Origin of the sequence: Vibrio breoganii, from assembly GCF_024346795.1 — a bacterium.
GTDB classification, from domain to species: Bacteria; Pseudomonadota; Gammaproteobacteria; order Enterobacterales; family Vibrionaceae; genus Vibrio; species Vibrio breoganii.
This window is the reverse complement of record NZ_AP024864.1, coordinates 692,055-749,725: the sequence shown is the minus strand read 5'-3', so window position 1 is coordinate 749,725 and position 57,671 is coordinate 692,055. Positions and strand designations below refer to the sequence as shown.

The 57,671-nt window shown below is 45.9% G+C and carries 56 protein-coding genes (1 of these 56 only partly in view); 16 read left to right on the top strand and 40 right to left on the bottom strand.

Going from position 1 to position 57,671, the window contains the following annotated elements; all coding sequences use genetic code 11:
- The 16 genes from dnaE to rpsB form a co-directional block, all read right to left on the bottom strand.
- Nucleotides 1-276, bottom strand: the 5' portion of a protein-coding gene (dnaE, locus tag OCU35_RS03560; RefSeq protein ID WP_261825659.1) for a DNA polymerase III subunit alpha. Its footprint begins 3,204 nt before the window's first position; the window shows 276 of its 3,480 coding nt (coding positions 1-276); its start codon is at nt 274-276; its stop codon lies off the left edge, out of view.
- A gap of 85 nt (nt 277-361) precedes the next feature.
- Entirely contained in the window at nt 362-979 is a 618-nt protein-coding gene (rnhB, locus tag OCU35_RS03555; protein ID WP_261825658.1) for a ribonuclease HII, read from the bottom strand.
- 1 nt (nt 980) lies between these two features.
- Nucleotides 981-2,123: a lipid-A-disaccharide synthase gene (lpxB, locus tag OCU35_RS03550; protein ID WP_261825657.1), complete on the bottom strand. Its 1,143-nt coding sequence runs from the start codon at nt 2,121-2,123 to the stop codon at nt 981-983.
- A gap of 90 nt (nt 2,124-2,213) precedes the next feature.
- On the bottom strand, nt 2,214-3,005 hold the full coding sequence (gene lpxA, locus OCU35_RS03545; protein ID WP_119011097.1) for an acyl-ACP--UDP-N-acetylglucosamine O-acyltransferase: 792 nt from the start codon (nt 3,003-3,005) through the stop codon (nt 2,214-2,216).
- Between the two features lies 1 nt (nt 3,006).
- Nucleotides 3,007-3,438 carry a 3-hydroxyacyl-ACP dehydratase FabZ gene (gene fabZ / locus OCU35_RS03540; RefSeq protein WP_026012765.1) on the bottom strand — a complete coding sequence of 144 codons (432 nt, stop codon included), beginning with the start codon at nt 3,436-3,438 and terminating at the stop codon, nt 3,007-3,009.
- Nucleotides 3,439-3,545: 107 nt separating this feature from the next.
- Nucleotides 3,546-4,565 (bottom strand): UDP-3-O-(3-hydroxymyristoyl)glucosamine N-acyltransferase, encoded by a 1,020-nt coding sequence (lpxD, locus tag OCU35_RS03535; protein WP_017029211.1) that lies wholly within the window; start codon nt 4,563-4,565, stop codon nt 3,546-3,548.
- Between the two features lie 6 nt (nt 4,566-4,571).
- Nucleotides 4,572-5,081 carry an OmpH family outer membrane protein gene (locus OCU35_RS03530; RefSeq protein ID WP_017029210.1) on the bottom strand — a complete coding sequence of 170 codons (510 nt, stop codon included), beginning with the start codon at nt 5,079-5,081 and terminating at the stop codon, nt 4,572-4,574.
- Nucleotides 5,082-5,098: 17 nt separating this feature from the next.
- Nucleotides 5,099-7,537, bottom strand: a complete 2,439-nt coding sequence (gene bamA, locus OCU35_RS03525) for an outer membrane protein assembly factor BamA (RefSeq protein ID WP_017032652.1) — start codon at nt 7,535-7,537, stop codon at nt 5,099-5,101.
- 46 nt (nt 7,538-7,583) lie between these two features.
- Complete coding sequence (gene rseP / locus OCU35_RS03520; protein WP_261825656.1) at nt 7,584-8,939, bottom strand: sigma E protease regulator RseP; 1,356 nt, start codon at nt 8,937-8,939, stop codon at nt 7,584-7,586.
- Nucleotides 8,940-8,950: 11 nt separating this feature from the next.
- Entirely contained in the window at nt 8,951-10,147 is a 1,197-nt protein-coding gene (ispC, locus tag OCU35_RS03515) for a 1-deoxy-D-xylulose-5-phosphate reductoisomerase (protein WP_102543370.1), read from the bottom strand.
- A 24-nt stretch (nt 10,148-10,171) separates the two neighbouring features.
- Nucleotides 10,172-11,017 (bottom strand): phosphatidate cytidylyltransferase, encoded by an 846-nt coding sequence (locus OCU35_RS03510; RefSeq protein ID WP_065599041.1) that lies wholly within the window; start codon nt 11,015-11,017, stop codon nt 10,172-10,174.
- Between the two features lie 10 nt (nt 11,018-11,027).
- Nucleotides 11,028-11,783, bottom strand: a complete 756-nt coding sequence (locus OCU35_RS03505; RefSeq protein WP_017029205.1) for an isoprenyl transferase — start codon at nt 11,781-11,783, stop codon at nt 11,028-11,030.
- 99 nt (nt 11,784-11,882) lie between these two features.
- Nucleotides 11,883-12,440, bottom strand: a complete 558-nt coding sequence (gene frr, locus OCU35_RS03500) for a ribosome recycling factor (RefSeq protein ID WP_017032657.1) — start codon at nt 12,438-12,440, stop codon at nt 11,883-11,885.
- 57 nt (nt 12,441-12,497) lie between these two features.
- Entirely contained in the window at nt 12,498-13,229 is a 732-nt protein-coding gene (gene pyrH / locus OCU35_RS03495) for a UMP kinase (protein ID WP_017029203.1), read from the bottom strand.
- A 295-nt stretch (nt 13,230-13,524) separates the two neighbouring features.
- Nucleotides 13,525-14,367 carry a translation elongation factor Ts gene (gene tsf / locus OCU35_RS03490; protein WP_017032658.1) on the bottom strand — a complete coding sequence of 281 codons (843 nt, stop codon included), beginning with the start codon at nt 14,365-14,367 and terminating at the stop codon, nt 13,525-13,527.
- A gap of 131 nt (nt 14,368-14,498) precedes the next feature.
- Nucleotides 14,499-15,230 (bottom strand): 30S ribosomal protein S2, encoded by a 732-nt coding sequence (rpsB, locus tag OCU35_RS03485; RefSeq protein WP_038133582.1) that lies wholly within the window; start codon nt 15,228-15,230, stop codon nt 14,499-14,501.
- A 348-nt stretch (nt 15,231-15,578) separates the two neighbouring features.
- On the opposite strand from rpsB, the gene map reads away from it, so the two are divergent.
- A complete protein-coding gene (gene map, locus OCU35_RS03480; RefSeq protein WP_261825655.1) occupies nt 15,579-16,457 on the top strand; it encodes a type I methionyl aminopeptidase in 879 nt (292 codons plus the stop codon).
- 312 nt (nt 16,458-16,769) lie between these two features.
- On the opposite strand, the gene OCU35_RS03475 is transcribed toward map, so the two are convergent.
- A complete protein-coding gene (locus tag OCU35_RS03475) occupies nt 16,770-19,901 on the bottom strand; it encodes an HD domain-containing phosphohydrolase (RefSeq protein WP_261825654.1) in 3,132 nt (1,043 codons plus the stop codon).
- Between the two features lie 192 nt (nt 19,902-20,093).
- Between OCU35_RS03475 and glnD the strand changes: the two genes are divergently transcribed.
- Nucleotides 20,094-22,727, top strand: a complete 2,634-nt coding sequence (gene glnD, locus OCU35_RS03470) for a bifunctional uridylyltransferase/uridylyl-removing protein GlnD (protein WP_017029977.1) — start codon at nt 20,094-20,096, stop codon at nt 22,725-22,727.
- A gap of 189 nt (nt 22,728-22,916) precedes the next feature.
- On the top strand, nt 22,917-23,300 hold the full coding sequence (locus OCU35_RS03465) for a DUF3461 family protein (RefSeq protein ID WP_026012768.1): 384 nt from the start codon (nt 22,917-22,919) through the stop codon (nt 23,298-23,300).
- Nucleotides 23,301-23,366: 66 nt separating this feature from the next.
- Here the strand turns inward: OCU35_RS03465 and truC are convergent, their stop codons facing one another.
- Nucleotides 23,367-24,107 carry a tRNA pseudouridine(65) synthase TruC gene (truC, locus tag OCU35_RS03460; protein WP_026026269.1) on the bottom strand — a complete coding sequence of 247 codons (741 nt, stop codon included), beginning with the start codon at nt 24,105-24,107 and terminating at the stop codon, nt 23,367-23,369.
- Nucleotides 24,098-24,415, bottom strand: coding sequence for a YqcC family protein (locus tag OCU35_RS03455; protein WP_017029980.1), 318 nt, complete (start codon nt 24,413-24,415; stop codon nt 24,098-24,100). The genes truC and OCU35_RS03455 overlap by 10 nt, the downstream gene beginning before the upstream one ends.
- An 81-nt stretch (nt 24,416-24,496) precedes the next feature.
- Here OCU35_RS03455 and OCU35_RS03450 point away from each other — a divergent pair, with 81 nt between their 5' ends.
- Both OCU35_RS03450 and OCU35_RS03445 read left to right on the top strand, forming a co-directional pair.
- A complete protein-coding gene (locus tag OCU35_RS03450) occupies nt 24,497-25,540 on the top strand; it encodes a DUF3549 family protein (protein ID WP_261825653.1) in 1,044 nt (347 codons plus the stop codon).
- On the top strand, nt 25,541-25,837 hold the full coding sequence (locus OCU35_RS03445) for a DUF3301 domain-containing protein (protein WP_017243178.1): 297 nt from the start codon (nt 25,541-25,543) through the stop codon (nt 25,835-25,837).
- On the opposite strand, the gene OCU35_RS03440 is transcribed toward OCU35_RS03445, so the two are convergent.
- The gene (locus tag OCU35_RS03440) at nt 25,834-26,286 is read right to left on the bottom strand and encodes a GNAT family N-acetyltransferase (RefSeq protein WP_102359773.1); all 453 of its coding nucleotides are present in this window, start codon (nt 26,284-26,286) and stop codon (nt 25,834-25,836) included. The two genes, OCU35_RS03445 and OCU35_RS03440, sit on opposite strands and share 4 nt — an antisense overlap.
- Before the next feature lie 88 nt (nt 26,287-26,374).
- Here OCU35_RS03440 and OCU35_RS03435 point away from each other — a divergent pair, with 88 nt between their 5' ends.
- Both OCU35_RS03435 and OCU35_RS03430 read left to right on the top strand, forming a co-directional pair.
- Complete coding sequence (locus OCU35_RS03435; protein WP_017029984.1) at nt 26,375-26,653, top strand: hypothetical protein; 279 nt, start codon at nt 26,375-26,377, stop codon at nt 26,651-26,653.
- Nucleotides 26,653-27,102, top strand: coding sequence for a YaiI/YqxD family protein (locus OCU35_RS03430; RefSeq protein ID WP_261825652.1), 450 nt, complete (start codon nt 26,653-26,655; stop codon nt 27,100-27,102). The genes OCU35_RS03435 and OCU35_RS03430 overlap by 1 nt, the downstream gene beginning before the upstream one ends.
- Before the next feature lie 40 nt (nt 27,103-27,142).
- Here the strand turns inward: OCU35_RS03430 and OCU35_RS03425 are convergent, their stop codons facing one another.
- A complete protein-coding gene (locus tag OCU35_RS03425) occupies nt 27,143-28,759 on the bottom strand; it encodes an NAD(P)/FAD-dependent oxidoreductase (RefSeq protein ID WP_017029986.1) in 1,617 nt (538 codons plus the stop codon).
- 465 nt (nt 28,760-29,224) lie between these two features.
- Here OCU35_RS03425 and fdxA point away from each other — a divergent pair, with 465 nt between their 5' ends.
- Entirely contained in the window at nt 29,225-29,548 is a 324-nt protein-coding gene (gene fdxA / locus OCU35_RS03420; RefSeq protein ID WP_017029987.1) for a ferredoxin FdxA, read from the top strand.
- Between the two features lie 24 nt (nt 29,549-29,572).
- Here fdxA and OCU35_RS03415 read toward each other — a convergent pair whose 3' ends face one another.
- From OCU35_RS03415 to syd, 3 genes are read right to left on the bottom strand one after another with little or no spacing between them, the layout of a single operon-like run.
- Nucleotides 29,573-30,307 carry an RNA methyltransferase gene (locus OCU35_RS03415; RefSeq protein ID WP_017029988.1) on the bottom strand — a complete coding sequence of 245 codons (735 nt, stop codon included), beginning with the start codon at nt 30,305-30,307 and terminating at the stop codon, nt 29,573-29,575.
- Nucleotides 30,308-30,352: 45 nt separating this feature from the next.
- Entirely contained in the window at nt 30,353-31,129 is a 777-nt protein-coding gene (locus OCU35_RS03410) for a Zn-ribbon-containing protein (protein ID WP_017029989.1), read from the bottom strand.
- Nucleotide 31,130: 1 nt separating this feature from the next.
- Nucleotides 31,131-31,676: a SecY-interacting protein gene (gene syd / locus OCU35_RS03405; protein WP_017029990.1), complete on the bottom strand. Its 546-nt coding sequence runs from the start codon at nt 31,674-31,676 to the stop codon at nt 31,131-31,133.
- Nucleotides 31,677-31,762: 86 nt separating this feature from the next.
- Between syd and queF the strand changes: the two genes are divergently transcribed.
- The 5 genes from queF (at nt 31,763) to OCU35_RS03380 (ending at nt 38,811) form a co-directional block, all read left to right on the top strand.
- Nucleotides 31,763-32,617, top strand: coding sequence for an NADPH-dependent 7-cyano-7-deazaguanine reductase QueF (gene queF, locus OCU35_RS03400; protein WP_261825651.1), 855 nt, complete (start codon nt 31,763-31,765; stop codon nt 32,615-32,617).
- Nucleotides 32,618-34,930: a tetratricopeptide repeat protein gene (locus tag OCU35_RS03395; RefSeq protein ID WP_017029992.1), complete on the top strand. Its 2,313-nt coding sequence runs from the start codon at nt 32,618-32,620 to the stop codon at nt 34,928-34,930.
- Between the two features lie 198 nt (nt 34,931-35,128).
- Nucleotides 35,129-36,490, top strand: a complete 1,362-nt coding sequence (gene ppnN / locus OCU35_RS03390) for a nucleotide 5'-monophosphate nucleosidase PpnN (protein WP_261825650.1) — start codon at nt 35,129-35,131, stop codon at nt 36,488-36,490.
- 62 nt (nt 36,491-36,552) lie between these two features.
- Nucleotides 36,553-37,323 (top strand): flap endonuclease Xni, encoded by a 771-nt coding sequence (xni, locus tag OCU35_RS03385; protein WP_261825649.1) that lies wholly within the window; start codon nt 36,553-36,555, stop codon nt 37,321-37,323.
- A 453-nt stretch (nt 37,324-37,776) separates the two neighbouring features.
- On the top strand, nt 37,777-38,811 hold the full coding sequence (locus tag OCU35_RS03380) for an IS110 family RNA-guided transposase (protein WP_261825648.1): 1,035 nt from the start codon (nt 37,777-37,779) through the stop codon (nt 38,809-38,811).
- Nucleotides 38,812-39,280: 469 nt separating this feature from the next.
- Here the strand turns inward: OCU35_RS03380 and rlmM are convergent, their stop codons facing one another.
- The 3 genes from rlmM to thiI form a co-directional block, all read right to left on the bottom strand.
- Entirely contained in the window at nt 39,281-40,369 is a 1,089-nt protein-coding gene (rlmM, locus tag OCU35_RS03375) for a 23S rRNA (cytidine(2498)-2'-O)-methyltransferase RlmM (protein WP_065210146.1), read from the bottom strand.
- Between the two features lie 21 nt (nt 40,370-40,390).
- Nucleotides 40,391-41,344: a transcriptional regulator GcvA gene (locus tag OCU35_RS03370; protein WP_017028255.1), complete on the bottom strand. Its 954-nt coding sequence runs from the start codon at nt 41,342-41,344 to the stop codon at nt 40,391-40,393.
- 335 nt (nt 41,345-41,679) lie between these two features.
- Entirely contained in the window at nt 41,680-43,128 is a 1,449-nt protein-coding gene (gene thiI / locus OCU35_RS03365; RefSeq protein ID WP_017028256.1) for a tRNA uracil 4-sulfurtransferase ThiI, read from the bottom strand.
- 261 nt (nt 43,129-43,389) lie between these two features.
- Between thiI and xseB the strand changes: the two genes are divergently transcribed.
- Genes xseB through dxs form a run of 3 tightly spaced genes read left to right on the top strand, consistent with a single transcriptional unit; the run spans nt 43,390 to nt 46,416 of the window.
- On the top strand, nt 43,390-43,644 hold the full coding sequence (gene xseB, locus OCU35_RS03360; protein ID WP_017028257.1) for an exodeoxyribonuclease VII small subunit: 255 nt from the start codon (nt 43,390-43,392) through the stop codon (nt 43,642-43,644).
- A complete protein-coding gene (ispA, locus tag OCU35_RS03355) occupies nt 43,631-44,524 on the top strand; it encodes a (2E,6E)-farnesyl diphosphate synthase (RefSeq protein ID WP_017028258.1) in 894 nt (297 codons plus the stop codon). Before xseB ends, ispA begins: the two co-directional genes overlap by 14 nt.
- 26 nt (nt 44,525-44,550) lie before the next feature.
- The gene (dxs, locus tag OCU35_RS03350) at nt 44,551-46,416 is read left to right on the top strand and encodes a 1-deoxy-D-xylulose-5-phosphate synthase (protein WP_261825647.1); all 1,866 of its coding nucleotides are present in this window, start codon (nt 44,551-44,553) and stop codon (nt 46,414-46,416) included.
- Between the two features lie 96 nt (nt 46,417-46,512).
- On the opposite strand, the gene pgpA is transcribed toward dxs, so the two are convergent.
- From pgpA to OCU35_RS03285, 13 genes are all read right to left on the bottom strand, one after another.
- Nucleotides 46,513-47,016, bottom strand: a complete 504-nt coding sequence (gene pgpA, locus OCU35_RS03345; protein ID WP_261825646.1) for a phosphatidylglycerophosphatase A — start codon at nt 47,014-47,016, stop codon at nt 46,513-46,515.
- Between the two features lie 32 nt (nt 47,017-47,048).
- The gene (gene thiL / locus OCU35_RS03340) at nt 47,049-48,017 is read right to left on the bottom strand and encodes a thiamine-phosphate kinase (protein ID WP_017032672.1); all 969 of its coding nucleotides are present in this window, start codon (nt 48,015-48,017) and stop codon (nt 47,049-47,051) included.
- 97 nt (nt 48,018-48,114) lie between these two features.
- Entirely contained in the window at nt 48,115-48,585 is a 471-nt protein-coding gene (nusB, locus tag OCU35_RS03335; protein WP_017028262.1) for a transcription antitermination factor NusB, read from the bottom strand.
- Nucleotides 48,585-49,055: a 6,7-dimethyl-8-ribityllumazine synthase gene (gene ribH / locus OCU35_RS03330; protein ID WP_017028263.1), complete on the bottom strand. Its 471-nt coding sequence runs from the start codon at nt 49,053-49,055 to the stop codon at nt 48,585-48,587. Before ribH ends, nusB begins: the two co-directional genes overlap by 1 nt.
- Before the next feature lie 138 nt (nt 49,056-49,193).
- Nucleotides 49,194-50,303: a bifunctional 3,4-dihydroxy-2-butanone-4-phosphate synthase/GTP cyclohydrolase II gene (ribBA, locus tag OCU35_RS03325; protein ID WP_261825645.1), complete on the bottom strand. Its 1,110-nt coding sequence runs from the start codon at nt 50,301-50,303 to the stop codon at nt 49,194-49,196.
- Between the two features lie 45 nt (nt 50,304-50,348).
- Complete coding sequence (locus OCU35_RS03320; RefSeq protein ID WP_017028265.1) at nt 50,349-51,005, bottom strand: riboflavin synthase; 657 nt, start codon at nt 51,003-51,005, stop codon at nt 50,349-50,351.
- Nucleotides 51,006-51,018: 13 nt separating this feature from the next.
- Nucleotides 51,019-52,104: a bifunctional diaminohydroxyphosphoribosylaminopyrimidine deaminase/5-amino-6-(5-phosphoribosylamino)uracil reductase RibD gene (ribD, locus tag OCU35_RS03315; protein WP_261825644.1), complete on the bottom strand. Its 1,086-nt coding sequence runs from the start codon at nt 52,102-52,104 to the stop codon at nt 51,019-51,021.
- 36 nt (nt 52,105-52,140) lie between these two features.
- The gene (nrdR, locus tag OCU35_RS03310; protein WP_017028267.1) at nt 52,141-52,590 is read right to left on the bottom strand and encodes a transcriptional regulator NrdR; all 450 of its coding nucleotides are present in this window, start codon (nt 52,588-52,590) and stop codon (nt 52,141-52,143) included.
- Nucleotides 52,591-52,826: 236 nt separating this feature from the next.
- Nucleotides 52,827-54,077, bottom strand: a complete 1,251-nt coding sequence (locus tag OCU35_RS03305; protein WP_017032674.1) for a glutamate-5-semialdehyde dehydrogenase — start codon at nt 54,075-54,077, stop codon at nt 52,827-52,829.
- Between the two features lie 31 nt (nt 54,078-54,108).
- The gene (proB, locus tag OCU35_RS03300) at nt 54,109-55,218 is read right to left on the bottom strand and encodes a glutamate 5-kinase (RefSeq protein WP_261825643.1); all 1,110 of its coding nucleotides are present in this window, start codon (nt 55,216-55,218) and stop codon (nt 54,109-54,111) included.
- 112 nt (nt 55,219-55,330) lie between these two features.
- Nucleotides 55,331-55,720 (bottom strand): sigma factor-binding protein Crl, encoded by a 390-nt coding sequence (gene crl / locus OCU35_RS03295; protein WP_017032675.1) that lies wholly within the window; start codon nt 55,718-55,720, stop codon nt 55,331-55,333.
- A gap of 110 nt (nt 55,721-55,830) precedes the next feature.
- Nucleotides 55,831-57,069, bottom strand: coding sequence for an esterase FrsA (gene frsA, locus OCU35_RS03290; protein WP_017032676.1), 1,239 nt, complete (start codon nt 57,067-57,069; stop codon nt 55,831-55,833).
- Nucleotides 57,070-57,185: 116 nt separating this feature from the next.
- A complete protein-coding gene (locus OCU35_RS03285; protein WP_017028272.1) occupies nt 57,186-57,650 on the bottom strand; it encodes a xanthine phosphoribosyltransferase in 465 nt (154 codons plus the stop codon).
- Nucleotides 57,651-57,671 lie beyond the last annotated feature (21 nt).

Sequence of the window (57,671 nt, the reverse complement as noted above, 5' to 3'; positions counted from 1 at the left end):
TTGATTGTTGGCAGCAAGAACCGTTAGACGAGTCAGTTCATCACCAAACTCGTCCGATTGCATTGTAAAATCAGCACCAATAATGGGCTTAACACCAGAGCCGTGAGCGGTGTTATAGAATTTCACCAAACCACAAAGGTTAGTGAAATCGGTAAGCGCCATTGCAGGCATGCCTATCTCAGCGACCTTTTTTACCAAAGGTGGCACTTTAGACAAGCCATCCACCATGGAATAGTCACTGTGGACGCGTAAATGTATAAACCTAGGCTCTGTCATAATTACTCTGTTGTTCCGTTAGTCCATTAATCTCTATTTTGGAGAAGGAATTCAAATTTTAGGATTAAGTTGTTTCGAGTTGGGATTACTCTAAGCCCAGCGCTCGTTTAACGGGTTTAAAACTCTTTCTATGCTCTGCAATCACGCCATGTTGTTCGATGGCTTCAAAGTGCGCCTTGGTTGGGTAGCCTTTGTGTTTTGCAAAACCAAATTCTGGGTGCTTTTTATCAAGCTCGATCATTTCTTCATCGCGCACCACCTTAGCAATGATAGAGGCGGCACTTATCTCAGCAACCCTTAAGTCACCCTTAACTACCGCTAATCCAGGCATGGCTAAGTCGGGCACTCGATTGCCATCAATTAAGGCGAAATCAGGCTGAACTGAAAGCCCTTCAATGGCTCTGGTCATTGCTAACATAGTGGCATGAAGAATATTAAGGTGGTCTATCTCTTCTGGAGAGCAGCGCCCCACAGACCAAGCTAATGCTTTTTCTTTTATCTCAGGAAATAGCGCTTGTCGTTTCTTCTCTGATAATGCCTTTGAATCAGTTACCCCTTCAATGGGGTTATCGGGGTCTAAAATCACCGCAGCAGTAACCACATCACCCACTAATGGACCACGTCCAACTTCATCCACGCCAGCAAATAAGGTATACCCTAGCGGGTATTCAAATGGGGGGAATTCTACTTTTGCTTTAACCATATTACTTGCCTATCAAATTCAATACTGCGTTGGCTGCCTGCTTGTCGGCATCACGCTTGATCCAAGAGTGCATCTCTGTGAATTTCTCTGTCATGTAAGACGTATCGCCATCGATAATGTTTTGCATCGCTTCGAAGATATTCTGCGGATTACATTCTTCCATGATCAACTCTTTCAGCAACTCTTCATCAGCAAGGAGATTAGGCAAGCTGTAGTATTTATTGAGCATCATACGCTTGGCGATAAAGCCACTGAGCTTATTGACTTTATAAGCGGTGACCATAGGGCGATTAACTAGCATGCCTTCAAGTACAGCGGTACCACAAGCGAGCAGAATATAGTCAGCGGCGGCCATAATATTGCGCGCTGAATTCTCTTCTATAATTTGAAAGTCGAGCTCAGGCGCCGTTTGTTGCCAAGCCTTTTCAAATTGCGCTCGTCTTGCTGGGTTCACAGCAGAAACAATAAATCCGATATCAGGGTACTTCTCTTGCAACAATTTACAGCCGCCAATGAAGTCTTCAGCCATCAGCTTAATCTCACCACGACGACTGCCTGGTAATACCGCTATCCAGCGCTTGTCTTGCTCTAAACCAAAACGCTCGCGAGCCTCTGATTTACTCGAATGTAAAGGAATGGCGTCGGCAAGTGTATGCCCAACAAACTCACAGGCGACGTTGTATTTATCGTAGAAGGCCTTCTCAAAGGGTAAGAATGCTAAGACTAGGTCTGTCGCTGCATCAATCTTGAAGATACGCTTTGGTCGCCATGCCCATACCGATGGGCTGACGTAATGCACGGTTTTAAGACCGGCATTTTTTAGCTCGAGTTCAAGACGCAGATTAAAATCAGGGGCGTCGATGCCGATAAAGACATCCGGTTGCCACTCTTTAAAGAACTTAGCCACTTCTTTCTTAATGTGCAGAATGCGACGTAATCGACCTAACACCTCAACCAAGCCCATGACTGAGAGCTCTTCCATGTCAAACAGAGAGCGGCAACCCAAGGCTTGCATCTTAGGGCCAGCGATACCGACAAATTCTGCATCAGGGTAGCGTTGCTGGATCCCTTTAATAAGACCCTCGCCAAGAGTGTCTCCAGACAACTCTCCGACAACAACACCGATACGTAATGGTCGACTCATACTAGGCTCTCCTGAGGTATTTCCTGAAATATACAAACAAAAAGACCGCCCATTACAGCGATCTTTTAGAGGGTCCACTAAACACTGAAATCAGCGAATGATGCCACGATTAACATCATTATTTAGATAGTCCATAAACTGCTTAACCGCTGGGTATTCCTCAGCTGATTTGGCAATCTCTTCTTTGGCTTCATCTAAGGTTAGACCTGAGCGGTACAGTGTTTTGAACGCGCGACGCACAGCTAGAATGTCTTGCTTCTCAAAGCCGCGACGCTTCATGCCCTCAGAGTTGATACCGATTGGGCTACAGTGGTTGCCCTGTGCCATTACAAATGGCGGGATATCTTGAGCAACAGTTGAGCCACCACCAACAAAGGCATGCGCACCCAGCGTACAGAACTGATGTACCGGAACCAAGGCGGTCAAGATAACATAATCTTGAACCTTCACGTGACCCGCTAGTGTGGCATTGTTACCCAAGATAACGTTGTCACCAATCACACAGTCATGCGCAATGTGTGCGTTTACACAAAATAGGTTATCACTACCTACTTGAGTAATGCCTTTATCTTGAATCGTGCCGCGATGCATTTGCACACTTTCACGAATCACATTGCGATCACCCACAATAAGTTGCGTGGCTTCGCCTTGATATTTCTTATCTTGGTTTTCTTCACCCAAAATAGCGAAAGAGAACACGCGGTTCCCATTACCAATCTTGGTCAAACCTTTAATTACGACATGAGACATAATCTCGTTGTCTTCACCAATCTCTACATCGCCACTGATGTATGTAAACGGGCCTACCGTTGTGTTGGCACCAATTTTTACATTACCTTCAATAACTGCAGTAGGGTGAATTTTTGCAGTAGGATCAATCATATTAGAATTCTCGACGAGCACATTTCAGTTCTGCAGAACAAACAACCTCACCATCGACTTTAGCAACACCGTTGAACATCGCGATACCACGACGGTTTTTCAACAGTTCTACTTCGATGATCATTTGGTCACCAGGGCTAACAGGTTTACGGAACTTCGCTTGGTCAACACTAGCAAAGTAGTACAATTCATTTTCTTTTGGTTCACCAAAGGTCTTGAACGCAAGTAGGCCAGTTGCTTGAGCCATCGCTTCTAGGATAAGAACCCCTGGGAAAACAGGTAATTGAGGAAAGTGGCCTTGGAACTGAGGTTCGTTAAAGCTCACGTTTTTCAAACCAACCAGGTACTTACCTTCTTCAAAATCGGTTACTCGATCAAGCAGTAGAAACGGGTAACGGTGTGGAAGAAGAGATTGGATCTCCATTATATCCATGGTCTTTTTTTCAGAAGTCAAAGTTCAGTTCCTTTAATGTAACGCTTTAATTTATTTGAGAATTATAGACTAAAAAGACCTGCTTATTGCAGGCCCTAATGCTAACTTTATTCGCCAAGCCTTTTTTCAATCTCGCCGAGGCGATTCAGCATGTCTTCTAGCCTATTTAGGCGAGCGACAGATTTGCGCCACTCCCTATTAGGTTGTGCCGGCATACCAGAGGAGTATACCCCTTTCTCAGTGATACTCTTAAGGATCATAGCTCGACCTGAGATCATTGTCCCATCTGCTATTTCCAAGTGTCCTGAGATGGCTGCGCCGCCACCAATAATACAGTATTTACCGATATGGGTACTACCACCAACGACAGTACCGCCAGCAATACAAGAACCGTAATCGATACGCACGTTGTGACCAATCTGAAGTTGGTTATCCAGAATCACATTACTTTCAATAATGGTGTCATCTAGAGCACCTCTATCAACGGTAGTGCTCGCACCAATCTCGACTCGATCGCCGATTTTTACCGAACCCACTTGCGGGATCTTAATCCACTCGCCACGTTCGTTTGCATAACCAAAGCCATCAGCACCGATCACAGAGCTTGAGTGGAACACACAACGCTCACCGACTTCTACATGATGGTAGAGAGTTGCGTTCGCCCACAACCAAGTGCCTGCACCGATTTTAGCATTTTTACCGACATAGGCGCCTGCGCCAATGCAGACGTTATCCCCAAGGACTGCGCCGGATTCTACAGTAGCATTTGGGCCCACTGAAACGTTGCTTCCTAAGGTTACGTCATCAGCAATAAATGCCGAGGCAGAGATCCCTACTGCAGGTACTTCAGCATTATTCAATGCTTGAGCCACCTTGGCATACGCCACATAAGGGTCAGCAACAACAAGAACATTACCAGCGCAATGCTCTCGTTCACTTTCTTTCACCATGACCACTGACGCTTTACACTCTGGCAATTGCTTCTTGTAGCGAGGATTAGACAGGAAGGTAATTTGCCCCTCTACTGCTTTATCCATCGCTGCCACAGAAGAAACCGTAGCATCTGGGTCACCATACAGTGTGCCACCCGTGATTTGTTCAAGTTGTTTTAGCGTCAGTTTTGTCATAGTCGATTACTTAAGCTCGTCGATTACTTTTTGAGAAAGATCCAGTTCAGGTTTAGCGTATTGTAGAGCTTGTGCATCTACAACCATGTCAATACCTTCACGCTCGGCAACAACACCGATTGCATCTTGGATAACTTTAAATAGTTTTTGCTTCTCTTGAGCTTCACGACGCTTGCCGTCACGCTCTAGAGCTTGACCCTTAAGCTTGTATTCTGCTTCAAGGCCTGCGATTTCGATTTGTAGCTTACGAACACCGTCGTCGCCTAACAGTTCACCGTCGCGACGAGCTTGATCCATTTTGCTCTTAATCTTTCCTTCGATTTCTTTCAGCTCAGCCGACTTGTCTTTGAACTCATCTTGAAGAGTCCTAAGAACAGCTTCACGCTGAGGAAGCTCTTGAAAGATTTGAGCGGTATTTACGTATGCAACCTTCTGCGCAGCTTCTGCCGCGTGCGCTACCAAAGATGTCGATAGGACTACAAGGCTTAGGCCAGCTGCTTTAATTAGTTTTTTCAAAATGTTTTCCTCAAAGATTAGAAGGTTCTACCAATTGTAAAGGTGAAGACCTCTTTATCGTCACCTTCATAAATTTCTATAGGCGTTGCCAACGAGAAGACCAATGGTCCCATCGGAGACATCCATTGCATTGCAGCACCAACGGAAGCGCGGAATGCAAACGGGTCTGAGTAGTCGTAGTAGTATTTAGAGCCCGGTAGGTTCTCATCAATAGCTACATCAGTAAACTCAGTATCCCACACACTTGCAATATCAAAGAAGACACTGGTACGGAGCTGGTTACGGAACTCATCGCCCGCAAACGGCGTCGGTACAATCAACTCGATACTACCTAGCATCGTTGCGTTACCACCCGCCGATTCGTCTGTTGCAGAGTAACATGGGTTGTTACCACCGCCATTGCCTGAACAACCCGTTGGGTCGTTATAAACGGCTTTTGGACCTGCTGAGTTAGAGCCAAAACCACGCAGGGTGGTGAAGCCACCTGCATAGAAGTTCTCATAGAACGGGAACAGGTTGTCGTTACCGTCAGTCTTGCCATAGCCATTACCATAACCTAAGCGGCCACGTAGCAATAGTGCAAAGGTTTGCTTCTGGTTCAGTGGGAAGTACTGTCTCGCATCGTACTGAACTTTAAAGTACTGGGCATCAGAACCAGGAACCGTCATTTTACCCGTCAGGCGTTGGTGGTTACCAGAGGTCGGGAAAATACCACGGTTTAAATTATTACGCGTCCATGTCAGAGAAACATCAAAATCGTCCGTATCAAGCGTATTATTCAACGGATCGTAGTTATCCCCTTGAGATTGAAGGAATTTTTCAATCTGTACGTATGGGTCAAGGTTGGACAAACTGTTGTGCGTATAACCAAGGCCTACTTCGAAGAAGTTCAATTCATCAAATGGGAAACCCCAAGTCAAAGAACCGCCGTAACTTTCGTTGGTATAGTCGACGATACCCGCTTCCGAAGCTTCAAATTTGTTGTAGAAGATCTTACCACCCAGACTCACACCATCGAGGTTCCAGTATGGGTCACGGTACTCTAAGCTGATGTTTTGTTGGTAGTCGTTCGTCATAGCGTTGATACCAACGCGATTACCGGTACCTAAGAAGTTGTCTTGTTGAAGACCAAGCTGGAAGCTGATACCCGACTCGGTACCGTAGCCAACACCGAAGTTAACACTGCCTGAGTTCGCTTCTTTCACCGAGTACACCACGTCCACTTGGTCTGCGGTACCTGGTACTCGAACGGTCTGAACATCAACGGTTTCAAAGAAGCCCAAACGGTTCAAACGAGTCTTACCTGTTTCTAGGTTTCTCGAGTTCAGCCAGCTGCCTTCCATTTGACGCATCTCACGGCGCAGTACTTCGTCTTTGGTGATGTTGTTACCCACAAAACGAATGTCACGAACATAAATACGGTTGCCCGCTTCTACATTCACCACTAGGGATACGGTGTTGTTCTCGTCATCAAATTCTGGGATGGTGCGCACGTTAGGATATGCGTAACCCGCTTCACCCAGCACTCGCTTAATTGACTCTTCCATTCCAGTAACAGCGCCGCCACTATAGACATCGCCTTTCTCAAATGGGTTCATCCCTTCAAATTCTTCACGCTTACCGATCAGCTCACCACGGACCTCGACGTCTTCAACCTTGTACTGCTCACCCTCATCTAAGAATAGAGTGATGTATACCCCTTTCTTATCCGGCGAGATAGCAACCTGGCTAGAGTCGACCTTAAACTTGAGGTAGCCCTGATCCAGATAGTAAGACTTCAGCGCTTCCAGATCACCGGCAAGCACTTGCTTCTGGTATTTATCATCCGCCATGAAGTTCCACCATGGCACGTTAACATTTAGGTTAAAGCGCGATAGAAGATCACTGTCTGAATAGACGGTATTACCGATGAAGTTAATCTGTTGGATCTTGGCTGAAACGCCCTCAGAGAAGACAAATTTCAAGTCAGCACGGTTACGAGGAAGAGGCGTTACAACGGCTTGTACAGACGCGTTGTATTTACCCACACTGTAGTAAAAGTCCTCAAGTCCCTTCTCTATGGTACTCAATGCAGTGCGGTCTAATGCCTCACCCACTTGAACACCTGATGAATTTAGGTTTTGTTGTAGTTGCTCTTCTTCAATGGCCTTGTTACCAGAGAATGACACGCTCGCAATAGTAGGGCGTTCTGTAACTCGAACCACCAACACATTGCCATCGCGCAACACCTTTACATCTTCATAGTTGCCAGAGCGGTATAAAGATTTAATGATGTCCGATACATCCTTCGAGCCGACATCATCGCCAACACGAACAGGCATCTCCAATAATGCAGCACCTAATGCAACGCGCTGCAAACCTTCGATTCTTATATCTTCAACTACAAAATTTTCTGCACCGTGAACAGCACTACTTCCAAGTAGTAACGCGGTAAGCAGGATACGTTTTAGCGACATATCGACTTCTAACTTCCTATAAAAATACGCTGTTAGTCCCGTTGGACTACAGTCGCATAAAATCGTTTAAAATTGCGATAGACATCAGTGCAAACACAATTGCGCCACCGACGCGGTACCCCATTTCTTGAATTTTCTCTGGTACCGGGCGACGAATCACCGCTTCGACCGCAAAAAACAACAGATGCCCGCCATCCAATATAGGCAATGGCACCAAGTTGATAATTCCTAGGTTAATACTTATTAAGGCTAAAAAGCCAAGAAAATAAGCTATACCATAATCTGCTGTCGCTCCAGCTCCCTTGGCTATAGATATTGGGCCACTCAGATTGTTCAATCCTACGTCACCCACGACTAATTTTTTCAACATGCTCAGCGTTAGAGAGATCACCTGCTTAGTTTTCTCAATCGCTTTGCCGACAGACTCTACAGGGCCAAACCTCAGGTCAAATCGATACTCATCAGGCCATTCACCCACTTCAGGCGATACGCCCGCAAAGCCCATATCACCCTCTCGAGTCTCTCGTACGCCCGGAGTAAGAGTGATGGGTACTGTCATACCATCGCGATTAACCTCTAACTGCAATGGTAGGCCGGGATTATCGCGGATATGAGAGGCAAAGTCTTGCCACTCGCTCACAGAGTTACCATTCACTGATAAAACCGTGTCCCCAACCTTAAGGCCTGCCTCATCGGCTGCTCCGCCCTCTTGCACGTGAGCAAACGTCAGGAAAATCTCAGGAGAATAAGGCCTAAAACCTAACGTGCCCATGGCGGACTCTTTCTCTGGATCGAAGTTCCAGCCGTTAAGGTCAACAACAAAGGTCTGCTCTTGGCCGACTTCCTCTGGCGAAGTCACCGTTACCGTCATTTGATCATCGCCAATACGCGAAATCAAACGCATGTTAACTGATTCCCAGTCCGCGGTTTTGACGCCATCGATGGACTTAAGTTCCATGCCTTGCTGAATTCCAGCTTGAGCAACAATAGAATTGGGAGTTACCTCACCAATTACTGGCTTAACTGCTGGAATACCAATTAGGAATACGAGCCAATAGGCCAAGACAGCAAAAAGGAAGTTAGCAAGAGGTCCAGCAGCAACAATAGCGCTTCGCTGCCACAGCTTCTTTTTATCAAAGGCTTGATTTTGTTCATGCTCGGCAACGTCTTCTACACGCCCATCAAGCATCTTGACGTAGCCACCCAGAGGAATCACAGAAATAGAGTACTCGGTTCCCGTCTTACCTATCTTTTTCCAGATAGATTTACCAAAACCGATAGAAAATTTATGAACCTTAACCCCACATTTACGGGCAACCCAAAAATGGCCATATTCATGAACTGCGACCAAAATGCCCAGCGCAACAATAAATGAAGCAAAATTCCATAATATGGAGGTCATTACGTCTATCCTTAACCCAGTTGCTCGCGAGCGAGAATGCGCGCCATTCTATCTAGCTCTATCAAGCTTTCCAAGCTATCCAATTGGTTGGCTTGCTCAGTTGCACAAACCTTGTTCATTACAGCACTATTTATTCGCGCAATATCAGTAAATGCTATCTTGTGTTGCAAAAACGCGTCCACTGCGACTTCATTTGCCGCATTCAGCGCCGTTGTCGCGTGTTGCCCACTATAACAAGCTTCAATTGCCAGTTCCAAGCACGGATATCTAGCAAAATCTGGTTTGATAAAGGTCAACTCTCCCATCTCAGTGAAGTCTAAGGGCTTAACACCCGCTTCTACGCGCTGTGGATAAGAAAGCGTCAAGGCTATTGGCGTACACATATCGGGCTCGCCCATCTGTGCAAGTGTCGAGCCGTCGGTGTACTGCACCATTGAATGAATCACAGATTGAGGATGAATAACCACTTGCAGATGATCTTTATTGGCATTAAACAACCAGCGAGCCTCTATATATTCTAGGCCTTTATTCATCATGCTGGCCGAGTCTACAGAGATCTTTGGGCCCATAGACCAGTTGGGATGGGCAATAGCTTGCTCTGGCGTTACCGAGGCTAAGCTATCTATATCACTGTAGCGAAATGGCCCACCCGATCCTGTTAATAAGATCTTATGCACACCGGCATCATCAAGAGCGCAGTGGCCGAGGTTAGTTTGAATGCTCTGAGGTAGACATTGAAAGATAGCGTTGTGTTCACTATCCACAGGCATAAGTTCAGCGCCATGTTCTTTCACCGCATCCACAAATAGCTGACCGGACATCACAAGCGCTTCTTTATTAGCCAATAGCACGCGCTTACCCGCCTTCACTGCCGCCATTGTAGACAACAGGCCTGCAGCGCCAACAATTGCCGCCATGACCATATTAACTTCAGGTAGCGAGGCAATATGGCAAAGCCCTTCTTCTCCTGCTAGAACCTCAGTTTTACAGCCCGCTGCTGCTAACTCTTTTTGTAAGATTAAAGCGGCCGCTTTATCCGCCATTGCGACATATTTAGGCTGCCATTGTTGGCACAGAGTAAACATTTGAGCATGGTTACTACCCGCACCAAGAGCAAACACACGGTATCGCAAAGGGTTCTGTGCGATAACCTTAAGGGTGCTGCTACCGATTGAACCGGTAGCACCTAGAATAGTGATATTTTTCATGCTAATTGACCAGTCAAGTGCCGTTTACTGCAACATGAAATAAAGAACGGTAAATACCGGAAATGCAGCGGTTAGGCTATCGATGCGATCTAATACGCCACCATGACCTGGAATAATATTACTGCTGTCTTTGATGCCAGCGACACGCTTAAACATACTCTCAACAAGGTCACCCAATACCGAAATAACTACAGTAACAAGGGTCAGTAGCATCATTAACCAAGGGGTAGAAAACTCTAGACCAAACCAAATGGTCAGTCCCCAGCCAATCAACATAGCCACGATAATGCCGCCAATCAGCCCCTCAATGGTCTTATTCGGGCTCACGCTTGGTGCCATTTTGTGTTTACCAAACTTGCGGCCAGCAAAGTAAGCACCGCTGTCTGCAGCCCATACCAGAGCACACACATACATAACCAGCTTAGCACCGTAGTAAAAATCGGTGTCAATATCGATAGCACGCAGTGCTGCGATACTCCAGAAGAAAGGCACTAAGGTCAGTACGCCAAACACGAAACGCAATAAGTGGGAGTCTTTCCAAGAAGCCGTATATTTAGGATGAGTAATGGCCAGAACACTAGCGATAAGCCACCAAATGGCACCACCCACTACGACCACAAGTAATGCACCGGTCAATTCGGATAGTTTGAGTACGCTCTCTGGGATAAACAGAAAAGGGATAAGAAAGGAGGCAAAAAGCAGTACCATTTTTTGAGCTCGAGTGCCCATCTCGACAAACTGGGTCCACTCCCACAATCCGAGTAGGGTGATAAAACCAAGCATGAGCATAAAGCCCGATAGCGGCAACATGAATACCCCAAGGATGACTAGAGGGGCTAGAATCAGTGCCGTAATAATGCGTTGCTTCAAGGCGACTTCCTTATTTATTGTCCATTAGTGCTTTGATCTGATCTCCAGTACAGCCAAATCGACGTTCGCGATTGACATACCAAGAGATAGCTTCGGCTAAGCCGTCTTCGTCAAAGTCTGGCCAGTGCTTTTCGCAGAAATAAAACTCTGCATAAGCCACTTGCCATAGTAAAAAGTTACTTAGGCGCGATTCACCGCTAGTACGAATCAAGAGATCGACCTCAGGTAAATCGGCTAGGCACACTTCTTGTGAAATCAGTTGCTCAGTAATATCCGCTGGCTGAATCTCACCACGCAATGCCTTCTCAGCAATACGTTTCGTGGCCTGTGTGATATCCCATTTACCACCATAGTTGGCAGCAACATTGATCACCAAACCTGTATTATCTTGTGTCAGCTCTTCAGCTTCCGCTATTTTTTTCTGTAAACGAGAGTTGAAGCCACTTTTGTCACCAATAATCCTCAGTTTAAGATCGTTTTTATGCAAACGCTTCACTTCAGTGGTTAACAAAGTAATAAACAGTTCCATTAGAAGACTGACTTCTTCTTCTGGACGGCGCCAATTCTCACTGCTAAATGCGAACAAGGTTACTGACTTAACGCCAAGCTTTGCCGCAGCAGTAATAGTCTTACGAACTGCACTCACTCCTTTCTTGTGGCCATAAACTCTTGGCTTGCCACGTAATTTTGCCCAGCGTCCGTTACCATCCATGATGATAGCGATGTGCTGAGGAAGTGCACTTGATGTTACAGGTATGTCAGACATAAAAGGATTAGGTACATTTAACAGGAGGGAGATAATAGCAGAAAAAAACGCTGCACTGTAGGGTGCAGCGTTTGAGCAGTCAATCGATAACCAGTTTAATTAAACTTCCATCAATTCTTTTTCTTTTGATGCTAGAACATCATCAACGTTCTTAACGGCAACATCAGTCAGCTTTTGAATCTCGTCTTGTGCTTTACGATCTTCATCTTCAGAGATTTCTTTATCTTTAAGAAGAGATTTAAAGTCGCTGTTTGCGTCACGACGGATGTTACGAATAGCGACGCGAGCGCCTTCAGCTTCACCACGAACGATCTTAACTAGGTCTTTACGACGCTCTTCTGTCAGCGGTGGAAGTGGTACACGAATAACCGTACCTGCAGACATTGGGTTTAGACCTAGGTCAGATTGCATGATTGCTTTCTCAACCTTAGGTGCAAGCTCTCTGTCAAATACAGTGATTGCTAGAGTACGCGCATCTTCAGCAACAACGTTTGCTACTTGGTTAAGAGGCGTTGGAGCACCGTAATACTCAACAGAAAGACCAGATAGAAGGCTTGGGTGAGCACGACCTGTACGCACCTTTGAAAGAGTGTTCTTTAGCGCTTCAACGCTTTTTTCCATGCGCTGTTGCGCGTCTTGTTTGATTTCGTTAATCACGATTTCACCTTTGAAATTGTCGGGGTCTAATGACCTAACTAAGTTGTGCTTGGGCGATTACTCAGCGTTGCTGATAAGAGTACCTTCAGCTTCACCCATCACCACGCGACGTAGTGCGCCTGGCTTGTTCATATTAAATACGCGAATTGGCATGTTGTGGTCGCGTGCCAATGTGAACGCAGCTAGATCCATAACCTTAAGCTCTTTATCTAGTACTTCATTGTACGATAACTTGCTGTAAAGTTCAGCGTCTGGGTTCGTTGCAGGGTCAGCATTGTATACGCCGTCAACTTTTGTTGCTTTTAGTACTAGATCCGCTTCGATCTCGATACCACGAAGACAAGCAGCAGAGTCCGTTGTGAAGAATGGGTTACCCGTTCCTGCAGAGAAGATCACTACGCGACCTTGGCGAAGTTCGCGGATAGCGTCAGCCCAGTTGTAATCGTCACACACGCCTTTAAGCTGTATCGCTGACATTACGCGAGCATTCACGTATGCACGGTGCAGTGCATCGCGCATAGCTAGGCCATTCATCACTGTTGCTAGCATACCCATGTGGTCGCCAACTACGCGGTTCATGCCTGCTTCTGCAAGGCCAGCACCGCGGAACAAGTTACCACCACCGATAACCACACCAACTTCTACACCTAGTTCAACTAACTCTTTCACTTCCTGAGCCATACGCTCTAGGATAGTTGGGTCGATACCAAAGCCTTCTTCGCCTTGAAGAGCCTCACCACTCAGTTTTAACAGGATACGCTGATATGCTGGTTTAGGGTTTGTCGTCATGAAGTATACCTTCTAAAAGAGTTATCGATTAACAGTTGAGGATGGAGACTCAGATAATAGCTATCAGCTATCAGCTGCAAGCTGAAGACTAGAAGCTACAAGCTACAAGCTGCAAGCTGCAAGCTGCAAGCTGCAAGCTGCAAGCTGCAAGCTGAAGACTAGAAGCTAGAAGCTAGAAGCTAGAAGCTAGAAGCTAATTATAAGTCACTATTCTCAACGGCTAAACTTAAGTATTTATTCGTAAAAAGACCGTAGCAATTGCCACGGTCTTTTTGGTATTCATTAAGGCTAATGATTAACCTTTTTGAACTGCAGCTACTTCATCAGCAAAGCTCATTTCTGCCGCTTTTTCGATGCCTTCACCAACTTCTAGACGAACAAAGTCAGTTACTTCTGCGCCACGCTCTTTAAGAACTTCACCAACAGATTTCTTTGGTTCCATTACGAACGCTTGACCAGTTAGAGAGATTTCGCCAGTGAATTTCTTCATACGGCCAACAACCATCTTCTCTGCGATCTCAGCAGGTTTGCCTTCGTTCATAGCGATTTCAACTTGAACCGCTTTTTCTTTCTCAACTACTTCAGCAGGTACGTCTGAAGGGTTAAGGAAGTCTGGACGAGAAGCAGCAACGTGCATAGCAACGTGCTTAAGTACTTCTGCGTCGCCAGAACCAGCAACAACAACACCGATTTTCTCACCGTGACGGTAAGAAGCGATTTCAGCACCTTCAACGTACTGTACGCGACGGATGTTGATGTTTTCACCGATTTTAGCAACTAGTGCAATACGAACTTCTTCGAATTGTGCTTGTAGCTCTTCAACAGAAGCTTTTGATGCTAGAGCAGCGTCAGCTACTTCGTTAGCAAATGCAGTGAAGTTTGCATCTTTAGCAACGAAGTCAGTTTGGCAGTTAACTTCAAGAAGAACAGCAACGCCGTTTGCATCTTTAACAATGATCGCGCCTTCAGCAGCTACGTTGCCTGCTTTCTTAGCAGCTTTAGCAGCGCCAGATTTACGCATGTTTTCAATTGCTAGTTCGATGTCACCGTCAGTAGCAGTAAGAGCTTTCTTACAGTCCATCATACCTGCGCCAGTGCGGTCGCGCAGTTCTTTTACTAGAGCAGCAGTTACAGCCATTCTCTAATCCTCAAGTTGATTCAAAAGGTAAAATTCAGGGGCCTAAATTGGGGCCCCTGATGCATACTAGCACTTAGTTTATCTGCTGTTCGGTTTCCCGGCAAACAACTAAGTGTGACTTGGAGCTGCTATTACTCAGCTTCTTCTACGAAACCGTCTTTGTCAGCAGCAGTAGCAACGTCTTTGTTACGACCTTCAGTCACAGATAGTGCTGCAGCGTTTAGGTAAAGTTGTACCGCGCGGATTGCATCGTCGTTACCAGGGATGATGTAATCAACACCGTCTGGGTCAGAGTTAGTATCTACAACAGCGTATACAGGGATACCTAGGTTGTTCGCTTCTTTAACTGCGATGTGCTCGTGATCAGCGTCGATTACGAATAGAGCGTCTGGTAGGCCGCCCATATCTTTGATACCACCAAGAGATTTCTCTAGCTTCTCCATTTCGCGAGTACGCATTAGAGCTTCTTTCTTAGTTAGTTTCTCAAAAGTACCGTCTTGAGCTTGAGCTTCAAGTTCTTTTAGACGCTTGATAGACTGACGAACAGTTTTGTAGTTTGTTAGCATACCGCCTAACCAGCGGTTGTTAACGTAGAATTGGTTGCTTGCGATAGCAGCTTCTTTAACAGCTTCAGATGCAGCGCGTTTAGTACCAACGAAAAGAACTTTACCTTTTTTCTCGCCAACTTTAGCAAGCTCAGTTAGAGCTTCGTTGAACATAGGAACAGTTTTTTCTAGGTTGATGATATGAACTTTGTTACGAGCACCAAAGATGAATGGCTTCATTTTTGGGTTCCAGTAACGAGTCTGGTGACCGAAGTGAACACCAGCTTTTAGCATATCGCGCATTGATACAGTTGCCATTTTAAAATCCTCTAAATTGGGGTTAGGCCTCCACATTCCCCATGGTCTCGACTCCCTCTGTTTGCAATCGCAAACCGGAGCACCCCGAAACATGTGACGAAATGTGTGTGATTTAAGTAAATTAAGTGTGTGACATAGAAAAACACCTCGCCCTATTCAAAATAGGAAGACAATGGAATCTATCTCGGCGCGGTTTATACCATATTTTTGGGCTCGATTACCAGAAATATCACGTTTATTTCACTTAAGAGACGAAAGGCGTCCCTACTTGAGTTTTATTTTCATTTGCGAGTGTGCCCAGTGTTGTTAGAATAAAGGCAATTGAAGCAAGAGTTAACTGAGTACAGCATGTCGATAAAAATCAAAACTGAAGCAGAAATCGAAAAAATGCGCGTTGCCGGCAAATTAGCAGCCGACGTTTTAGAGATGATAGCCCCACACGTAAAAGAAGGGGTATCTACTGAAGAACTGAACAAAATCTGTCACGAATTTACCCTAGAAAACGGTGCGTATTCTGCTCCGCTTGATTATCACGGGTTCCCTAAGTCTATCTGTACTTCAATCAACCATATCGTATGTCATGGTATTCCTGCACCAGAAGACGCGGTGGGCAGCAACGGCCAAAAGAAACCGGCTGTACTGAAAAGCGGTGACATCGTTAATATCGATATTACGGTGATTATTCCGAACGATGAAAACGCCGACCTTAGCACCCGCCCTGAAGGCTACCACGGTGATACCTCTAAGATGTTCTTGATTGGCGATGTAGACCCAAGTGATAAGCGTCTTTGTATGGTGGCTCAAGAAGCACTTTACCTAGGGATGAAACAGGTTAAGCCTGGTGCGACTGTAGGCGAAATCGGTACGGTTATTGAAAAGTACATCAAAGAGAACAACAAAAAGAACCCACGCAACAAGTTCTCTATAGTTAAAGATTTCTGTGGTCACGGTATTGGCAATGAATTCCACGAAGAGCCACAAGTGGTGCACTATAAAAACTTCGACCGCCGCGTACTAAAAGAAGGTATGTGTTTTACCATCGAGCCAATGATTAACGCTGGCAAGTTCGGCTGTAGTATCGATGCCAATGATGATTGGACGGTTTACACGGGCGACGGCAAAAACTCAGCTCAGTGGGAACACACTATCGTAGTAACTAAAGATGGTTGTGAAGTGCTGACCCTTCGTAACGAAGAGTCCATCCCTCGATTGATGGTGAACAGTTAAGAGAAATGAGCCAGCGTAATGCTGGCTTTTTTGTGCTTGGAAAAATTCTGACCGACCTTAGAGAATGAGATTACACCGATCAAACTGATAGCTTAAAGCTGTCAGCTATCAGCTTTCAGTTCAAGTGCCAACTAACCGTCATCCCCGAGCGCTTTTCTGGGCCAGCACTCTGGTCGGGGGATCTAAAGCGCACAAGATATAGATTGCCGATAAGAGACTTCGGCAATGACGTGTTTTACTACCCTAGAGGGTTGTAAAACGATCGTTCTAAGTCATCGAGTGCATTTAACAAGGCTCTCTCACTATAAACTTCTAAACCCAGTATTCTGTTATATCAACCTCATCTATCTGCTCAGGGGCTAGGTAACGCTTAGCGTACTCAAGATACGTTCCGCTGCTCAAGAACAGGCGATATGTCTCTTTGTCTAGGTGCTCATCTTGCACCATGAATTTCATAATTCTCAAAGACTCACTGAGGGTCTTAGCGCTCTTGTAGGGTCTATCTGCGGCGGTCAGCGCTTCAAATACATCCGCCAACGCCATAATGCGCTCTGGGATGCTCAACTCCTCTCCCTTCAACTGTCTTGGATAGCCCGTACCCTTCATGGTTTCATGGTGAGTTGACGCGTAGCGTGGCACCTTAGATAAATCATCAGGGAATGGCATGCGCTCCAGCATTTTGATAGTACTGATAATATGCTCATTGATCTTAAATCTATCTTCAGCGGTTAGCGTGCCTTTGCGAATGATTAGATTGTAGACCTCCCCTCTGTTCGCGAGGTACTCAGGCACCTCCATCTTTATTTCAAAGCTTGGGTCATACTCAATCTTCGATGGATGTTTGTAGAGATGCTCAGCTTTATCTGCCAGCAAGGACTCAACGGCAGGAGTTACTGAGCGAATACCTCGAGACTCCAGACGTCGTTGCTCTTCTGGGGATAAGCCTAGCTGGTCATCTAAGTAGCGAGTCCAGGTGCGTTTCGCAATTTGTTCAATTCGCTCTACCGCCTCATCGTCCATGAATTCGCCCCCCACATTGGCATTGGCAACCTCAGCAAACTCTTGCTTTAACAGCTCAATGTCCCCTTGAAGAGCACTATCCTGCTCAGGTTGTAATGTTGGAGCCTGCTGCTGATAAAAAGCAATGATCTGCTCTCTAATCATCACCTCAAATCGAGTACGAACCTCATGGATACGATTGTAATTCGCCTCAAGCTTTGAGCCCTTGTCAACAATGTGCTCTGGGGTCGTGATCTTGCCACAATCATGCAACCAAGCGGCAATCCTAAACTCACGCCTTTGCGCATCGCTTTCAAAACCAAACTCAGCAAAGGAACCATCACTCGATTTTTCGGCCTGATCAACCAGCATAATGGCTAGCTCTGGCACCCGATTACAGTGCCCTGCAGTGTACGGTGACTTGTCATCGATGGCTTGTGCAATGAGCTTGATAAAGGAATCAACAAACTCCTGCTGCTGCTTTTCATAGACCGAAAGCTCATTAGCTGTAGTCTCAATCGATCGTGAGAGTTGATAGATCTCTTTTATCCGAGATGGCACGCCATCCACATCTGAATAGCGACGCTCTCGCACCTTCTTTGTCTCTTCAATCAAGGCTTGAATAGGACTCACAATAGGCTTTGAGAATATTCGAGATAGTGGGATAAGCAGAGTTAGCAGTGCGGCAGAACCTAAAGTAGACGCAACTACATTACTCAATGCAGCATCCAATAAAGATTCAGAAGGAACCGTAATGCTAAAATATTCAGTACCGCGTTCAAATAGGTCAATTTGTTCTATGTAAGTGAAATAACTCTCTCCATCCACCTCAAACGTCAGTAACTGGTCGCGCAGACTTTCATCCTTAGTGGCATCAATTAAGAATTCATACGGAACAACACCACTTGGGCTGCCTTTAGAAAACCACTTGGTCTCGAGAAAACGAATCTCTTCTGGTGTGAAACTCGCGATAGCTTGATTTATGATGTCGCCCACCTGGGAGTCAATATTCTCAATCGCCATATGAAAGGTATTGGTCGAATGAAGATCTTGCTTAGCGTCGACAACGTTGACCGTCAATCCATCAAAGAAATGCTGCTCTATGGTGCTCTCAAGAATTACATTTAGGTCCATTACTGCATCAAGATCGCCACTATAAAGAGAGAGCAATCCAGCATAAAGATCATCTAGCTCAACGATTTGAACTTCAGGGTGGCTCACCCTTATCTCTTCAATGATTGACCAGCCTTTCAAAATGCCCAGTTTTTTCCCAAGCAATTGATCAAGTCCGCCATAGCCGTTTCCTGAAGTGGCTAATCCAAAATCAAATCTAGCTAAGGGGGCACTCAACGCACCAAAAGATCTATTTGTGGCATTGTTCGCAACCGGATAAAGAATATCAACATCACCTTGCTTATACTCTTCAACAAGTTCAGCCCAACTAACACCATTGATGAACTTAAGGCGGATACCGGTTTTAAGGCCAATAATTCGCATCTTATCAACGAAATATCCTGCGGGTTTTCCGCGCACAGCAAAATCTAGGGGAGGCCAATTGGTTTGGTTTGATACCTCAATGTTTCCAATAGAGGCAATCAGGCTTTGCTGGTCTTTTGTTAAACTTAAAGGAGTGACATCAGGTAGCGAAATAAGTTTATTGTCATTGGAAGATGCCTTGAGTGCACCCGTTTCATCGTAAACATAAAATTCTGCGGGTAGCTTAGTTATTCCGTGTCCCAAGCGACCTTTTATTTTATTCGATAGTGTCTCAGATATGACATCCATCCCAAGCACACTGCCAAATACTGAATCGTCGATTTTTGAAGCATACGTTTGACCACTAACTTGAACATTGTGGAATAAATAAGGCTCTGTTTTAAAAAGATTCGAATTTTGCGCACCCACAAACCAAGGTCTTTGAACTGCATTATATTTACTTTCTACCGAAACCTTATCTCGTAGTTGAAATGAGTGGTCAAAGAACGAGGTTGTCTTTATGTTTTTTTGCCCTTGTCTAATTATTTCAACCAATACCCAACGATCCGATGATTCAGCACCTAGATCTTCTCTAATTTCCTCTAAAGAATTCAAATTGATGAGTTGATAAAAGTGGCCATCTGCCCTTGCCATATACAAACTATAAAATATCGGATCTCCTCTCATTAATTGAGCAAAGGCCGTTCTCGCCAGCAAGTTTTCATCGAACTGTTCAAAATCTTGTCCGAGGCCCGACAGTAATAAAGTCAAATTACTAAAGACCCTATCGACATTTTTCACTTCTTTGGTGATGAGGCTAGAGATATTTTGGTACTTCTGTAGTGCGCTTTGCAATGCTTGCTGTTTACTAAAGTAATACTGCAAACCAATCGCAACAGAGGCAGTGAGACAAGTAGTGAGGATAAAGAGACTGATCACTGTCAGTTTTATCGAATAACGCCTTTTCATTTTATCCTCTGATACAAAAATCCTTTCCTCATAGATTAGAACAACATTCCCTAAAGTGTCTGAAAATATTGGTTTTTTCCTTAATCTCTTCAAGGTATTAGAGCGCTATAAACTGAAGTTTGCCTTGCCATCAGACGTAAAATCAGGAAGTATCAGAAGTAGTGACCTTAATGCATAAAAAGGATTTAGTGCGTGCCAAACCTAAATGCCCTCTCCCCTACCAAGTTGCCTCAAGAACAACTTGATATACAGACTCTACGAACACTTCTTCAAGATTTTGGTGATCAGCAAAAGCACTCATTTTTTGAACATCACCTTGTAGCGGATCTCGTTCAAGAGCGCAGTGACTTCATGGACTCCTTGCTAGAGCGACTATGGAAGCACTATGGGTTTAATCAAATCGAAGGCGTGTGTTTAGTCGCTGTAGGCGGGTATGGCCGTAGTGAGTTACATCCGCTGTCTGATATCGACATCCTTATCCTTTCTAAAAGAACCCTTAAAGAAGAGTGGACTCCCAAGATCAGTGAGTTTGTTACCTTGCTGTGGGATCTAAAATTAGAGGTTGGGCATAGCGTACGAAGCGTCAAAGAATGCCTGCAGGTTGCTAGAGAAGATCTGACTGTTGCGACCAACCTTCAAGAATCTCGCCTCATTTGTGGCAGCCAAGATTGCTTTCAAAGCCTAAGAAATGAAATTGATTCTGATGAGTTCTGGCCCAGTGAAATATTCTACAAAGCCAAACTGGAAGAACAAAGAGAGCGACACGCTCGATACCACGACACAGGCTACAACTTGGAGCCGGACATTAAGTCCAGTCCAGGTGGTTTGCGCGATATACATACCCTGAGTTGGGTCGCACGACGTCACTTCGGTGCTACCTCATTATTAGAAATGAGCCACCATGGCTTTCTTACCGATGCCGAGTATCGTGAACTGCAAGAGTGTCAGAACTTTCTCTGGCAGATCCGATTCGCACTGCACATTGAACTAAAGCGCTATGACAACCGCCTCTCATTTGCGTATCAGGCGAAAGTGGCGGAAAACCTTGGGTTTACGGGTGAAAGAAACCAGCCTGTTGAACGCATGATGAAAGAGTTTTATCGTACCCTTCGTCGCATCACTGAGCTCAACAAAATGCTGCTCAAGCTATTTGATCAGGCGATATTGAATCAAGGTAAGTTAATCCCCGCTGAAATCATCAATGAAGACTTTCAGCGCAGAGGCCATCTTATTGAAGCGAGAAAGCCGGCCCTATTTCAGGCTCGTCCGGATACCATCTTGGATATGTTTATCCATATCGCCAACGACTCTACGATAACGGGTGTCGCGCCACCTACCTTGCGCCAACTGCGTACTGCCAGGCGACGCCTGAATCGATTTTTGCATACCATTCCTGAAGCGCGCGAAAAATTCATGCTATTGGTGAGACACCCCAACGCACTCACCAAGGCATTCAGGCTAATGCATCAGTTAGGTGTACTGTCTGCTTACCTCCCACAATGGAGCCAGATCGTTGGGCAGATGCAATTTGATTTGTTCCATGTCTACACCGTAGACGAACATAGTATGCGACTGCTAAAGCATATCCATAAGTTCAGCTTTGCAAAAAACAGGGAAAAGCACCCTATTTGTTGTGAGGTACTGCCCAGAATTCAGAAGCCAGAACTGCTGACCATTGCCGCCATTTTCCACGATATAGGCAAAGGCAGAGGTGGCGATCACTCCGTGATTGGGGAAAAAGAAGCGTACGATTTCTGTATCGATCACGATTTATCTAAACCTGAAGCTAAGCTGGTTGCATGGCTAGTGAGAAATCACTTGCTGATGTCTGTCACCGCACAAAAGCGCGACATTCAAGACCCTGACGTCATTGCCGAGTTTGCCAAAAAGGTGAAGACAGAAGAGTATCTAGAGTTTCTTGTTTGCCTGACCGTTGCCGATATTTGCGCGACTAATCCAGAGCTTTGGAACAGCTGGAAGCGCTCACTTTTAACTGAGTTATTCTACTCCACACAAAGAGCCCTGCGTCGCGGGCTAGAGCACCCCGTCGATGTCAGGGATAGAATTAGACACAATCAGCAACAAGCCTCTGCTGTGCTGCGTAGCCAAGGCTTTACGCCGCGTGAAATCGAGGTGCTATGGCAACGCTTCAAGGCTGACTATTTCCTTCGTCACACACCACAGCAACTGGCGTGGCACGCTCAGGCTATCCTTGAGCAAGAAGACCCTGACTCTCCATTAGTGCTGATCAACCCTCAACCCACTCGAGGGGGCTCTGAGCTGTTTGTATACACCAAAGACCAGCCTGTCCTCTTTGCCAGTGTGGTAGCCGAGTTGGATCGCCGAAACTTCAACGTACATGACGCTCAGGTTATGGTGAGCCGTGATGGATACATTCTAGACACCTTCATTGTGTTAGACCAAAACAACCAGCCTCTTGAAGAGCGCAGGCATGAAGCGGTTATCAAACACCTGCAACATGTCATCAAAGATGGTCGTTTGACTAAAATTAAGGTGCGACGCACCCCAAGAAACCTCGTTCACTTTAAGGTAAAAACACGAACAGAGTTTATCGAGACCAAAAACGCGAAACAGACGCTGATGGAGCTAGTCGCATTAGACACCCCTGGCCTGTTAGCGGCAGTGGGCGCGACCTTTGCCGAGATGGATTTGCACCTGCACTCAGCCAAAATCACCACCATTGGTGAGCGAGCGGAGGATTTGTTTATCATCACCTCTCCGGAAGGTAAAAAGCTGGATGCAGCGCTTCAAGAGACCCTACGTCAAAACCTAATTGAGAACTTATCGGAGCTGGCGCCAAACTAAAATGTGAATGAAAGCAGGGTTGAAGGGGATCTCGCTACCTAAGCACCTGATTCCCTGCTAGATTTACAATTAAGTATGAAAAGCCATACTCATACCAATCACACTAGGTAAGTGTTCAGTTATTGAGTACGATTGGTATCACGGAGCTCTTCACTAGGAAGTTCAGCAAATTTGATCGCAGAGGTGCCTATGTATCCACACCTAACCGGGTTGGGAATTCACGAAACAAAGCAAATTGACCGCTATTCATTGCGCCAAGAAGCTCATAAAGATGTTCTTAAGATCTACTTTAAAAAGCAAAAAGGTGAGTTATTCGCAAAGAGTGTAAAGTTTAAGTACCCAAGACAGGTAAAAAGTGTACTTATCGATGATGGTAGCGGGCAATACCGAAACAAAACAGAAATTAACCGCAATCTGACCTTGGTTATCGACGAGCTCAATACTCTGACTAAACCCGTCAAGTCTCAAGATGTCGACGTGAAACAAAAAATACTGTCAGATTTACGCCACTTAGAAAAAGTGGTTTCGGGCAAGATTGCAGAAATTGAAGCCGATCTAGAAAAGCTGAAATAATCGCCCTGATACAAAAAGCTCATACTTTAACTCATTCTAAGTATGAGCTTTTCTGTTTTATAACGCTTACTCGTCGTCGAATGCACCTTGCCATTCAAAGCGCTCAATGAGTTGTCGCCACGTTTCATCAAACTTTGCCTCAAGCACTAGTCGCACACCAGTAAAGGGGTGTTCGAACTCAAGCCTTGATGCATGCAAAAGTAAGCGGTCACTGGCTAAGTTCTCTTTAAACAAGCGATTGTGCTTGCCATCCCCATGCGTGGTATCCCCAACAATAGGATGACGCAAGTGCTTCATGTGTCGGCGTAACTGATGCTTACGGCCCGTCAGGGGTTGCAGTTCCATCAAGCAATATCGAGAGGTAGGAAAGCGCCCTGTTGAGAACGGCACTTCAATCTTAGCCAAGGGGCGGTAATCCGTTATCGCTTGCTGAGCTTCTTTCTCTTTATCGGCAAACTTGTCCGCAATCTTATCCAGTTCTACTTTCAAGGCGTAATCTAGTCGATCACCCTCTTCAATCCAGCCACGCACTATCGCATGATAGGTTTTCTGCATTTGATGCTCAGCAAACATAGGCATCATCTGTGAGGCAACCTCACTAGATAAAGCAAACACAAGCACGCCAGAGGTTGGACGGTCAAGACGATGTAAAGGGAACACATGCTGACCTATTTGGTCACGCAGTGTCTGCATGACAAACTGGGTTTCATGCTTATCGAGCCAAGAACGATGCACTAACATCCCTGCAGGCTTATTAACGGCAACGATAAACTCGTCTTGGTAAATGATCTCCAACATTACGCACATACCTCATCAATCTCTTTCAGCACTTTAATTACCTTTGCCCATTCTGGCTTACCCTGACAAGTTTGCTCAAAGTACGGAGAAATAGCGAACCCAACAGGTAAGGCTTGCTGCGAGCTTACAATCTGTTGCATTTTTGGAATGAAGATCCATTGTAGCCATTGCTCAGGATGAAGAGTATCCACAGCAAAGGGTTGGGTGCTCATCAGCGCCTCAGGAGACGGCTTATTTACTTCCCACAAGCCAGATTGCTTGAGGGTATATTCCGCATCGATGAGCAGTTTTTGCGTCTGTAGGTGAACTGTATTCAAGCTATTTCTCTTGTTACTCTTGAAATTCGGCGCAAGATTACCATGTTATAGGGAGAGTATGGGTTATTTAGATGTAGGCAAATGGAAAATATTTCGACACTGACACAGATATTACGAGACAGCGATTGTCACTTTAAGGTACACGACTTAGGTCGCCGTATCGAATTGATCCCTAACGATGAATTTGAAAGTATTGAACTAGGCCGACAAGCCTATCCTTACCCTATTCAGCGCCAAGCGCAATTTGCCATCACCTACTGGAACGAGCAAAAGCAGCCTTGGATTTGGTTCCTTAAGTTCGACTTGGACGAGCGTGGTTTATTAAACTCAGCCGACATTGGTAACTTCATCAAGTTTGTACTTGAGGCTATGGGTTCAAGACTGCAAAAAGAACTGAATGAAGAAGTGCAAGAGCAACTGGCTAGCAACCCATACACCTTCAAGCCAAAAGAAGACAAGCTAGCGGTATTTAACAGCCAAGTCAGTGCTGAGCTAGATCTATCTCCAAGTCAATATTATGCCCATGCTTTGACCTATTTTAAGGGCGATCTCGGCTGGAATAATTGGCAAACTGTCGGCCTGCAAGGGATCACAGATATCTGCGCTCGTCTAAAAGAATCGAACAATGAGTTGATGGTGAAAAAAAGCCTCTCTCAACTGCCGACTCAGCCTCTGTACGCTTTATTAGGAGCCCTAGAGCATTGTGATATCAGCGACTCTCTCGCCACCAGGTTGTATGACCTAGCGTTGGATCAGCTAAATCACCCAGAGGGTGACCTATTCCTATTATCAGCACTGGCTCGCGCACTATCTGGCAACAAAGGGAATAAACTCACTTCTCTTGTGACGGCTATTTTGTCAGAGAGTAAATATTGCCATCAGGAAGTTTTGATCGCTATTGCCGGTCGCTGTTGGGAGCCACTTCAGCAAAGCACGCTTGCTGAACAATTCTTAGTAAGACTGGCACAAACCAATAACCAAGGGCTATTCAACCAACTATTTGCCGACCTAGTGATGCAGCCGAAGCTGCGCATGGTGATATTGCCAATGCTTCACCAAGCTCCCTCACAAGAACTGGCTCAAGCATTAATTACCTTACAAAATAATACTAAGGGACAAAGCTAAATGGACAACCTGCTCGCCATACTCGGGTTAGCGATTTTCCTTACTCTATTCTGGCAACACAGACGCCAGGCCGAGTTGGCCAAGACTGCCATTATTAGGCATTGCAAAAAACTGGAACTGCAGGTTGTCAGCATTTCTTCTGGAGCGCACAGAATACGTCGCCCCGATGGTAAATTGGGCTGGCATACGGTATTTGCCTTTGAGTTTTCAGCCCTAGGTGATGATTGCTATCAAGGCGAATTAACCATGGTCGGACTGCGAGTCTCGCATTTTCACACCGATCCTCATCGCATCTAATTTACTAAGCGATAGAGATAATAAACACCATACTCATCCTCGTGTCGGGAAGCTTGTATAAAACCAAGCTTCTCTATCACTCGCTCTGACGCACTATGCCCTTCATCAATAGTCGCAAATACACGCGGTTTTGAGAGGTTATCAGGCAGTTGTTCCATCAACATTTTCAGCGCTCTAGTCGCATACCCCTGCCCCCAATACGCATTATCAAAGATGAAGCCTAGCTCCCAGCCCTCTTCTTGTTCGCTGATAAATAGATGCCCTACATAACGACCATTAACCTCTACTGCTCGAGCTATCGTTGATTCCTCACCCTGCAACTTATCAAACAGCCTTGAGGCACTTTCATAAGAATGTGCGCCATTCATGTGGGCGCGATTGATCGGGCACGTATTAAGGCGAATAAATTCTTGCCGATCTCGCTCATGATAGTCACGGATAATAAGCATGGTTAAGCCTGCGATTGATAAGTTGCTGTGTACTCATGATAGTGATTTCGATAGGATGACGATAAATCGTTAAACCAGAATTGATACTATGCTCACTAAAGAAGTTACCGACGAATTAAATCAGATTTTCCAAGCACTTGAATCTGAAGGTAAAGAACCTACCATGGCACTTGTCAAAGCACGCCTTGGCAGTAAGGTTCCTATGCCAGCACTCATTGCCGCTATCAAGAACTGGAAGAGCACCAAGCGTGTTCCAAAAATTGAAGTCGCGGTGAATAGCGAGAGTTCTGATTCAAAGATTGAAACACTAGAGAAAACGATCATCGAGCTCACTCGCCGTATCGAAGCACTAGAAGGTAAGCAATAATGAAGATATGGGTCGATGCCGATGCGTGTCCAAAGGTCATTAGAGAAACACTAGTGCGCGCCTCTGAGAGAACAGGAATTGAATGTATCTTTGTTGCCAATCACACTATCCCACTGCCTAAGCGCAACACCATTCGCTTTGTGCAGGTCAGTCAAGGCTTTGATATTGCCGATGATGAGATAGCGCTGCGCATAGAAGCCAATGATCTGGTCATTACCTCAGACATTCCCCTTGCTGACGAAGTCATCACTAAGGGTGGACAGGCATTAAGCAGTCGTGGGGAGTTATTCACTAAGGAAAACATTAAGGCTCGCCTTAACGTGCGTGATTTCATGGACACTATGCGTTCATCAGGAGTGCAAACCGGCGGCCCAAGTGCATTGTCACAGACTGAGCGACGCGACTTTGCCAATGCGCTAGATAGGATTTTAGCGCGAGCGAAGAAATAGAAGGAACCTAGGATCTAGATCCTAGGTTCTAGATCCTGATTTATCCCGCTTCAGACTCAGCTACGATGGATAGCGCCAGCGCCTCAGCTACCTTGATACCATCGATGCCTGCAGACAGGATACCGCCTGCATAGCCCGCGCCTTCACCTGCAGGGAAGAAACCCTTTAGGTTGATGCTTTGGTAGTCTTTACCACGCTTGATGCACAGTGGCGAAGAGGTGCGAGTTTCTACACCCGTCAGCAAACCGTCTTCCGTTGCAAAACCCTTAATCTTCTTATCAAAGGCAGGGATAGCTTCACGTATGGCTTCGATTGCGTAATCTGGCAATGCCTTAGACACATCCGTTAGCTTAATGCCTGGAGTAAATGAAGGCTCAACCTCTCCCAATGCGCTTGGATCGCGACCTTTCAAGAAGTCGCCAATCTTCTGCGCTGGAGCATCGTAAGTCTCGCCGCCCAGTTTAAATGCGCCAGACTCTAGCTCACGTTGCAGGCGAATACCCGCAAGTGGGTCACCTGGGTAGTCTTGCTCAGGGGAGATACCCACTACAATCGCACTATTGGCATTGCGCTCGGCGCGAGAGTACTGGCTCATACCGTTGGTTACTACGCGCCCCTCTTCAGAGGTAGCTGCAACCACTGTGCCGCCCGGGCACATACAGAAGCTGTATACAGTGCGACCGTTCTTACAGTGGTGTACTAATTTGTAATCGGCAGCGCCAAGGATTGGGTTACCTGCATTTTTACCAAAACGCGCTTCATCAATCATTGATTGCTTATGCTCGATACGGAAGCCAACAGAGAATGGTTTTGCTTCCATATAAACGCCACGTTCGTGCAGCATCTCAAAGGTATCACGTGCGCTATGACCCACAGCCAATACAACGTGACGAGACTTAATAGTTTCACCATTAGACAGTGTCAGGCCAGTCAATTGGCCGTCTTCCATATGCAGATCATCAACACGGGTGCTAAAGCGAATCTCACCACCCAGTTCAATGATTGTTGCACGCATTTTCTCAATCATGGTGACAAGTTTAAAGGTACCAATATGTGGCTTGCTGACATATTTGATCTCAGCAGGGGCGCCCGCATCGACAAACTCGTTGATCACCTTGCGGCTATAAAACTTAGGGTCTTTGATCTGGCTATACAGCTTACCGTCAGAGAAGGTTCCTGCTCCGCCTTCACCAAACTGCACGTTTGATTCTGGATTTAGGTTGCGTTTACGCCAGAAGCCGAAGGTATCTTTAGTACGCTCACGAACTTCTTTTCCTCGCTCAACCACGATAGGTTTAAAGCCCATTTGTGCCAGCACCAAGGCGGCAAACAAACCACAAGGGCCAAATCCAACCACAACTGGACGCTCGGTGTAGTTCTCTGGAGCTTGTGCAACGAACTTATATTCCATATCAGGAGTTTCACGCACGTGCGGGTCGTCAGCAAACGCTTCAAGCAGTTGTGCTTGGTTTTCTACTTCAACATCTAGGGTGTAAATCAGCAGGATCTTTGATTTTTTACGAGCATCGTAGCCACGTTTAAACATATTAAAAGAAAGCACTTCCTCAGAAGTGATGCCTAGTTTTTTCACTATGGCAGCTTGAATAGCCTCTTCCTTGTGATCTAAAGGAAGCTTTATTTCGGTCAAACGTATCATGCAGATGTCTCGTAGTAGGTGTCTTAGCTAAAGGGTAAAGCGCATAAAGCCAGGTAGAATACCAATCGTACTAAATAACTGGTCATTCTAGCTGGTTAAAATACTCGATAACTGCCTTAGAATTTTTGATTGTAGAATAACTACTTATCGAAAAATCCTGCCTTGTTCTCGAGCATTTTTCCTGCGCTATTTATGATCACTTACTTAGTGTGATTGGTATAAATCGGCGAATATTCACTCACACTTGCTCACAATGGCGGGGATTTTACGTTAACTTGAGAGGTCTGTCATATTAATTAACCGCATCTTGAGACAATTTACTTTGTAGTGGGAGTGCTAAACTAGGCGGTAAGCATGACAAATAAAAGCACAAACCCTTGAAGATTTTATAGGACAAATATTGTGTTTTTGTTTGGTATCCGTATCATCGCCCATCCGAAAATAGACTAATGAGAGTTCATCACCATGGCGTTTGTCGTAACCGATAACTGTATAAAATGTAAATACACCGATTGTGTGGCGGTATGCCCTGCGGACGCATTTTATGAAGGGCCTAACTTTATGGTGATAAGCCCTATAGACTGCATCGATTGTGGCCTTTGTGTGCCGGAATGCGATGCCGCAGCTATCTTTCAGGAAGATGAACTAGCCCCAGACCAAGAAGTCTTTATTCAGCTGAACGAAGAACTCGCTGAAGAATGGCCAAACATCACTGAGGTTAAGCCCGCCCTACCCGATGCAGAAAAATGGAATGGCGTGCCTAACAAGTTGGATATGCTGGAGAGATAATCCCACCAGCGTCATTGGTTTTTGTTAGCTGTGTTGACGGCGAAGGTTGTCCAGAATGATGCCTGTTGCCATCGCGACATTCAGCGACTCTGCACCACCAAAAGCAGGAATGGTTACCTTATCGGTCACAAACTTTGCAGCCTGTTCACGAACACCATGAGACTCACTGCCCATCAGTAAGATACCGTCCGCAGAAAAAGCTTTCTTGTGAACGCTCTCTCCCTCTAGAAATGCCCCATATACTGGCAGCTCTGCTTGTTCTAGGTAGCTAGGTAGATCTAACTGGCTCACAAACACTCGGCCAAAGCTTCCCATGGTCGCACTGATGGTCTTAGGGTTGTATGGATCGGCGCAATCCGCGCTCGCAACAATATGCTTGATGCCGTACCAATCTGCTATACGAATAATCGTACCTAGATTGCCAGGATCGGATACACCGTCTAAGGCAATCATCAGTCCTTCCGCCTTTGGTACATCAACGCGTGGGATCTCAACGATTGCAATGGCCGCGTTATTACTCACCAAAGTGCTGGCTTTTGTCAGCTCATCGAGCGTCGCCTCAACGCGGTCAAAGCCTTTTAGTGACTGACTATTCTCTGACAAGAAATCAGCGGTCGCAAAAACACTCTTAACCGTGAGCTGGCTGTTGCTTAATTCAAGGACATTTTTCTCCCCCTGAACAAGGAACAATCCATGAGCCTTGCGTTGTTTCTTCTGGCCTAGGGCACGAATAAGTTTTAATTGGTTTTTAGAAATCATTCTTTTTCCAAAGGATTAGATTTAGGTTCACAACTTAAAAGGGCGTTACTTCAAGTGATCCCAAGAGATATTTGACAACAGTCGGCACGAGTCGCATTTAAAGTGGAACATGTCATGCAGAGGTTCATCTAATAACCACTCACCACCACACTTCGGACATTTGCGTTGTTGCTCCTGCTTTAGGCTCTCGCCTCCCACTTGATACAGATAATAGTAGGTCGGTACCTTAGTGATGTATTCAATACGCCCGCGCAAATCCCAACCACGGCGGTAGATGTCACTGTCGACCGAGTTTAATTCGCGTAAGGCCGCATGCTCCGCCTTACAGCCACCCGCCATCTGCAACTCATCACACGCCTGCCACTCTGTTTGCCATTTAATAATGGATTTATGGTCACCATTGAGCGTGGGTGGATTACGATATAGAGGGATCGGCATAAATGAGTCACCACTTCTCAGTGGCGAGCAGGTATGCACATAGGTGGTATAGAGGATCTGCCAACTAGGGGCATCCTCTGTGCATGTTTCTTCTGAATTAAGATCTTGCCCCAAGACTCTCAATTTCGGCGCGAGCAATCCTGCCTCTGATAGCTTTGCCATAGAAAAGCGCACGAAGTCCGAATGGTTTTTTGGGTGCAGGCTGTCTTTTTCAGGACACACGCAACGCAAGCTAAACGTCCCACCATCGATTGCGAGGGGAAACTCTCTGCCTAATACCTGACCATTGAAACGCAGCGCCTCCATCAGGCCATTGATGGACTTCTCAACCGCGGTGAATGTGGTGTTGTCATAGCATTCGAACTGCAATTCACAGACAAACATACTAGACCTCTACATCCAGTTGTTGCAGGAACTCCAGTAGATTTTCCGCAAGCACTTCACGCTTGTCGGTACCTAGCGATTCCAGCACTACATTCCCGCTAATGTTACATACAGAGATTACATCAAGGTCTGAATCAATGGCGGCGATAAACACCGTAGGTTTTAGCTTTAAACGGCGCTGTGTGACTAGGTGACCCAGAATGTTTTCTTGTAGGCGAACAAAGTCTTCATCGCTCCATACTTGCAACAGAGTAAGAGGCTTACCTTTCCAGCTCATGGTCAAGTCAGCGCTATAATGACTGCCGTAGAACTCTTTAATATCAGAGTGCAGCAACAGCTCAATTCCCTGCTCTACATTGGTAAAGTCGGCATGTTCATCACGTTGAAGTGGTTTCCAGAATACCTCTCCTGATTTGCTGTCTTGAATACAGGGAGAAGCAACGCCCACCAGCTCTGAGCTGGTCGGTAGTGTGCCGTACTCTTGCTCAAAGGTTTTCAGGTATTGTTGATGAATTGAGTTAAGCGCATTGGCGATTGAATTGGACATAAATAACCCTACAGGCGTTCCGTTGATGACATCGAAGTATCTATTCAGTAAAATTCCTAACATTCTACTCTATAACGCAGTGTAAAATGAGCAAATATTCAGACGCAAAAGAGCTTGCCGGGCTAACCCTTGGCCAAAAAACGCAATACGCTTCTCTCTATGACCCCGAGTTGTTGCAGGCAGTACCAAGAAGCCTCAACCGAGATGATCTGGAGCTTGGCGATACATTGCCGTTTAAGGGGCAAGATATTTGGACGTTATACGAGTTATCTTGGCTCAATGCCAATGGCTTGCCACAAGTGGCTGTTGGCGAGGTTTCTATACCTGCGAGCTCTCCAAATTTGATTGAATCCAAATCCTTTAAGTTGTATCTAAACAGCTATAATCAAACGAAATTTAGTGATTGGGACGCGGTGAAAAATCAATTATCTGTTGATTTATCCGCTTGTGCAGGAGGAGAGGCTTCGGTGACCTTGAGTCGAGTTCAAGACTTTAACCAGCAGCCTATTGTCGATATGCAAGGCGCTTGTATTGACGAACAAGATATCTCAATTACAGAATATGAATTCAGCACTGACTACCTCAAGGGCAGCGTATCTGAAGAATCCGTGGATGAGGTATTACACAGTCACCTTCTAAAGTCTAACTGCCTAATTACCAACCAGCCAGACTGGGGAAGTGTTGAGATTCGATACAGTGGTAAGAAAATTAATCAAGAGGCTCTATTGCGCTACCTAGTGTCATTTAGAGAACACAACGAATTTCACGAGCAATGCGTGGAACGAATCTTCACGGACATCATGCACTTCTGCCAGCCGAAGACTTTGTCGGTTTATGCTCGCTACACGCGCCGCGGTGGTCTAGATATCAATCCGTATCGCACCAGCTTAGACAGTGAATCAAACGCTCCAGACAGCACTTTGCGCTTGGCGAGACAATAAATGATGGGTTCTTTGTTCAGGTTATCCACCCTCCCCCTACTTACCTTGTTGGTCATCGTATTTTCGCTACCAACGACCGCGAGTGAGACCACCAGCAGCCTGACAAAGGACCTAATTGACGCCAGACGCTTAGTTCACGTTACGCCTTTACAATCAAAGAATAAGGCCAAGGTTTACCTTAATAATCAAGGCAACCTGAGAAACGAAGAAGATTTCTCGACCAATGCAGTCAAACGTAAGATGACGCCGATTGCAAAGGCCACCAACCAAATTCACGCGTATCAAACCATAGGTATCGCTGACTATATTCTTGGCAATTACCGTTCATCGCTGTCTAGCCTAGAGCAAAGTATCTCCATCTCTGTCGCCAATCACTTGATCGTGCGAGAAATTGAGTCTCGCGTGCTAAAGACCAGCTTGTTATGGAGAATGACTGAGGACCTTCGCAAAGTAGAGGCGCCTCTTGCTGAAATCGAAGAGATGATGGAGTCGTCGCATATTGAAGGCTTAACCAAGGATAGACTTGAGTATGAGCTGAGCTTGGTACATGCCAAGGTCTACTCAGATATAGGTGAAAACGAAAAAGCCGAAAAAAGCTTTCTACGTGCAAAAAAATACGCCGAAGGGCTCCCTAGCTACCAGCAAGGCCTCGAAGCAAGCCTTCAACTGGGGCAGCACTACCTGAAAGTCCATCGATTAAACTCAGCATTGAAAGAGTTAATTGAAAGCTACTGGGTGGCAATCGGTAAGGATAACGCTCAGTATATCGCTCGAGCCAATCACCTGTTGGCTGACCTCTATTTCGAGCGCCAGATCTATGCAAAAGCCCAAGAGCACTTATCTCAAGCAGCGAGCTATTACGGAAACTACGACCAATCGCCTCTGTTTGCGACCGTTTTGCGTAAGCTTGCGGATGTCTACTTCATTCAAGGTCGCTACAACCTCGCACTGGTTCACTACTTTAACGTACTAGATCAAGAGCTGGCGGAAAAGGATCTGGAAAGCATTATCGACTTGAGACTAAAGCTCACAGAAACCTATCTAAACCTGTTTAATTTCACTTTGGCAGAGCGCTATCTAAACCGAGCAACCGAGTTGCTCGACTATACCGATATCAAAGCACAAAGAGTGAAGTCGACACTGCTGACCGCAAAATTAGACTTCCTGCAGAACGAGCCTAAAAAAGCAGAGAAGCTGGGTAAAGAAGCCCTAGAACAAGCGCAAAAGATGGGCGATCAGTCCATTCAGTTAGAGGCCTTATCACTACTGCATCGCGTGACTAAATCCGTCAATAAAGACAAAGATTCGCTCACCTACCTTGAGGAATACAACAGGCTTACTGCGATTAATCTCCAGCAAAAGGATGAGCTGATAAGCCGAACCTTCCTCAATCAAGTCTCTTCTATTGAGCAGTCCTTACACTATAAGGATCAAGTAGACGAGCTGAGCGACCTGAGTGTTGATTACGACAAGTCCAAAACTCTAACCTTAGTGTTAGGTGTCACTACAACCATCTTGTTCTTCTTGGTGGTGCTAAATGCACGTCGTCTAGGGCGCAAACACAAAATCATTGCAGAGCTGAGTCAGGAGCTCTACACACACCCTCGCTCTGGTCTAAGAAACATGAGGATGTTGAGTAGAAAACTGCCTACTTCTCTCAACAAGTCAGTGACCAGCTATGAGCAATGGCGATTTGGACAACTTATCGATGAGCCGCTAAATGATCGCTTAAAGTTCGCCTTGATTAACGTGCCAATGATCTTCGATATCTATGCGAAGCATGGCTATAAAGCAGGACGATCTACAGAGAAAGCCTTTGGTGACCACATCAGAAATCACCTTAAAGAGGGCACTCGTCTTTATCATTTGTCAGACAGTTCATTCTTGTATATCGAGCCGAACCCACAGAAGTTGCATCAACCTGAGCTTCTATTTGATCGATTCAAGGAGGTCATTGATAACTTTGAAACCCAATATGAGGTCGATCGTATGTTCGGTGTGAGCATTGCCGATTACCCGTTTTTACCAAGAGCCTATACCGCTATCAACGATGAAGACCTTATTGATCTTCTGTTGTTAGCTGCTGATATTTGTGACTCTGTGGTGCAACTTGAACAGGAAAGTCAGTGGGTGTCCTTCACCGCTATTCCACTGGCACCGGCTGCGTGCTTTGCTCAAGATGATATGCGCCGTTCTATCTTAAATGCCATTCGAAACGGCTTAATCAAAGTCCATTCGTCATGCCTAGAAGAGAGTTTGACGCAAGCTTTGGAACAGCTACCCAAACATGAAGATGCTCAGGATTTAACCTAACGATCATTTTAAGCTACTAATTTTAGTCGAATTTTTATTGCAATTGTTAGTCTGGCATCTACTGTTAAGGTTAGACGGAACATACGGTTCATTACATCAATGTCCGTTTCACTGCGTATAAATTGTGGGCTTGTTCAACAGCCCACCGCTAAGCTCCTCTCACTTCTCTGAGCTTAGTGTTACTAATAAGGAGCAGTTATGATTACGACAATCAATCCTGCGGGTAGCATGGATCTTCTCTCTCAACTTGAAGTTGAACGTCTCAAAAAGACCGCCTCAAGTGATATCTATAACCTCTATCGAAACTGTACTCTGGCGGTGCTCAACTCCGGCAGTCACACCGATGACAGTAAAAAACTGTTAGAGCAATATAAGTCATTCGATGTAAACGTACTCAGACGTGAGCGAGGCATAAAACTCGAACTGAGTAATGCCCCAGAACATGCCTTTGTCGACGGCACTATCATCAAAGGCATCCAAGAGCACTTGTTCGCCGTATTGCGCGATATTGTATTTGTGCACATGTCTATGGAACAAAACAAGCTACTGCAACTCGACAACTCTGTACATGTGACCAACCTAGTATTTAGCATCCTGCGTAACGCTAAGGTTTTGATTCCAGGCATCGAGCCAAATCTTGTGGTGTGCTGGGGGGGACACTCTATCAACGAGGTTGAATACCAATATACCCGCCTTGTGGGACATGAACTTGGACTTCGCGAACTGAACATCTGCACCGGCTGTGGGCCGGGTGCAATGGAAGGTCCAATGAAGGGCGCAGCTATCGGTCACGCAAAACAACGACATAAGCAGTCTCGTTACATTGGCCTAACCGAACCCTCTATCATTGCAGCAGAGCCGCCTAATCCCATAGTGAATGAGCTGATCATCATGCCGGATATCGAAAAGCGCCTTGAGGCCTTTGTTCGTATCGCACATGGCATCGTGATATTCCCTGGAGGCCCAGGTACCGCAGAAGAGCTGCTGTATGTGCTGGGTATTATGATGCACCCGAAAAATCAAGATCAGCCACTGCCTATTGTGTTAACTGGGCCAAAAGAAAGTGAAGCCTACTTCCGCTCCATCGATAACTTCATTCGCGATACCCTTGGCGAACAAGCGCAGAAGTATTATCAAATAGTCATCGACGATCCTGCAAAAGCGGCTCGCATTGTTAAAGAAGCTATGCCTGCGGTCAGGCAGCAACGCAAAGAGAATGAAGATGCCTACAGCTACAACTGGTCACTGCATATTGAACCTGAATTCCAGATGCCCTTTGACCCTAACCATGAAAATATGCACAACCTAGATCTGCACATGGACCAACCCCCTGAAATTCTCGCGGCGAACCTGCGAAGAGCCTTCTCTGGCGTTGTCGCAGGCAATGTTAAGGCTGAAGGCATTCAAGAGATAGAAGAGAAAGGACCCTTCATCATTGATGGTGACAAAGAGCTGATGAAGAAAATGGACATCTTATTGGGGGATTTCGTTAAGCAGCAACGGATGAAACTCCCGGGCTCGGCATATACCCCTTGCTATAAAGTGCAAACCTCAGATTAAGATTAAACTCTTGATCTAATTTTAGTTACAATGGGGCTACGGCCCCTTTTTAGTTTGTTGTTATGTCTATACACCTGGTTATCATTGATGCTTTAAACCTCATTCGTCGCGTACATTCAGCGCAACCTGACGAAACTGATATCCAGCGCACTATAGAAACCACCACCCGCACCCTAAAACGCATTCTCAATGAAACCGAGCCTAGCCATATCATTGCAGTATTCGATCACCATCAGCAAGAGCGAGGATGGCGAGAAGAGCGTTTCCCTGAGTACAAACAAAACCGTAAGCCTATGCCTGAGGCTCTTGCGTTAGGTTTAGATACGATTCAACAAGCGTGGTGGGAACTCGGCATTGATTCATTGCTCTCTGATGGGGATGAAGCGGATGATCTCGTGGCCACACTCGCAGTAAAACTGGCAAGCCAGCAGCACCAAGTCACCATCATTTCCACGGATAAAGGCTACTGTCAGCTGCTTTCTCCCTCCTTACGCATCAGGGATTACTTCCAGCATCGCTGGCTAGATCAGGCCTTTGTAGAGAAAGAATTTGCGGTACAGGTCTCTCAACTGAGCGATTACTGGGGGCTCACTGGCATCAGTGGCACAGGTTTAAGCGGTATTCCCGGCATTGGGCCGAAAGCGGCTCGTGAGATCCTCACTGACAACGAAAACCTTGAGCAAGCCTTTGCCGATGAAGGCTTAGCTGAAAAGTACAAAAAGAAGATTGCAGGGAATGAAGAGCACGCCCTTCTATGCCGTGAATTGGCCTCTTTAAAGACTGATTTAGAGCTTGGGTTTAATCTTCAGGATTTACGTTGGGTTAAGCCATAGCAACACCGGCATCCTGATGAAAACTGGAATGCCAGCCCAGTGGAGTGCCAGCCCAGCAGGATCTTAGAGAGTGCCAATGTTCGGGTTTAACACTCTCTAAGATCCTGGATAACTACTCACGTAGTTTCCAGGATGACGCTTAAGGTGTGATTCAATGTATTATTTGAACTGTGAGCATAGCCAAGGTCGTCATACTGGAAAACACGCAGTGTTTATCCAGTATCTTAGAGTCTGCAAAGCTAAATATGAGTACTCACCAAGTTCCTGGATAACTACTAGCGTTGTTTCCAGGATGACGTGTCTGAGGCTTGATTGATTGTATTGTTAGAACAAGAAACAAAACAAACACCGTCATACTGGAAAACACGCAGTGTTTATCCAGATGTATGGACTCCCTCTCCTTGAGGAGCTACGGTCTTAATCCGACTAAAGATTAGCCAAAGGAGTCCATACATGACTAATCCTAATCTATTAGCTATTGATTTAGCAAAGAATGTATTCCAAGTTTGCAAACTCTGCCCTAACGGAAAAGTCATTTATAACCGCGAAGTCAGTCGAGCAAAACTCAAAGAAATTCTGATAAATGAAAAACAAGCCCTCGTGGCTATGGAAGCCTGTGGCAGTGCACACTACTGGGCTCGATTCGCAATTAGCGCAGGCCACATTGTAAAAGTCATCAATGCCAGAGCAGTAAAAGCTTTTCAAACCAAGCAAAAGACAGATAGGAATGATGCTTTAGCTATTGGTGTTGCAGCACAGCAAGAGCACATCCATGGTACTCATATTCACTCAACTGAGGAGCAGGCACTTCAATCGTTAGAGCGTATGCGACACTTGGCTAAGGTTCAATTAGTCGCACAAAGTAACCAGATGCGAGGAGTATTAGCTGAGTTCGGAATTATTCTACCGCAAGGCCTATCTAAGTTAAGAAAGGAAATCCCTTTCATCCTGGAAGATGCTGATAACTCTTTACCTGATAGTTTTAGAACCGCGCTACACAAGTCATGGTCACATTTATTGGGCCAAATTGAACACTTGCAAGAACTAGATAGGCAGCTCGAGTCTTTGGTTAAGTCGCATCATATTTGCAAAAAGCTGATGAAGCTAGAAGGGGTCGGGCCCTTAGGGGCGCTAGGGTTAGCGTTACGATTAGGGCGAGGTGAAAACTTTTCTAATGGCCGAGAAGCATCCGCTAATATAGGGCTAACACCTAAACAGAACAGTTCCGGCGGGAAAGAACGTATTGGACATATATCTAGGTACAGTGCGGATAAGCGACTTCGTTCAGTTTTATTTCAAGGAGCGCTTTCCGTTATCACTCATGTATTAAACCGTCCAGCGACAACAAACAAAGAACAGTGGTTACAAGCACTTGTCGAACGACGAGGAAAAAAGATCGCTGCAATTGCTTTAGCGAACAAAACCGTTCGAACCGCTTATGCTTTATTAAAGAATGATTCGGACTATCAGCCAATTAAATTGGCATGATAGACCGAGCATAGTCAACGAAGAGCGATGTAAGACAGGTAAGACCGACCAGTATGAGCTAGATAAGATTCGAGGCAGTAAACTTGCCGATATCGAGAAATAGCCTATTGGTGCGACTACATTTTAGGGCGAGGTAGCTCCTCAATAAAGCCCGTATATAAGTGCGCATCTATACTTGTTTTCCAAATTCTTTGTTGATTTACCGAGGGAGTCCATATAAGTATCTTAGAGTCTGCAAAGCTAAATATGAGTACTCACCAAGTTCCTGGATAACTACTAGCGTTGTTTCCAGGATGACGTGTCTGAGGCGTGATTGATTGTATTGTTAGAACAAGAAACAAAACAAACACCGTCATACTGGAAAACACGCAGTGTTTATCCAGTATCTTAGAGTCAGCGAAACTGAGTATTAGCACTCATCAAGATCCTGAATAACTACTAGCGTAGTTTCCAGGATGACAAAAGCCGATTACCAACCCAAGTTAGTATGCGACTGCACATGTACCGTGATCTCTTCACGGTCATGATAAAGGTGCTTCGCTTGCAAGGTAAACTTGATGCCATTTTCTTTCAAAAAGACCTTCAAGTTCTCAATATCACCAAGCACTTCATCGTAGCGACCCTTCATAGGTAGCTTGAGGTTAAAGATCGCCTCTTTACACCAGCCTTTGATGATCCACTCACCCATTAATTGAGCAACACGTGATGGCTTCTCAATCATGTCGCATACTAGCCAAGTGACATTCTTACGCGGTGGTTCAAACTTAAAGCCATCCACTTGTTGGTGCTTCACTTGACCTGTATCCATCAGGCTTTGTGCCATCATGCCGTTATCAATAGCGTGAACGAACATAGAGCGCTTCACCAACTGATATGTCCAACCGCCCGGACAAGCGCCCAAATCCACAGCCCACATGCCCGATGCTAATCTCTCTTCCCACTCACTCTTTGGAATAAAGACATGGAATGCCTCTTCGAGCTTAAGTGTCGAACGACTTGGTGCATCTGCAGGGAACTTCAAGCGAGGAATGCCCATAAAGAACTGTGAGTTATTGTTGGCATAAGAGTACCCAACATAACACTTACCTGGTTCAACAAAGCACAGGTGCATCACAGGCTTTTTCAGGTTGTCTTTCTTGTACAGCAACCCTTTGCCACGCATTGCCTGCCTTAGTGGCACGGTAAACTTGCGGCAGAACTTCAAAAGCTCTTTTGCTTCATTGGTATCGGGGGTTTCTACTCGTAAGTCACCACACGTAGGAACACCTTCTTGCTCTGCTAGAGCATCTAAGATAGGTGAAATGCGATCTGATTCTGGCAGTTCTTCCAAACTCGCTGCAACAGCAAACATTTGACGAGCAAAAATAAGCGTTTTGAAATCAATCTCACGTACTAAGCGTTCCGCATCCCCTTCGGTGTAACATTCAAACAGAACATAGCCACTATTGCGCTTAACGCGGGGGAAACCAAACACCTCAAGGTTGTTTGCCTTGTCTTGAATCTCGCCAGCACAATCTTTCTCAAAGCCTGCACGGCAATATAAAATAACCTGTTTCAAGTTAAACCTCGTTTCAATGCGTTAAGAAGCTTCAACGCTCGACGCTATCGCGTCTAAAATATTCTCATCTTGGCTAATGGAAGGTACACCTTCGCTCGCCGCTATACTCAGCATCCAGTCTCTAAATGTAGCAATTCGTCCAACGTCTGCTTGTTTCTCGTGACACACCACATAAAAGGCATTCTTACTCACCAGTACTTCATCAAAAGGACTGATTAATCTACCGGCCTCAATTTCAGGTTGAGCCAACACGTTATTACCTAACGCAATACCTTGTCCGTGAACCGCCGCCTGCAACACCATGGTTGAATGGCTAAAGATTGGACCGTGGTTGACATTGATCCCCTCGAGATGATGCTGGCGAGCAAACTGCTTCCAGTCCTTACGCGAAGTATCATGTAACAAAGTGTGTTTGGATAGGTCACTTAATGAGCCTAGCGGTTTAACACCGTCTAACAAACGTGGTGCACAAAGAGGGATCAAATACTCTTGATACAATTTGTCAGCGCGCAATCCGTGCCAATTTCCGCGACCATAGTAAATGGCGACATCAACGTCATCGGTTAATGAGCCATCGTCCATATCGACCGCTTTGATACGAACGTCAATATCGGGCTCTTGCTCATTAAAATCAGCAAGCCTAGGAACTAGCCATTGGATAGCAAAGCTAGGCTGCAGGCTAATGGTCAAAGAGCCTTTTTCACTGCGCTCTAGCACCTTATCGGTCGCCTCTGACAGGGACGTAAAGATATCCTTAATATCAAGGAAATAGCTCTGCCCTTCTTCAGTCAACAGCAAGGAGCGGTTGCGTCTTCTAAATAACTTTAAGCCTAAATATTCTTCAAGCGCTTTCACCTGATGGCTGACAGCTGCTTGAGTAACAAACAGCTCTTCAGCTGCCCGTGTAAAGCTCAAATGACGTGCAGCGGCTTCAAAAACCTTCAGTGATTTTAGTGGGGGTAATCGTCTTGCCATTCTATCTTATCTAGCATTAGTTTTTTTTATCTGAAACATTATAAATTGTCCGTTGTTCAACAGCCAGAGAAAATCTATATTGCGTCCCACGCGACGGGGGTCTAAACGGCATGCCTTTGGCATGGATCCCTACTTGCGATGTTGTGTTTGTGAGCTCATTTTGAGCACGGTAGTTTCTACCACTGCTTGGGTTTAACCGAAGCATACTTCCAATTTAATGAACTTGTCTGTCATTTTCGCACCGCTCCTCTGAGCGGTGTTTTTTTATGTCTGAAATAAAAAATAAAGCCGAGATCAGAGTGACTGACCTCGGCTAAAATTAGTTTATGTGATGACTAAGGGCGATAGACTTTAATATTGCTAAAGCCTTGCTCTTGTAAGTACAACGCCTGCAAGCGACTCATTACACCGCGGTCACAGTACAGTAGGTAGGTTTTAGACTGGTCAAGATCACCAAACTTAGTCGCCAGTTTGTAGAAAGGCAGATGCTCAACCTCGACACCGTCGATCTCAAGAGGGTTATCGTCTTCTTCTTCTGGGCTACGAATATCAAGCACAATGGCGTGCTCTTGAACCGCTGTTACTTGCTCGACTTCAGGCGCTTGTTCTAGGCTTTCCTTTTCGATATCGCGAATATCCATAACTCGACTCTCGCTAACTACTCGTTCTAAAACAGAAAAATCAAAGTTCTGTTCTTGAGCTTCAAGCTTACCTTTAACGGCTTTAACCGTAGGCTTACGTGAAATAACGCCGCAATACTCAGGCATTACCTTGGCAAAGTCTTCAGTACCGATAATGCGAGACAAGTCGATGATGTCTTCTTTGTCCCAGTTAATCAGCGGGCGAAGGATCAGCGTTTCGGTTACGCCGTCGATAAGACGTAGATTCGTTAGCGTCTGGCTAGATACCTGACCTAGTGCTTCACCCGTAACCAGAGCTTCAATCTTAAAGCGATCGGCAATCATGCCTCCAGCACGCATAAACATACGCTTAAGCACTACGCCCATTTGGCCGTCTTCAACGTTCTCTAAGATCTCAGCAACCACAGGTTCAAAGTCTACAGAGATGAACTTCACCTTCGCAGAAGAGCCGTACTTCTTCCAAAGGTAGTGCGCGACTTGCTTAACGCCAATCTCATGCGCAGGACCGCCAAGGTTAAAGAAGCAGTAATGGGTTTTTGAACCACGCTTGATATGCAAATAACTCGAGACACCAGAATCGAAACCACCAGAAATCAGGCTCAATACATCCTCTTGTGTACCAAGAGGGAAGCCGCCCAAACCTTTATGGCGAGCCAACACTTGGTTTAGCTTTTCACCCGTCACTTCAATGTTAACTGTAACATCTGGACGAGTAAGCTTAACCTTGGCGCTCTCCACCGCTTGATTTAAACCACCGCCAACATAACGTTCTAGCTCAATGGAGGAGAAGTCGTGTTTACCGCGGCGCTTAGCACGTAAGGCGAAGGTCTTGCCTTCGATACGATCACGGCTGAGCTCAAGCACTTGCTCGAAGATGTCATGCATATCAGTAAACTCTGATTGCTTGACCTCTAACGAGTGGTGAATACCCGGAGTTTGCGTCAGGATTTCCAGCACTTCTTGGTAGTATTGGTGACTCTCAGAAGAAACCTCAATATGATCCCTACGATTGAATACTGCCACTGATTCTGTGCGACGCTGGATGATGATCCTGAGATTGCACTCCAGAATACGTATGAAGCGTTTTCTTACTGATTCGCTTTTTACAAAAATTTCTGGATGTGGTTTTACAATAAACTTCATAGGTAACTTCACTTCTGATTAGTCGATGACTTGAGTCTAGCCTAAATTATTCTGCTGATTGGAAATGCAGGGATAATTGAGGGCGACGAATTATATACCTATTTAAGGCAGAGTAAAAATAAAACAACTCACCTGTCTGTTCATTTAACTATCAGAAAATGAACTAAAGTTAGTGATATCGCAGGATTTTTAACTGCTAAAATTGACCATAACTCCTGCCTGAGTTACCTTTCCCAGATCCTAGCGCAGAAAAGAATGAACATGGCGACCAAAAAACCAGAGAATATGAGTTTTGAAGAGTCTCTCAAAGAGCTCGACAGCATAGTCAATCAGCTTGAACAAGGTGATCTCGAACTCGATTCTGCATTGAAGAATTTCGAACGCGGTATTGCACTGGCTCGCGCTGGTCAATCCAAGTTAGACCAAGCAGAACAACGTGTTTCAATCTTGATGGAAAATCAGGTTGAAGCGACTCCTCAAGATTTCAAATTTGAATCTGGCGATGATCCATTTTAAACAACAACTTGAACGCTACCAGAAGCGCAACAACCAGCAATTAGAGACCTGGTTAGACTCTTTACACTCTCAAGACAATAACCTGATTCAGGCAATGCGCTATGGGCTATTATTGGGTGGCAAGCGTGCTCGGCCTTTTCTTGTTTACGCCACTGGTTCAGTGTTTGGTTTAAGTGATGACTCATTAGATACGCCAGCGTCGGCCATCGAGTGCATTCATGCTTATTCTTTAATTCATGATGACTTGCCTGCTATGGACGACGATGAATTACGTCGTGGTCAAGCTACGTGCCATATTGAGTTTGATGAAGCGACCGCTATTTTAGCCGGTGATGCTTTGCAGACTTTAGCCTTTAGCATCTTGGCAGAGGGCAAACTTGCCCCTCAAGCGGAAAGCTACCGTATAAAGATGGTACAAAGCTTGGCAAATGCTTCTGGAGCATCAGGAATGTGCCTTGGGCAATCTCTAGACTTAGAGGCAGAAAATCGTCAAGTCTCTCTAGACGAGCTAAAACTGATTCATCGCAATAAAACAGGCGCACTGATAAAATCTGCCATTCAATTGGGAGCATTAGCCGCCGGTGAGCAAGGTATCGAGCAATTGCCTCGTCTTAATGCCTTCGCAGAAAACATAGGACTGGCTTTTCAAGTCCAAGATGACATTTTAGACATCACTAGCGATACGCAAACGTTAGGCAAGCCTCAAGGCTCAGACTTAGCGTTGAACAAATCGACCTACCCTTCGCTTCTCGGACTTGAGGGGGCGCAGGCTAAGGCCACACAGTTGTTAGAAAAGGCCTTGCTAGAGCTGGAAGGCATTCCTTACAACACTGACCTTCTAGAGCAGTTTGCTCGCTATGTGGTCGAAAGAAAGAACTAATTACTCACTTATCAGCGCGAATACATATGACACTTGATATCTCGAAATACCCAACATTGGCATTGGCCAACACGCCTGATGAGTTGCGTTCTCTTCCTAAAGAGACGCTTCCAACACTTTGTGATGAACTGCGTACTTACCTACTCAACAGCGTAAGTCAATCCAGTGGTCACCTAGCCTCAGGCTTGGGTACGGTCGAGCTTACCGTTGCCCTGCACTACGTCTATCAAACCCCTTATGATCAACTTCTGTGGGACGTGGGACATCAGGCTTATCCACATAAAATCCTAACCGGTCGTCGCGAGCAACTGCCAACCATTCGTCAAAAAGACGGTTTGCATCCTTTCCCTTGGCGAGGTGAGAGCGAATATGACGTACTTTCAGTAGGCCATTCTTCCACCTCCATCAGTGCGGCTCTCGGTATCGCCATTGGTGCGGAAAAAGAAGGTAAGAACCGCAAGGTGGTTAGCGTTATCGGTGATGGCGCAATCACTGCTGGCATGGCGTTTGAGGCAATGAATCACGCGGGTGATATTCACCCAGACATGCTTGTGGTGCTAAACGATAACGAGATGTCTATCTCTGAAAACGTCGGTGCACTGAACAATCACCTTGCTCAAGTGCTGTCAGGTAGCCTGTATACCTCGATTCGCGAGGGCGGTAAAAAAGTCTTATCCGGCGTGCCACCAATTAAAGAGTTGGTTCGTCGTACTGAAGAACACCTGAAAGGCATGGTTGTTCCTGGCACTATGTTTGAAGAGCTAGGGTTTAACTACATAGGTCCTGTTGATGGACACGATGTATTAGAACTGGTTAAAACACTGAAGAACATGCGTCACCTTAAAGGGCCGCAGTTCCTGCACATCATGACCAAGAAGGGTAAGGGCTATGAGCCTGCTGAGAAAGACCCTATTGGCTATCATGGCGTGCCTAAGTTTGATCCGGCGACAAGTTCATTACCAAAGAGCAAGGGTGGCAAGCCAACCTTCTCTAAAGTCTTTGGCGATTTCCTGTGTGATATGGCGACGCAAGACCCTAAGTTAATGGCAATCACGCCCGCTATGCGTGAAGGCTCTGGCATGGTGCGCTTTTCCAAAGCGTTTCCAAAACAGTACTTTGATGTGGCAATAGCTGAGCAGCATGCTGTGACGCTAGCGACCGGTTTAGCCATCTCTGGTAACAAACCTATTGTGGCGATCTACTCCACCTTCTTACAGCGTGGCTACGATCAGCTAATCCATGATGTTGCCATCATGAATCTCCCCGTTTTGTTCGCGATTGACCGAGCAGGGCTTGTCGGCGCGGATGGTCAAACCCATCAGGGTGCTTTTGATCTTAGCTTTATGCGCTGCATCCCTAACATGATGATTATGGCACCAAGCGATGAAGACGAGTGTCGTCAGATGCTGTACACCGGCCATCAACATCAGGGGCCGGCAGCGGTTCGCTACCCAAGAGGCAGTGGTATTGGCGCTGAAATTCAGCAATCATTTACTGCCCTTGAAATTGGTAAAGGCCGAGTTGTTCGCAAGGGTAGCAAGGTTGCTATCTTGAGCTTTGGTACCTTCCTTGATAATGCACAGCAAGCAGCAGAGCAACTTGACGCCACAGTGGCCGATATGCGCTTTGTGAAGCCTCTAGACGAAGCGTTAATACAGCAATTGGCCGCAGAGCATGATGTATTGGTGACTATCGAAGAGAACGTGATTGCGGGCGGTGCAGGTAGCGGTGTTTTGGAATACCTAATGTCGCAAAAAATCGCTAAGCCAGTATTAAACTTAGGTCTTCCAGACCGATTTATTGCTCAAGGTACACAAGAAGAGATGCACGCTGAACTAGAATTAGATGCCAAAGGCATTCAGCGTCAGATTGAAGAGTATCTAGATAAGTAGTTATTAGGCCCTGGGTTCTAGGTTCTGGGCCCTAGGTTCTGGGCCCTAGGTTCTGGGCCCTGAGTTCTGGGCCCTAGGGTCTAGGGCCTAAATCAACTATACCCAGCCCAAACCCCAGCCAAGTAACGCCAAGCACAATCCAGCCATCACACCGGCTAGAATGTCATCGATCATAATCCCGAAGCCACCATGGACATGTTTGTCTAAGTAGCTAATTGGCCATGGTTTTACCATGTCGAAGAAGCGGAATAATACAAAGCCTGCGATAAGCCAGCGCCACTCATTGGCGGGAATGCTCAATAGTGGCACCACCAGCATGGTAATCCAAAATCCTGCAAATTCGTCCCATACGATAGAGCCGTGATCATGCACGCCCATATCCTTGGCAGTCACATCACAAATCTTGATGCCGATAATGCAGCAGAGTAATACAACCACCGCATACGCCCCCAATGGCAACTGCACTAATGCTAAATAGAGCGGAATAGAGGCCAAGGTGCCCATAGTGCCAGGGATGATCGGTGAGAGACCGCTACCAAAACCTGTTGCTAATAGATGCCAGGGGTTATCTAACGAAATCTTATCAAGGGGATTGCTCATTGAGTGTCTCTAAGTCGTTATGGTCAATAGATTCAAGAACGAAAGTGGTCAAAACCGGCCACATTCTCTTGTAAGGCTTTGTTATTACGAAACAGTTTCAAGGTTTGAGAATCAGTGATCTCTCCAACCTCAGTGACCTGAACGCCTTCATTTTTCGCAGCCAGACACACCGACTCTATCAGATGTTGTGGCACGGTAAAACAAAGCTCGTACTCTTCACCGCTTTTTAATGCATAGCTCTGAGCTGCTTGCTTACCCTCGCAAAACTCAACCAGTTCTAGAGAGACCGGAAGCTTATCGCAATGTAAATCAGCACCTACATTAGAGCGTTCCATAATGTGTTTTATATCCGAAATCAAACCATCTGAAATATCGATGCAGCTACTCGCCTTACCCCTTAGGAGCATACCCAAACTCGCTCTAGAACTTGCGCAGTAATGACGTTTTTCAAGTTCTGAGGCGTGCGGCAGAAGGCGCTTCTCTTTATCCAGTATCACCTCAAGTCCAGCATGGCTATCCCCAAGAGAACCGCTGACAAAGACCTTATCTCCAACCTTGGCACCAGAGCGCAACAGCGCTTGCTTCTCAGGAACAAAGCCATGAATGGTGAGCGTAATGCTCAGTGGGCCCCGCGTGGTATCTCCACCAATCAATTGTAGGTTATGGCTATCGGCAAGACTGAAGAACCCTTCACAAAACCCTTCAAGCCATTGTTCATCAGGCTCAGGCAGTGAGATTGCCATGGAGACCCAAGCAGGCTCTGCCCCCATAGCAGCCAAATCGCTGATGTTTGAGGCGAGCGCCTTGTGCCCTACCCACTTAGGATTGGCATTTTCAAGAAAATGAGTACCCGCAACTAAGGAGTCAGTGCTGACGGCAATCTGAGTACCTGGAGGGGAAACCAGCAGTGCACAGTCATCACCTTGAGATAATTCAACGTCACTTCGTTTTAGCTTCTGTTTAGCAAAGTACTTGCTAATCAGCTCAAACTCTCCTGCCACACTCACTCCCCTTTAATTACTCAATCAACAGATACAAAAAAGGCCAGCAGATGCTGACCTTTATAACTATATGATTTTCAACAATCGGTTTCGACTATTATTTGTTTTTACGAAGTGATGGTGCTGCTTTATCAAGCACACCGTTAACGAACTTGTAGCTGTCTTCAGCAGCAAACACTTTCGCTAATTCAATCGCTTCGTTGATAACAACTTTATGAGGAACGTCTTCACGACGCGTCATCTCATAAATCGCTAGACGAAGTAGAGCTAGTTCCATCATGTCCAAGTCCTGCATAGGACGAGAAAGGAATGGACGTAGCTTGCTGTCGAGCTCTTGGTGAGACAGTGCAACACCAGTCAACAGGTCACGGAAGTATGCTACATCTGTCTCTTGTTCATTTAACGCTGGCTCGTCAGCATGGGTGTCTTCTTCACCATACTTTCCAGCGGACAAAAACTGTTCTTCTACAGTAGCGATATTCTCTTTAGTGATCTGCCAAGAATATATAGCTTGTAGAGCAAATTGACGTGCATTACGACGTGCGGCTGGTTTCACACTGGCCCCCATTAGGAATCGATTTCAGAAAGAACGTTGATCATCTCTAGCGCGCTCAGTGCAGCCTCTGCACCTTTGTTACCAGCCTTGGTTCCAGCGCGCTCGATAGCTTGATCTATGGTATCAACAGTCAAAACACCAAATGCTACTGGTAAGCTGTACTCCAGTGACACTTGTGCTAGACCTTTATTACACTCACTACAAACATAGTCGAAGTGTGGCGTTCCGCCACGAATTACCGTACCTAGAGAAACGATAGCATCGTATTTCTCAGTACGAGCAACACGTTGAGCAACAAGTGGTAATTCTACCGCACCTGGGCAACGCACTACTGTAATGTTCTCTTCTGCAACCTGTCCATGTCGCTTCAAGGTATCGATAGCACCAGACAACAAGCTTTCATTGATGAAGCTGTTAAAACGCGAAATTACTATAGCAATTTTTGCATTGGGTGCTGGAAATCCACCTTCGATGACTTTCATAAGTTTTCCTTCAACTATCTCATGAGCGAGAATCGCCGGATTCTAGCACAATAGTGTGACTAGGATCTAATATCATTTCAGCTAATTCTCGAGTTATTGGTTAAATGGGTCAAAACAGCGACCCATCCATATTCATTGTTATTCACACACGTATTCTACAACGTCCAGACCAAAGCCTGACAGAGAGTGGTAGCGTTTATTGCTTGATGACATCAGCTTCATCTTGCTTACGCCCATGTCAGCCAAGATTTGAGAGCCCACACCTACGCGACGTGATGTGCCTTGTTTCTTAGCCATAGTAGGCGCTTCACCTTTGTCTTGCTGTTCAAATGCTTTCAGCTTGTGGATGAGCTGCTCATTTGTTTCCTCGTGACCAAGAACCACAAGAACACCGCCCTCTTCTCCAATGCGTTTCATCGCTTTGTCTAGAGACCAACTGCGATCAGAATCGCGGTTAGAGTGCAGTAAATCCGTAAAGGTGTCTTGTAAGTGCACACGCACTAGACAGGGTTCTTCAGAGACCTCGCCTTTGCGAAGCGCGTAGTGAACTTGATTGTCAATGGTGTCACGGAACGTCACCATATCAAAGTCACCGAATTCGGTTGGCATTTTGCATTCTGCGACACGCTCAATTGTTGTTTCGGTATTGTTGCGGTATTCAATCAGGTCAGCAATGGTGCCTAGTTTGACGTCATGCTTTTCAGCGAAGATCTCTAGATCAGGGCGACGTGCCATCTCACCGTCGGCTTTTAGGATCTCGACGATAACCGATGCAGGCTCACAACCCGCTAGGCGTGCTAAATCACAGCCAGCTTCAGTGTGTCCAGCACGTGTGAGTACACCACCATCTTGCGCAGATAGAGGGAAGATGTGTCCTGGTTGTACTAGGTCAGCAGCCTTTGCATCAGCCGCGACTGCCGCTTGTACCGTTACAGCACGGTCAGCAGCAGAAATACCCGTAGTCACACCTTCAGCAGCCTCAATTGAAACGGTAAACGCCGTTGAGTACTGAGCATTGTTATCTTGCACCATAGGAGGAAGACCAAGACGCGCACAGCGCTCTTGAGTCATGGTCAGACAGATAAGACCGCGTCCGTAGGTTGCCATGAAGTTGATGGCTTCAGGAGTAATATGTTCCGCAGCCATGATAAGATCGCCTTCGTTTTCGCGGTCTTCATCATCCATTAGGATAACCATCTTACCTAAGCGAATATCTTCAATAATTTCTTGCGGTGAGCTGATAGGCATTTTTTCTTTCCTAGTTAAGTGTCTGTCGCACGCGTATAGAAACGACTATGCAAAGCCGTTTTGTTGTAAAAATTCCATCGTAATAGTAGAGGAACCTTGTTGCTGATTCGAGCCCATACCAAGCAATCGCTCCATATAGCGAGCAAGGACATCGACCTCAAGATTGACTCTTCTGCCAACCTCAAATTCATCAATAATGGTTTGTTCTGACGTGTGTGGCACGATAGTAAGTTTAAAACCATTCTTGCGTAAGTCATTCACCGTTAGGCTAATACCATCGACGGTAATAGAGCCTTTCTGAGCCACGTAGCGCTCAAGATCCGGTGCCATTTCAACCCAGTATTCTACTGCGCGACCCACTGGAATTCTTTCGACAATAGTGCCAACGCCATCCACGTGCCCGGAAACAATGTGGCCGCCAAAGCGAGTGGTCGGTAGCATGGCTTTTTCTAGGTTTACTCTGTCACCCACCTGATATTGGCTAAAGCCTGTTTTCGTCAACGTTTCTACAGATAGGTCTGCAGTGAACGAGCGATTATCAAATCGTACAACCGTCAAACAAATGCCATTGGTGGCAATACTGTCACCCAATTTGACATCAGACATGTCCAGGTTTCCGGTTTCCACCGTGATTGATATGTCTTCGCCCTGATTTGTAATGCTAGAGAGCGTGCCAACGGCTTCAACAATACCGGTAAACATAGTAATTCCTACTCTATTTTGATGTTTTGAACGTAGCAACCAATTTAATATCCGGCCCTACTTGGGTGAGTTGTTCAATGTTCAGATCAATGGCCTGATCCATGCTGGTTAAACCCAATAGGTTCACCAAGCCACGACCATCGGTTCCCATGATCTTTGGTGCCAAATAGACAACCAGCTCATCGACGAGTTGTTGCTCTATAAAGCTAGCGGCTAATGTCGCTCCAGCTTCTACCCAGATGTGGTTTATATTGTGTTCGCGAGCAAGTTTTGCAAGTAGCTTGGGTAAATCAATATGCTTTTGTTGGCTATTTTTTTGCTCAGAAATCACCAACACCTCACCATCTGTATGAAACAGGCGCAGTTCTGGGGTCATGTTTTGCTGACGGTCTAAGATAACGCGTAGCGGCTGTCTAACCTCACCCTCAGGATACAAGGACTGGATTTCATCGGACAGTTCAGCAAAGCGCACGTTCAAAGAGGCATTATCATCAATCACTGTTTTTGAGCTGGAGAGAATCGCGCCCGATTGTGCTCGATAAAGCTGAACGTCTGCACGCGCTTGGCTACTGGTTATCCACTGACTTTGACCATTGCTAAGGGCTGTTTTGCCGTCTAGGCTCGCTGCCATTTTCAGCTGAACCCACGGCAAACCTGTGCGCATTTTTTTCAAAAAAGGACGATTGATGCGCTCAGCTTCAGACTCCAATAGACCTACCTGAACCTCTATACCCGCCTCTTGTAGCATGGCGATACCATTGCCAGAAACTTGCGGATTCGGGTCTTGCATCGCGCAGATAACACGGGAAACACCCGCCTTAATGAGCCCTTCAGCACAAGGGGGCGTGCGACCATAATGAGAGCAAGGCTCTAGTGTTACATAGGCTGTTGCACCTAACGCCTTTTCGCCTGCCATACGCAAGGCATGCACTTCCGCATGCGGGCCACCCGCACGAATATGATAGCCGTGGCCAACAATAGCGTCGCCTTGAGTAATGACACACCCAACATTGGGATTTGGGTGTGTGGTAAAGCGGCCTTTTTCAGCCAGCTTTATCGCTTTCGCCATCATCTGATGGTCAAATACAGAAAAACGCATTTATGACTCTTTGAGGTTGAAAATCTATTCTACGAGTTAGTCTTCTAATCTGGCGATCTCTTCGCCAAACTCACGGATATCTTCGAAGCTACGATAAACAGACGCAAAACGAATGTAGGCAACCTTATCTAATTCTTTCAATTGCTCCATTACAAGATTCCCAATCATATCGCTGGAAACCTCTCTCTCACCGGTCGCTCGAAGCTTGGACTTGATGACACTCATAGAAAGCTCTACCGCATCTGCGCTAACAGGACGTTTTTCAAGTGCACGATGCAAACCGTTAGATAATTTATCTTCATTAAAGGGTTCGCGGTTTCCATTGGACTTAATCACCTTCGGCATGACCAGCTCGGCGGTCTCAAAGGTGGTAAAGCGTTCACTACATGCTAGGCATTGGCGACGACGGCGTACTTGATGCCCGTCAGCAACCAATCGGGAATCGATTACTTTCGTCTCATTCTCTGAACAAAATGGGCAGTGCATACAAGCTCCATAGTTTTACGATGAAAGGGGACACTATGCTGATATTACTAGTGAGTATTATTAACAATGCAATTTGATCTGATTAGTGTAACGGATTTAGTGATTTGATTCGAGGGTGAAGCTCTATGCCTCAGCATCAAAAAAGGGCTCTGTGATAGAGCCCTCATTACTTTTTATGTCAAAATCTTAATAACCTGAATCATCTTGGTTTTCAGACCGTTGCCCGTAGGAGCTAATTATGGTCTTGGTAAGTAGTTACCCTTCCCAACCCATTTATAGCTGGTGAGCTCCTCTAAACCCATAGGGCCACGAGCGTGCAGTTTTTGTGTAGAAACCGCCACCTCAGCGCCAAGGCCAAACTGAGCACCATCGGTAAAGCGCGTAGACGCATTCACATAAACCGCAGCAGAACCTGCCGCGTTAATAAAGCGCTCTGCGTTATTTAGGTCATTGGTCATGATCGCATCAGAGTGGCTCGCATTGTGCTCACGCATATGCTCGATTGCCTCATCCACATCTTTCACTACCTTTACACCCAAAATAAAGGCAAGCCACTCAGTGTCAAAGTCTCCGCCAATCGCTTCACGAAACTTCGCGGCATTGGTTAAATAGGGCAATGCAGAAGCATCAGCCACAAACTCGACCTTGTCACTCAGTTGGTGAGCAAGTTTGCCTAGAAACTCTTCAGCGATAGCTTGGTGAACCAGCAAGGTATCCAAAGAATTACACGCAGAAGGACGCTGCACCTTAGAGTTTTCTACTACTGTTAGCGATCGCTCAATATCCGCACTCTCATCAACATACACATGAGAAATACCAAAGCCGCCAATGATCACTGGGATAGTGCTGTTCTCTTTACACATCTTATGTAAACCAGCACCGCCACGTGGGATGATCATGTCAACGTAATCATCTAGCTTCAATAGCTGTGAAACCAACTCGCGATCTGGCTTTTCAATGTATTGAACCGAAGCTGCTGGCAACCCTGCTTGCTCTAGTGCCGTTTGGATAACCTTGACCAGAGCCATGTTTGAATGGAAGGTCTCTCTGCCGCCACGCAAAATACTGGCGTTACCGGTTTTAAGGCACAAAGACGCAATATCAATGGTCACATTTGGACGAGCTTCGTATATCACACCGACTACACCTAAAGGTACTCGTCTGCGAGATAGCGACAAGCCATTTTCCAACACGCGGCTGTCCAGTTCGCTGCCGATAGGGTCATTTAACTTGATGACATTACGAACGTCATCAGCAATTGCCGATAATCGAGCTTCATTTAGCAACAAACGGTCAAGAAGCGCCTCGCTCATGCCCGCTTCACGACCGCTTTGAATATCGATGGCATTCGCTTCTAGAATAATTTGCGACTGCTTCTCAAGCTCATCAGCCATAATCGCTAGAGCTTGGTTTTTCGTTGCTGTGGTCGTCGTTGCTAGGGCAAAAGATGCGTGTTTTGCGCGCTGGCCAAGTTGAATTAGATCCACTGTGTCATCCTCTATAATTTCTTGTGAGCAACTAATCTTGCATCATGACTAAATCGTCACGGTGTACTACTTCGGAGCCATAGTCATAGCCCAAAGCTTCACCTATTTGTTTGCTGTGCATGCCCTTTATCTGGCGCATATCGTCACAGGAATAGCTAACTAGGCCTTTCGCAATCAAGATTCCAGATTGACTGATAACGCGCGCAACTTCACCACGAGCAAAGTTACCATTAACGCCAATGACACCCTTAGCAAGAAGACTACTGCCTTTGGTTTGTAGGGCTCTCACTGCGCCTTCATCGATAACAATCTCACCCGTTGCTGCAGGCCCTGCCAGTATCCAGCGCTTACGATTTTCAAGGGCTTCAGGAAGCGCTACGAAGCGCGTGCCACTTGGCGAAGAGGAAACACTCTCAATGACCACATCTTGCGCACTTCCGGCAGCAATGATCACCTCAATACCAGCACGGCGAGCAATGTCGGCGGCTTGCAGCTTCGTCGCCATGCCACCGGTACCTAAGGTTGTGCCACTGCCACCTGCGATTTTACGCAAGGTTTCGTCAATGGTGGTGACTTCTCGAATCAATTCAGCTTCAGGGTTGTTTCTTGGATCGGCGGTAAATAAACCGGGCTGATCGGTCAGTAGCAATAGCGTATCCGCTCCGCACAGGATCCCAACCAAGGCCGAAAGATTATCGTTATCGCCAACCTTGATCTCGGTGGTTGCAACCGCATCGTTTTCATTCACGATCGGGATAATGTCATGCTCAACTAAGGCATTAATTGTATCTCTAGCGTTTAGGAAGCGCTCTCTGTCTTCAAGATCCGCTCGAGTCAGCAACATCTGGCCAATCTTTAGGCCATAGATAGAAAATAACGACTCCCACACTTGGATAAGGTGTGATTGGCCGACCGCAGCTAAGAGTTGCTTACTTGCCATTGAGTTGGGGAGTTTGGGGTGTCCTAGATGCTCTCGTCCAGCGGCTATGGCGCCAGAAGAAACTAGTACTAGGTTATAGCCACGCTGCTTCAATTCTGCGCATTGGCGCACGAGATCAACCATGTGGGCGCGGTTTAGGAACTGAGAGCCCCCTGTTAGCACACTTGTGCCAAGTTTCACCACAACTGTCTTAGCTTGCATTTGTTACTCAATGATACTGATAAAAGAGTCTCATTTTTAGCAAGCTGAGACCCGTTGCACAAGTAAAAAAACAAAAAGGCGCCCTAAGGCGCCTTGAATCACAGTTTTTTCTCTACGTTACAGCTTCTGAGTCTTCATGCAGAGCGAATTCTAGTGCGAATTGCTCACTCAGCTGTTTCTGTATTTTTGCTTGGAAAACACTTTGAGTGCGCTGAACTTCGGCTTCTGCGGCAGCTGGAAGCTTTTCATCTATCCATGCGCCTGACGCGTTGTACATACCGTGATGAAAGCGAGCGGTGCAGATATTTTCATCATCTTGCTTTTCGAGTTCCATCCACCAGCCCCAAAACTCTCGGCACTCTGGTGATTTAGTGTCGTCGACACATACAGACAAGCAATCGAACAAGAATAGATTGGGTTTGCATTCCGCTTCACGTAGATAAGGACCAATCGCTTTGAGCTTTGCGATCATGCGATGATAAGTAGGTTGGGTACCTGGCATAATAACTCCATTTATTTATGCTTCGCCATGCACAACTACGCACAGCGAATTTTATGTTGCTCATCAGTTACATAAGCAACACTTATAGTGCCATTAAATTAACATCCTTGTCACGATTTTAATTCTTCAAGAAGCCAATCTATCGCTAGGTTTAGTGATTTTTGGTATCCAGAGCTCAAATTTTTTGAAGGGATCTTCACCGCTTTTCCTATCTTACTCGACATTGCGATCAATTTATTATCACTATGCGGCGCTACCGGGTCGCCTTCCAAAGAGATAGCGAGCATTGGCACATTGGTGCGACGAGCCGCGAGTAAGCCTTGAGTGCGAAGAGACCATGCTGACATCTGCCCTGCCAAGCTTTGAATATCAATAGGTGACTTACCTAAACGAGATCCAAGAACATCGAGATACATCTTCGACATGTTCGTCAGCTTGTCTGGGTTAGCTAAGATGTCGTGTACAGGAGAACCTATTGCAACGCATGCTTTAATTCTGTCTTGCTCCAAAAAGCTTAAGCGAACCAAAGCATTGCCGCCAAAGCGGAAGCCAAGCAATCCTACCTTCCAGTGATCCACAAACGGAACTTCAGGTAGATAATCTAGCAATGCTTTGTGCAAGCAGCTGGTATCCTCTGAAAGGGTCCATTGACTACTCTTACCCACCGATGGCATATCAATGGTCAGCATCGCAAATTCATTGGGAGCCAAGTGATCAAGGAACAGCTTCCACATATCGGTTTGTACGCTATCTAGCCCAGCACAAACGATCACTACAGGTAACGGGCGTTCAGTATGTGGCAGATGTAAATTCGCCTGCACCGTTTTGCCTTTATAAGGCACATTTAGCTGCTTAAACACATACTTGCTCGCATGGGATGCTTCTTCGTACGCCTTATTCGCCAATACCTGAGCTTGTATGGATAGATTATCGCCCTTGATATGTGGGTAGGCTGCAATGCTGAAATAAAGACTCGCTTTATAGAGAGCCTCGGCAGCTTCATCACCCTTTAACTCTGCTGCGCGTTTTTGATGAATCATCCCTGCGTGGGTCCATTCATAGGCCCAGTTTCCCGAACGAAATCCCATGACGGTATCTAGCCATTCGTCGTTGCTTCGAGAGTGCTCAGATGAGGATATACGCGCAAGCACCTGATCTTGTTCAATGGGGTCTGCCCCCTGCCAAATCCATTGCAATCGGCGCAGATTACGATACCAAGAGTGCTGTGGCTTGCTCTCTAAGATGCTCAGGCTACTTGGCATGTACTGCGTTAAGCCAGAGGTTTCCTTGGCTTGTAAATGCTTGGAAAAGAGCTGTTCGGAAAGATTTTTTTTGTGTTCTTCAGTCATATGAGAGGCATCTTCGAATTGAACTTATGCTTAAGCATAAACAAAAAATGCCTCTAAATAGAGGCATTTAATATAAAAATTATTTTGCGATACTTTGTGAGCATCGAAAGAGCAAATTACTTGCGTTTGCGATTAATTGGCTCAACGAACTGCAGCTGCATATCCCAAGGTTGCTCAATCCAGGTTTCTTGAGCGATATCAACAACGTAATCGTCCAGTAGCTCAGCGCCAGAAGGCTTTGCACATACCGCGATCAATTTCGCTTTAGGGTACATTTCACGTAGCTTACGTGCAGTGTCACCACTATCCACTAAATCTTCAACGATTAGGAAACCTTCGCCATCACCTTCAGGAGCTTTAAGTACGCTCATGTCACGTTGATGATCATGGTCGTAGCTTGAGATGCAAATAGTATCAACGTAACGGATACCTAATTCACGAGCAAGAATCGCAGCAGGTACTAGACCACCGCGGCTCACACCCCAGATACCTTTCCACTGTTCAGCAGGCATTTGGCGAGCAGCAAGCTCACGACAGTTTGTCTGCATTTCATCCCAGGTGATGATGTATTTTTTTGGCATAACTTGAAAACCTATTTAATG

Bases quoted from the DNA above. Each gene is read 5' to 3' on its own strand.
- syd (WP_017029990.1), bottom strand. From the start codon at position 31,676: ATGTCCAATTCAATCGCCAATGCGCTTAACTCAATTCATCAACAATAC.
- xni (WP_261825649.1), top strand. From the start codon at position 36,553: ATGTCTATACACCTGGTTATCATTGATGCTTTAAACCTCATTCGTCGC.
- nusB (WP_017028262.1), bottom strand. From the start codon at position 48,585: ATGGGGGCCAGTGTGAAACCAGCCGCACGTCGTAATGCACGTCAATTT.
- OCU35_RS03380 (WP_261825648.1), top strand. From the start codon at position 37,777: ATGACTAATCCTAATCTATTAGCTATTGATTTAGCAAAGAATGTATTC.
- tsf (WP_017032658.1), bottom strand. From the start codon at position 14,367: ATGGCTGTAACTGCTGCTCTAGTAAAAGAACTGCGCGACCGCACTGGC.
- ispA (WP_017028258.1), top strand. From the start codon at position 43,631: ATGATCCATTTTAAACAACAACTTGAACGCTACCAGAAGCGCAACAAC.
- OCU35_RS03465 (WP_026012768.1), top strand. From the start codon at position 22,917: ATGTATCCACACCTAACCGGGTTGGGAATTCACGAAACAAAGCAAATT.
- lpxD (WP_017029211.1), bottom strand. From the start codon at position 4,565: ATGACAAAACTGACGCTAAAACAACTTGAACAAATCACGGGTGGCACA.
- lpxB (WP_261825657.1), bottom strand. From the start codon at position 2,123: ATGAGTCGACCATTACGTATCGGTGTTGTTGTCGGAGAGTTGTCTGGA.
- ribD (WP_261825644.1), bottom strand. From the start codon at position 52,104: ATGCGTTTTTCTGTATTTGACCATCAGATGATGGCGAAAGCGATAAAG.
- OCU35_RS03440 (WP_102359773.1), bottom strand. From the start codon at position 26,286: ATGCTTATTATCCGTGACTATCATGAGCGAGATCGGCAAGAATTTATT.
- frsA (WP_017032676.1), bottom strand. From the start codon at position 57,069: ATGACTGAAGAACACAAAAAAAATCTTTCCGAACAGCTCTTTTCCAAG.
- fabZ (WP_026012765.1), bottom strand. From the start codon at position 3,438: ATGGATATAATGGAGATCCAATCTCTTCTTCCACACCGTTACCCGTTT.
- pyrH (WP_017029203.1), bottom strand. From the start codon at position 13,229: ATGACGACAAACCCTAAACCAGCATATCAGCGTATCCTGTTAAAACTG.
- rpsB (WP_038133582.1), bottom strand. From the start codon at position 15,230: ATGGCAACTGTATCAATGCGCGATATGCTAAAAGCTGGTGTTCACTTC.
- OCU35_RS03395 (WP_017029992.1), top strand. From the start codon at position 32,618: ATGATGGGTTCTTTGTTCAGGTTATCCACCCTCCCCCTACTTACCTTG.
- thiI (WP_017028256.1), bottom strand. From the start codon at position 43,128: ATGAAGTTTATTGTAAAACCACATCCAGAAATTTTTGTAAAAAGCGAA.
- nrdR (WP_017028267.1), bottom strand. From the start codon at position 52,590: ATGCACTGCCCATTTTGTTCAGAGAATGAGACGAAAGTAATCGATTCC.
- OCU35_RS03285 (WP_017028272.1), bottom strand. From the start codon at position 57,650: ATGCCAAAAAAATACATCATCACCTGGGATGAAATGCAGACAAACTGT.
- map (WP_261825655.1), top strand. From the start codon at position 15,579: ATGTCGATAAAAATCAAAACTGAAGCAGAAATCGAAAAAATGCGCGTT.
- pgpA (WP_261825646.1), bottom strand. From the start codon at position 47,016: ATGAGCAATCCCCTTGATAAGATTTCGTTAGATAACCCCTGGCATCTA.
- OCU35_RS03430 (WP_261825652.1), top strand. From the start codon at position 26,653: ATGAAGATATGGGTCGATGCCGATGCGTGTCCAAAGGTCATTAGAGAA.
- truC (WP_026026269.1), bottom strand. From the start codon at position 24,107: ATGTGCGTAATGTTGGAGATCATTTACCAAGACGAGTTTATCGTTGCC.
- proB (WP_261825643.1), bottom strand. From the start codon at position 55,218: ATGCAAGCTAAGACAGTTGTGGTGAAACTTGGCACAAGTGTGCTAACA.
- ispC (WP_102543370.1), bottom strand. From the start codon at position 10,147: ATGAAAAATATCACTATTCTAGGTGCTACCGGTTCAATCGGTAGCAGC.
- OCU35_RS03370 (WP_017028255.1), bottom strand. From the start codon at position 41,344: ATGGCAAGACGATTACCCCCACTAAAATCACTGAAGGTTTTTGAAGCC.
- OCU35_RS03475 (WP_261825654.1), bottom strand. From the start codon at position 19,901: ATGAAAAGGCGTTATTCGATAAAACTGACAGTGATCAGTCTCTTTATC.
- lpxA (WP_119011097.1), bottom strand. From the start codon at position 3,005: ATGATTGATCCTACTGCAAAAATTCACCCTACTGCAGTTATTGAAGGT.
- bamA (WP_017032652.1), bottom strand. From the start codon at position 7,537: ATGTCGCTAAAACGTATCCTGCTTACCGCGTTACTACTTGGAAGTAGT.
- OCU35_RS03505 (WP_017029205.1), bottom strand. From the start codon at position 11,783: ATGTCTGACATACCTGTAACATCAAGTGCACTTCCTCAGCACATCGCT.
- dxs (WP_261825647.1), top strand. From the start codon at position 44,551: ATGACACTTGATATCTCGAAATACCCAACATTGGCATTGGCCAACACG.
- OCU35_RS03410 (WP_017029989.1), bottom strand. From the start codon at position 31,129: ATGTTTGTCTGTGAATTGCAGTTCGAATGCTATGACAACACCACATTC.
- rnhB (WP_261825658.1), bottom strand. From the start codon at position 979: ATGGTTAAAGCAAAAGTAGAATTCCCCCCATTTGAATACCCGCTAGGG.
- OCU35_RS03450 (WP_261825653.1), top strand. From the start codon at position 24,497: ATGGAAAATATTTCGACACTGACACAGATATTACGAGACAGCGATTGT.
- ribBA (WP_261825645.1), bottom strand. From the start codon at position 50,303: ATGCCTATCAGCTCACCGCAAGAAATTATTGAAGATATTCGCTTAGGT.
- OCU35_RS03435 (WP_017029984.1), top strand. From the start codon at position 26,375: ATGCTCACTAAAGAAGTTACCGACGAATTAAATCAGATTTTCCAAGCA.
- fdxA (WP_017029987.1), top strand. From the start codon at position 29,225: ATGGCGTTTGTCGTAACCGATAACTGTATAAAATGTAAATACACCGAT.
- crl (WP_017032675.1), bottom strand. From the start codon at position 55,720: ATGCCAGGTACCCAACCTACTTATCATCGCATGATCGCAAAGCTCAAA.
- OCU35_RS03415 (WP_017029988.1), bottom strand. From the start codon at position 30,307: ATGATTTCTAAAAACCAATTAAAACTTATTCGTGCCCTAGGCCAGAAG.
- xseB (WP_017028257.1), top strand. From the start codon at position 43,390: ATGGCGACCAAAAAACCAGAGAATATGAGTTTTGAAGAGTCTCTCAAA.
- ppnN (WP_261825650.1), top strand. From the start codon at position 35,129: ATGATTACGACAATCAATCCTGCGGGTAGCATGGATCTTCTCTCTCAA.
- OCU35_RS03445 (WP_017243178.1), top strand. From the start codon at position 25,541: ATGGACAACCTGCTCGCCATACTCGGGTTAGCGATTTTCCTTACTCTA.
- OCU35_RS03425 (WP_017029986.1), bottom strand. From the start codon at position 28,759: ATGATACGTTTGACCGAAATAAAGCTTCCTTTAGATCACAAGGAAGAG.
- queF (WP_261825651.1), top strand. From the start codon at position 31,763: ATGAGCAAATATTCAGACGCAAAAGAGCTTGCCGGGCTAACCCTTGGC.
- rseP (WP_261825656.1), bottom strand. From the start codon at position 8,939: ATGACCTCCATATTATGGAATTTTGCTTCATTTATTGTTGCGCTGGGC.
- ribH (WP_017028263.1), bottom strand. From the start codon at position 49,055: ATGAAAGTCATCGAAGGTGGATTTCCAGCACCCAATGCAAAAATTGCT.
- OCU35_RS03320 (WP_017028265.1), bottom strand. From the start codon at position 51,005: ATGTTTACCGGTATTGTTGAAGCCGTTGGCACGCTCTCTAGCATTACA.